Annotated in this window: 45 protein-coding genes and 1 pseudogene; 16 read left to right on the forward strand and 30 right to left on the reverse strand. The window is 56.2% G+C overall.

Annotated elements, in window-relative coordinates; all coding sequences use genetic code 11:
* Positions 1 to 667 (reverse strand): LysR family transcriptional regulator (locus HA48_RS13125; RefSeq protein WP_139807985.1); only part of this gene is annotated, 667 nt, incomplete at its 3' end.
* Positions 668 to 784: 117 nt separating this feature from the next.
* Here HA48_RS13125 and HA48_RS13130 point away from each other — a divergent pair.
* Entirely contained in the window at positions 785 to 1,636 is an 852-nt protein-coding gene (locus HA48_RS13130) for a Vmh family MBL fold metallo-hydrolase (protein WP_128601713.1), read from the forward strand.
* A gap of 79 nt (positions 1,637 to 1,715) precedes the next feature.
* Here the strand turns inward: HA48_RS13130 and HA48_RS13135 are convergent, their stop codons facing one another.
* From HA48_RS13135 to HA48_RS13160, 6 genes are read right to left on the reverse strand one after another with little or no spacing between them, the layout of a single operon-like run.
* Positions 1,716 to 2,909, reverse strand: a complete 1,194-nt coding sequence (locus tag HA48_RS13135; protein ID WP_128601714.1) for a type III PLP-dependent enzyme — start codon at positions 2,907 to 2,909, stop codon at positions 1,716 to 1,718.
* Positions 2,906 to 4,663: an IucA/IucC family protein gene (locus HA48_RS13140; RefSeq protein ID WP_128601715.1), complete on the reverse strand. Its 1,758-nt coding sequence runs from the start codon at positions 4,661 to 4,663 to the stop codon at positions 2,906 to 2,908. Before HA48_RS13140 ends, HA48_RS13135 begins: the two co-directional genes overlap by 4 nt.
* Positions 4,638 to 5,795 (reverse strand): MFS transporter, encoded by a 1,158-nt coding sequence (locus tag HA48_RS13145; RefSeq protein WP_128601716.1) that lies wholly within the window; start codon positions 5,793 to 5,795, stop codon positions 4,638 to 4,640. Before HA48_RS13145 ends, HA48_RS13140 begins: the two co-directional genes overlap by 26 nt.
* Entirely contained in the window at positions 5,795 to 7,507 is a 1,713-nt protein-coding gene (locus HA48_RS13150; RefSeq protein WP_128601717.1) for an IucA/IucC family protein, read from the reverse strand. Before HA48_RS13150 ends, HA48_RS13145 begins: the two co-directional genes overlap by 1 nt.
* Positions 7,504 to 8,673 (reverse strand): ATP-grasp domain-containing protein, encoded by a 1,170-nt coding sequence (locus tag HA48_RS13155; protein WP_128601718.1) that lies wholly within the window; start codon positions 8,671 to 8,673, stop codon positions 7,504 to 7,506. The genes HA48_RS13150 and HA48_RS13155 overlap by 4 nt, the downstream gene beginning before the upstream one ends.
* Positions 8,674 to 8,705: 32 nt before the next feature.
* Positions 8,706 to 9,473, reverse strand: a complete 768-nt coding sequence (locus tag HA48_RS13160; RefSeq protein ID WP_128601719.1) for an HpcH/HpaI aldolase family protein — start codon at positions 9,471 to 9,473, stop codon at positions 8,706 to 8,708.
* A gap of 282 nt (positions 9,474 to 9,755) precedes the next feature.
* Here HA48_RS13160 and HA48_RS13165 point away from each other — a divergent pair, with 282 nt between their 5' ends.
* The gene (locus tag HA48_RS13165; RefSeq protein WP_128601720.1) at positions 9,756 to 10,871 is read left to right on the forward strand and encodes an ABC transporter substrate-binding protein; all 1,116 of its coding nucleotides are present in this window, start codon (positions 9,756 to 9,758) and stop codon (positions 10,869 to 10,871) included.
* A 39-nt stretch (positions 10,872 to 10,910) separates the two neighbouring features.
* Here HA48_RS13165 and HA48_RS13170 read toward each other — a convergent pair whose 3' ends face one another.
* From HA48_RS13170 to HA48_RS13200, 9 genes are all read right to left on the reverse strand, one after another.
* Positions 10,911 to 12,977: a TonB-dependent receptor family protein gene (locus HA48_RS13170; RefSeq protein ID WP_128601721.1), complete on the reverse strand. Its 2,067-nt coding sequence runs from the start codon at positions 12,975 to 12,977 to the stop codon at positions 10,911 to 10,913.
* Between the two features lie 319 nt (positions 12,978 to 13,296).
* The gene (locus HA48_RS13175) at positions 13,297 to 14,691 is read right to left on the reverse strand and encodes a purine-cytosine permease family protein (RefSeq protein ID WP_128601722.1); all 1,395 of its coding nucleotides are present in this window, start codon (positions 14,689 to 14,691) and stop codon (positions 13,297 to 13,299) included.
* A 238-nt stretch (positions 14,692 to 14,929) separates the two neighbouring features.
* On the reverse strand, positions 14,930 to 16,396 hold the full coding sequence (locus HA48_RS13180) for an aldehyde dehydrogenase (RefSeq protein ID WP_128601723.1): 1,467 nt from the start codon (positions 16,394 to 16,396) through the stop codon (positions 14,930 to 14,932).
* Positions 16,383 to 17,444 carry an LLM class flavin-dependent oxidoreductase gene (locus HA48_RS13185; RefSeq protein ID WP_128601724.1) on the reverse strand — a complete coding sequence of 354 codons (1,062 nt, stop codon included), beginning with the start codon at positions 17,442 to 17,444 and terminating at the stop codon, positions 16,383 to 16,385. Before HA48_RS13185 ends, HA48_RS13180 begins: the two co-directional genes overlap by 14 nt.
* Positions 17,441 to 18,031, reverse strand: a complete 591-nt coding sequence (locus HA48_RS22530) for a flavin reductase family protein (RefSeq protein WP_244182843.1) — start codon at positions 18,029 to 18,031, stop codon at positions 17,441 to 17,443. Before HA48_RS22530 ends, HA48_RS13185 begins: the two co-directional genes overlap by 4 nt.
* Complete coding sequence (locus HA48_RS22535; protein WP_244182844.1) at positions 17,986 to 18,381, reverse strand: flavin reductase family protein; 396 nt, start codon at positions 18,379 to 18,381, stop codon at positions 17,986 to 17,988. The genes HA48_RS22530 and HA48_RS22535 overlap by 46 nt, the downstream gene beginning before the upstream one ends.
* 3 nt (positions 18,382 to 18,384) lie before the next feature.
* The gene (locus tag HA48_RS22540) at positions 18,385 to 18,609 is read right to left on the reverse strand and encodes an alpha/beta fold hydrolase (protein ID WP_244182845.1); all 225 of its coding nucleotides are present in this window, start codon (positions 18,607 to 18,609) and stop codon (positions 18,385 to 18,387) included.
* Positions 18,588 to 19,211, reverse strand: a complete 624-nt coding sequence (locus HA48_RS13195) for an alpha/beta hydrolase (RefSeq protein WP_244182846.1) — start codon at positions 19,209 to 19,211, stop codon at positions 18,588 to 18,590. The genes HA48_RS22540 and HA48_RS13195 overlap by 22 nt, the downstream gene beginning before the upstream one ends.
* A complete protein-coding gene (locus tag HA48_RS13200; RefSeq protein WP_128601725.1) occupies positions 19,183 to 19,785 on the reverse strand; it encodes an amino acid synthesis family protein in 603 nt (200 codons plus the stop codon). Before HA48_RS13200 ends, HA48_RS13195 begins: the two co-directional genes overlap by 29 nt.
* 596 nt (positions 19,786 to 20,381) lie before the next feature.
* Here HA48_RS13200 and HA48_RS13205 point away from each other — a divergent pair.
* Both HA48_RS13205 and HA48_RS13210 read left to right on the forward strand, forming a co-directional pair.
* Positions 20,382 to 21,023 (forward strand): GntR family transcriptional regulator, encoded by a 642-nt coding sequence (locus HA48_RS13205; protein WP_244182847.1) that lies wholly within the window; start codon positions 20,382 to 20,384, stop codon positions 21,021 to 21,023.
* Positions 21,023 to 21,310: a DUF1330 domain-containing protein gene (locus HA48_RS13210; protein ID WP_128601727.1), complete on the forward strand. Its 288-nt coding sequence runs from the start codon at positions 21,023 to 21,025 to the stop codon at positions 21,308 to 21,310. The genes HA48_RS13205 and HA48_RS13210 overlap by 1 nt, the downstream gene beginning before the upstream one ends.
* 36 nt (positions 21,311 to 21,346) lie before the next feature.
* On the opposite strand, the gene HA48_RS13215 is transcribed toward HA48_RS13210, so the two are convergent.
* The 4 genes from HA48_RS13215 to HA48_RS13230 all read right to left on the reverse strand — a co-directional run bounded on the left by HA48_RS13215 (position 21,347) and on the right by HA48_RS13230 (position 26,429).
* Positions 21,347 to 22,666: an NAD(P)/FAD-dependent oxidoreductase gene (locus HA48_RS13215; RefSeq protein WP_128601728.1), complete on the reverse strand. Its 1,320-nt coding sequence runs from the start codon at positions 22,664 to 22,666 to the stop codon at positions 21,347 to 21,349.
* 358 nt (positions 22,667 to 23,024) lie between these two features.
* Positions 23,025 to 23,726: a GntR family transcriptional regulator gene (locus tag HA48_RS13220; protein WP_128601729.1), complete on the reverse strand. Its 702-nt coding sequence runs from the start codon at positions 23,724 to 23,726 to the stop codon at positions 23,025 to 23,027.
* A 294-nt stretch (positions 23,727 to 24,020) separates the two neighbouring features.
* Positions 24,021 to 25,517 carry an aldehyde dehydrogenase gene (locus HA48_RS13225; RefSeq protein WP_128601730.1) on the reverse strand — a complete coding sequence of 499 codons (1,497 nt, stop codon included), beginning with the start codon at positions 25,515 to 25,517 and terminating at the stop codon, positions 24,021 to 24,023.
* Between the two features lie 9 nt (positions 25,518 to 25,526).
* Positions 25,527 to 26,429, reverse strand: a complete 903-nt coding sequence (locus tag HA48_RS13230; RefSeq protein ID WP_208613134.1) for a dihydrodipicolinate synthase family protein — start codon at positions 26,427 to 26,429, stop codon at positions 25,527 to 25,529.
* A gap of 384 nt (positions 26,430 to 26,813) precedes the next feature.
* On the opposite strand from HA48_RS13230, the gene yddG reads away from it, so the two are divergent.
* Entirely contained in the window at positions 26,814 to 27,728 is a 915-nt protein-coding gene (yddG, locus tag HA48_RS13235; RefSeq protein WP_128601731.1) for an aromatic amino acid DMT transporter YddG, read from the forward strand.
* Between the two features lie 307 nt (positions 27,729 to 28,035).
* The gene (locus tag HA48_RS13240) at positions 28,036 to 29,418 is read left to right on the forward strand and encodes an MFS transporter (RefSeq protein ID WP_128601732.1); all 1,383 of its coding nucleotides are present in this window, start codon (positions 28,036 to 28,038) and stop codon (positions 29,416 to 29,418) included.
* An 85-nt stretch (positions 29,419 to 29,503) separates the two neighbouring features.
* Here the strand turns inward: HA48_RS13240 and HA48_RS13245 are convergent, their stop codons facing one another.
* On the reverse strand, positions 29,504 to 30,532 hold the full coding sequence (locus HA48_RS13245; protein ID WP_128601733.1) for a GlxA family transcriptional regulator: 1,029 nt from the start codon (positions 30,530 to 30,532) through the stop codon (positions 29,504 to 29,506).
* Complete coding sequence (locus tag HA48_RS13250; RefSeq protein ID WP_128601734.1) at positions 30,510 to 30,998, reverse strand: MarR family winged helix-turn-helix transcriptional regulator; 489 nt, start codon at positions 30,996 to 30,998, stop codon at positions 30,510 to 30,512. The genes HA48_RS13245 and HA48_RS13250 overlap by 23 nt, the downstream gene beginning before the upstream one ends.
* 265 nt (positions 30,999 to 31,263) lie before the next feature.
* Here HA48_RS13250 and HA48_RS13255 point away from each other — a divergent pair, with 265 nt between their 5' ends.
* Positions 31,264 to 32,724 carry a UbiD family decarboxylase gene (locus HA48_RS13255; protein ID WP_128601735.1) on the forward strand — a complete coding sequence of 487 codons (1,461 nt, stop codon included), beginning with the start codon at positions 31,264 to 31,266 and terminating at the stop codon, positions 32,722 to 32,724.
* A 30-nt stretch (positions 32,725 to 32,754) separates the two neighbouring features.
* Here HA48_RS13255 and HA48_RS13260 read toward each other — a convergent pair whose 3' ends face one another.
* A complete protein-coding gene (locus HA48_RS13260; protein ID WP_244182848.1) occupies positions 32,755 to 33,768 on the reverse strand; it encodes a GlxA family transcriptional regulator in 1,014 nt (337 codons plus the stop codon).
* Between the two features lie 72 nt (positions 33,769 to 33,840).
* Here HA48_RS13260 and HA48_RS13265 point away from each other — a divergent pair, with 72 nt between their 5' ends.
* Positions 33,841 to 34,482, forward strand: a complete 642-nt coding sequence (locus HA48_RS13265) for an HD domain-containing protein (protein ID WP_128601736.1) — start codon at positions 33,841 to 33,843, stop codon at positions 34,480 to 34,482.
* A gap of 52 nt (positions 34,483 to 34,534) precedes the next feature.
* Here the strand turns inward: HA48_RS13265 and HA48_RS13270 are convergent, their stop codons facing one another.
* A complete protein-coding gene (locus HA48_RS13270; RefSeq protein WP_128601737.1) occupies positions 34,535 to 35,764 on the reverse strand; it encodes a cupin domain-containing protein in 1,230 nt (409 codons plus the stop codon).
* Between the two features lie 363 nt (positions 35,765 to 36,127).
* The gene (locus HA48_RS13275; RefSeq protein WP_128601738.1) at positions 36,128 to 37,327 is read right to left on the reverse strand and encodes an FAD-dependent oxidoreductase; all 1,200 of its coding nucleotides are present in this window, start codon (positions 37,325 to 37,327) and stop codon (positions 36,128 to 36,130) included.
* 297 nt (positions 37,328 to 37,624) lie between these two features.
* Here HA48_RS13275 and HA48_RS13280 point away from each other — a divergent pair, with 297 nt between their 5' ends.
* The gene (locus tag HA48_RS13280; RefSeq protein WP_128601739.1) at positions 37,625 to 39,952 is read left to right on the forward strand and encodes an FdhF/YdeP family oxidoreductase; all 2,328 of its coding nucleotides are present in this window, start codon (positions 37,625 to 37,627) and stop codon (positions 39,950 to 39,952) included.
* Positions 39,953 to 39,955: 3 nt separating this feature from the next.
* On the opposite strand, the gene HA48_RS13285 is transcribed toward HA48_RS13280, so the two are convergent.
* Positions 39,956 to 40,885, reverse strand: a complete 930-nt coding sequence (locus HA48_RS13285; protein ID WP_128601740.1) for an AraC family transcriptional regulator — start codon at positions 40,883 to 40,885, stop codon at positions 39,956 to 39,958.
* A 113-nt stretch (positions 40,886 to 40,998) separates the two neighbouring features.
* On the opposite strand from HA48_RS13285, the gene HA48_RS13290 reads away from it, so the two are divergent.
* Positions 40,999 to 41,832, forward strand: a complete 834-nt coding sequence (locus HA48_RS13290; protein WP_128601741.1) for an oxidoreductase — start codon at positions 40,999 to 41,001, stop codon at positions 41,830 to 41,832.
* 56 nt (positions 41,833 to 41,888) lie between these two features.
* On the opposite strand, the gene HA48_RS13295 is transcribed toward HA48_RS13290, so the two are convergent.
* Entirely contained in the window at positions 41,889 to 42,827 is a 939-nt protein-coding gene (locus tag HA48_RS13295; protein ID WP_128601742.1) for an omptin family outer membrane protease, read from the reverse strand.
* Between the two features lie 646 nt (positions 42,828 to 43,473).
* Between HA48_RS13295 and ycgZ the strand changes: the two genes are divergently transcribed.
* Entirely contained in the window at positions 43,474 to 43,725 is a 252-nt protein-coding gene (ycgZ, locus tag HA48_RS13300; RefSeq protein WP_128601743.1) for a regulatory protein YcgZ, read from the forward strand.
* A gap of 26 nt (positions 43,726 to 43,751) precedes the next feature.
* Entirely contained in the window at positions 43,752 to 44,042 is a 291-nt protein-coding gene (locus tag HA48_RS13305) for a hypothetical protein (RefSeq protein WP_128601744.1), read from the forward strand.
* On the opposite strand, the gene HA48_RS13310 is transcribed toward HA48_RS13305, so the two are convergent.
* Positions 44,039 to 44,452, reverse strand: a complete 414-nt coding sequence (locus HA48_RS13310) for a winged helix-turn-helix transcriptional regulator (RefSeq protein ID WP_128601745.1) — start codon at positions 44,450 to 44,452, stop codon at positions 44,039 to 44,041. The genes HA48_RS13305 and HA48_RS13310 overlap by 4 nt on opposite strands.
* Positions 44,453 to 44,536: 84 nt before the next feature.
* Here HA48_RS13310 and HA48_RS13315 point away from each other — a divergent pair, with 84 nt between their 5' ends.
* Positions 44,537 to 45,445: an aromatic alcohol reductase gene (locus HA48_RS13315; RefSeq protein ID WP_128601746.1), complete on the forward strand. Its 909-nt coding sequence runs from the start codon at positions 44,537 to 44,539 to the stop codon at positions 45,443 to 45,445.
* On the opposite strand, the gene HA48_RS13320 is transcribed toward HA48_RS13315, so the two are convergent.
* Positions 45,432 to 46,292: a substrate-binding domain-containing protein gene (locus HA48_RS13320; RefSeq protein WP_128601747.1), complete on the reverse strand. Its 861-nt coding sequence runs from the start codon at positions 46,290 to 46,292 to the stop codon at positions 45,432 to 45,434. The two genes, HA48_RS13315 and HA48_RS13320, sit on opposite strands and share 14 nt — an antisense overlap.
* A 209-nt stretch (positions 46,293 to 46,501) precedes the next feature.
* Here HA48_RS13320 and HA48_RS13325 point away from each other — a divergent pair, with 209 nt between their 5' ends.
* Positions 46,502 to 47,194, forward strand: a complete 693-nt coding sequence (locus HA48_RS13325; RefSeq protein WP_128601748.1) for a RipA family octameric membrane protein — start codon at positions 46,502 to 46,504, stop codon at positions 47,192 to 47,194.
* A 48-nt stretch (positions 47,195 to 47,242) separates the two neighbouring features.
* On the opposite strand, the gene HA48_RS13330 is transcribed toward HA48_RS13325, so the two are convergent.
* Positions 47,243 to 48,013 (reverse strand): transporter substrate-binding domain-containing protein, encoded by a 771-nt coding sequence (locus HA48_RS13330; protein ID WP_128601749.1) that lies wholly within the window; start codon positions 48,011 to 48,013, stop codon positions 47,243 to 47,245.
* A gap of 250 nt (positions 48,014 to 48,263) precedes the next feature.
* On the opposite strand from HA48_RS13330, the gene HA48_RS13335 reads away from it, so the two are divergent.
* Both HA48_RS13335 and HA48_RS13340 read left to right on the forward strand, forming a co-directional pair.
* Positions 48,264 to 48,938: a heavy metal response regulator transcription factor gene (locus tag HA48_RS13335; protein WP_128601750.1), complete on the forward strand. Its 675-nt coding sequence runs from the start codon at positions 48,264 to 48,266 to the stop codon at positions 48,936 to 48,938.
* Positions 48,935 to 49,496: pseudogene (locus HA48_RS13340) on the forward strand (heavy metal sensor histidine kinase); the annotation flags it as partial. The gene HA48_RS13335 and the pseudogene HA48_RS13340, both read left to right, overlap by 4 nt.

Consider the following 49,496-nt stretch of genomic DNA (forward strand, 5'->3'; position numbering starts at 1 on the left):
CCGAGGAGATGCCGGCGCTGAAATTGCCACTGACCACGGCTGAAACTGCTTCGCCGTGCCGGTCACGGAATTGCCAGCGTTGACCGGCAAACCGGCTATAGTGCAGGCAGTTGTGCTGTGAAAGCGCCTCTGGCGTCTGCGGATGACCATGCTGCTGCACATACACGGGCGACGCGCACACCACCGACGGGCACGACCCCAGACGCCGCGCAATCGCCCCTGGTTCAGGATCGTCGGTAATGCGTATCGCCACATCAATACGCTCACCCACCAGGCTGACCGGTTGATTATTGATCTCGAGTTCAAGGCGTACCGCCGGATAGCGCGCCAGGAATGCCGGAATCATCGGCCCGAGAATATGCGTAGCGGTGGAGTGCGCGCAGGCAACGCGCAGCGTGCCGTGCGGTTCGCTACTGGCGCCCGGGCCGGCAATCTCTTCTGCCAGACGCGAGAGCGCGCGGGTTTTCTCAAGCACTTTTTCCCCGGCAGGCGTAATGGTTAACCGGCGTGACGATCGATGTAGTAACCGCGCGCCCGCCCACTTCTCCATCTCATCAAGATAACGGCTGACCATCGGCCGTGAAATATTCAGTGCGCGCGCCGCTGCGCTCAGGCTCCCCAGTTCACAGATGCGATTAAACACCAGCGCCGCTGTCACTCTGTCCATCATGGCTCCATCCGATCGTTTTACGAAACTGATCATATCTGATTGCGGGAATTCTGCCAGCCACGGAAATCCTTACAATAATGCGCCATGGCAAACCGCCACACTAAGGATAACGAAATGAAAATTAACACCCTGACGCTGATCATGGCGGGCTTCGCGGCACCCGCCTTCGCCGCGCCACTGCATCTGGATGTCTACAATCCACAGGAGAAAGGGATTTTTCCGGTCTCCTCGACGCTGGTTTCAGGTCCCCATGAGGCGATGCTGTTTGATGCCCAGTTCAGCCCGCAAGATGGCGAAAAGCTGGTAGAGATGATCAAAGCCAGCGGGAAAACGCTGAAGCAGATCGTTATTACCTCCGGCGATCCTGATTTCTATTTTGGTCTGGAGCCGCTCGTTAGCGCTTTCCCGGAGACAAAAATTGTTGCCTCACCGCGGGTGGTCGCGCATATCCGCGCCACCAAAGAGGCCAAGCTGAAATACTGGGGGCCACAAATGAAAGAGGGAGCGCCGCATCAGCTGTTTGTACCGCAGGTGAAGCAGCAGACTCACTTCAGCATTGACGGTGAACGTATTGAGCTGCGTCATGCGGCAGAGCAGTCCGCTTATGTCTGGATTCCATCCAGCAAAGCTATCCTGGGCGGCACGGTGATCTCATCGGGTATTCACGTCTGGACCGCCGATACGCAAACTCCGGCCAGCCGGGCCGCATGGCGTAAAGTATTGCGTGAAATCCGGCATCTCAAGCCCGATGTGGTGATCCCTGGTCACTATCTTGGTGAGCGTCCGGCAGGCGATCGGGCAGTGGCGTTTACGCTGGATTATCTGCAAACGTTTGAAAAAGCGCTGCAGCAGCATAAAGGATCGGCTGCGGTGGTAAGCAGCATGAAAGCCGCCTGGCCGACGCTGGCGGACGAGAGTTCGCTGACGCTGAGCGCAAAAGTGAACAGCGGCGAGATGCAGTGGTGATGAGCACCGCCCTGCAGGTCAGCCGCGGTTCAACATTTTAAGCGCGCGAGCGAGAGCGACCCATCAGGGACGCCATCGGTTAACGCCCGGCTTCCCGCCCCAGCCAGAAGACCTCGGGCGGGCTGTGCATCAGGAAATTTTGGTGCGAAATATTCCACGCATAGGCGCCCGCCAGGCTGAATACCAGCCAGTCTCCCACCGCCAGTGCGGCGACTGGCTGCTGGCGTGCCAGCACATCTTTCGGCGTGCATAGCTGGCCCACCAGCGTCACCTGCTCATTGTAGATCCACGCCGGGTTCTGCTCACGCCGCATCACGCTAAATGGGTGGTTATGGCTCTGCGCCGCCGGCGTGCGGAAGTGGTGCGTTCCGCCACGTCCGATGGCAAACCACTCGCCCAGATTCTTCTTTATGTCCAGCACTTCCATTACGTAATAACCGCAGCCGGCAGCAATATAGCGGCCACACTCAAAGCGCAGCGTCCAGCCACGCGCCTGGCTCACAGAGACAATATCCGGCAGGCGCTGGCAAAAACGCGCCCAGTCAAAGTGCTGCGTCGGGTCAGCGTAATTAATACCGATACCGCCGCCAACGTTGATCAAGGCGATCGATAACTGCCAACGCTCGCACCACATCTGCACTTTTTCCAGATAGAGACGCATCAGCGCCAGATGGTTATCCACATCCAGCTGGTGTGACATCAGATGGAAATGGAAACCGTGCAGGCTAAGCCGCGGCGACGCGGCGATCTCACTGAGCGCAGCCGGTAACTCCTCCTCATCAAGCCCAAACGGCGTCGGTTTCCCGCCCATCATCAGGCGCGTACCGCCAATGCCCTCCAGCGCGACGTTCATACGCAACAGCACCTTAACGGTTTGGTTCTCGCGCTGCGCGATAGCGTGGAGACGACATAGCTCCGTCAGACTTTCAACGTGCAGCACGTCAACGCCATGCTGCACCGCCTGCTGCAGCTCGCTCTCCAGTTTCCCCGGCCCGCCAAAGATCAACGGCTTGCCTGGCACCTGCTCGCGTAACCAGCTGAGTTCGCCGCCGGAAGCTGCCTCAAACCCATCGACGTAATCGCTCAGCGCATGCAGCACGGGCGCTTCCGGATTAGCTTTTGCCGCATAAAACAGCTCGCAGCCGGTCGGTAAGGCGCGGCGCATGGCGCTGATGTGCTGGCGCAGCGCCGCAAGATCGTAGAGATAAGCACAGAACGGCTCTGTGCGCTGCTGCTGCAACTGTTGCAGCGTCTGTTGTACCTGCGGCGTCACCGGGCGCTCCTCATCGGATGGTTCATCAGGGTGTAATCAGCGTGTTTATCCGCTTTCTGTAACAGCCGGGTCTTCAGGTTGTTTTTAGAAGGGATCGCGCCACCCGCCAGTACGGCAGCGATCTCCGGCTGCTGCTGCCAGCGCGCCAGCCGTGTAGCCAGCCTGTCCCACAGCTGTTGCTCCAGCCGGCGATCGCCATCGGCCAGCCGGAAGAGCAGCTCAGAGAGATGATTGATTAACAGGCAGTAAGCCACGCGGCGCCAGCCCTGTTCACGGCTATACCAGACAGAGTGACGCGCACGGTCAGACATCGCTGCCAGATCGCTCGCCGTCCAGCGTTCTGTGGTCAGCTTGGTCCCCTCAAGATCGCGAATCCACACCGCCGTGGGCAGATGGTTCTCCATCGCCAGCAATACGTTCTGCAGATGCGGCTCAAACACCAGGCCTTCGGTGAAAAATGCCTCCAGCACGCCAGGCAGCAACAGATCCAGATAGCGATCCAGCCACAGCTGGCTGGCCTGCTGCCGGGAGAGGGACTGCGCCTGGCCCAGCTGCTGCAGCGTGGTTTGCAAAGGAGAGTTGCCGTCACGATCAAGCGCGAACAGCGTGGCAGCCAGCCAGGGCTGCTCATCACGCAGATTCTCGCGATACAGAATGCCAAAGCACTCCTGCAGATGACGCACATCTTCCGCTTCATGACTCTGCGCCACCGCAGAGAAATCCAGGCTGGTGGCCGCTGGCTCACGCATGATATGAAAACCTGGCGTCTGCGCCTCCAGTCGGGCAAACGGCTGGGCCAGCAGCTGGTTTAGCGCCACTGCACTCTCCAGCTCGTACCAGGCATTCTTGCGCACGCAGTTGGTCAGGCGCACATGGATTGAACATTTCAGGTAATAGGGTAAATCGGCACGGTAGAGCGTGCGCACGGACGAGGTTGCCGCAAACGCTGGCCCTTGCGCCCCAAGCGGCGCGATCAGACCGGCCTGCGCCGCGCGCTTATAGAGCGGCGAGGCGAAAATGTGCGGCACCTCCCACGGGTGGCAGGGATAGCAATCCTTTCCGTTAAGATCATCAAGCATGGCTGTTACCGGCGCAGTGCCGCGCACCTGCAACAGTGCGGGATCGATGCGGAACCAGAATAACGGGAAGCGCGCCGCCACTTCAGGTGAACAGGCCAGCAGCGCCTGTGGCGTCACGCCCTGACGGCTTTTCGGGCTGGGATGCATGGGATGGCCCCACAACAGCCCCTCTTCACTGCGGATATAACTGTGCGCCGCATCCTGGTGTGGCGCCTGCTGCAGGAAAGCCGTTGCAACCTGCACGCTATTTTCAATCTGCTCCATCAGCTCCAGATCGGGCAACTGCCCGGTCTGACGCACCATGTCGTTAACCAGTAATGCCACCGCTTCGCGGCAACTTATTGCGCGCCACGGGCGACCAAACTGTTTCACGAAAGGCGAGCCGGTGTAATCACCGCGCCCCAGCAGGCTCCAGCGCGTGGCGCGGATGGCAAAGAGCGAACCCTCCGTACCGCCCGGCGCCAGCATGACGACATCGCCCGATACCATGCGGCTGGCCAGTGACAACGGAATATTTCCCCCCTGCGCCAGCGTCACACGTCCCGCCGGGCGCGCAAACTCCCGGATATAGCAGTTCAGTAGCGCGGTCAGGCCAGCAAACTCTGCCTGCTCCCGCTCAGGCGATACTTTGGGGGTCTGTAACGGATGTTCACGAACCGCGAGTGATGCGGACATAACCTGATCCTCGTAATGATGAAGTAACAAAGATGAACGCGGCGCCAAGTGCCGCTAACGCTGATGCCAGCCAGGGCGCCTGCAGTGAAAAATGTGCTACCAGCCAGCCCGCGCTGAGTCCGGCGGCGACGCCGGCCCACTTGCCTGCCGCATCAATGTGTCCAAACTGTTTACCGGCGCTGTTGCGCGGGATTGTCTCGCTCAGCAGTTGATTAGCGCCGCTATAGGCCAGCAGCATGCCAAAACCAAACAGCGTGCGTGCCAGAAGCAGCGTTGCGGGATCATCCAGCACGCCGTGCCAGAGCGCCGCCAAAGCCATCAGTAGCATGCCAGGCACAAAGAAGGTGCTGCGCCCGCGCAACCGGTGCCAGAGCGGCAGCAGCAGCAGATAGATCAGGTGCGGCCAGCTGTAAAACAGACCTGTGACTACCTCCTGATGCAGCCAGTGGACGGCATATGGCAGGAAATAGGGAAAGGTGATGACCATGGCGAAGTTGAACAGAAACTGCAGGGTCCAGAGCGGCAACAGCGCAGGACGTTCGGTGGACGTGGGTGAAGTTACCCTTTCGCGTGACGTTGTAACATCTTCGGGCAGTTTAAGACTGAGTATCAAGCCCGCAAGCGGCAGAATGCTCAATCCCAGCCACAGATGCTGACCGATATGCGGCAGCAGCATCAGAACGGCCCCTATCAGCGGCGGCGCGCTCAGCAGCGCCAGCCGGGCTGAAAACTGCGTCCAGTTCAGCGCTTTTGCCAGCGCATCGCCCTGCATATGCTGCGATAAATAGCCATTAGCCGCGGCCAGCGTACCGCCTGCCAGCCCCTGCAGGGCCAGCGCGATAATCAGCCACGGTAGCGAAGGCGCAATCCCCGCCAGCAGAAACGCGCCGGTCAGGCCAGCCAGCGCCCGCTGCAGCGACAGCCGCCGACCATAGCGATCGGCAAAACGGCCCCACCATGCCGCAGAGAGTGCTGTCATCACCGCCGGTAAGCTGAACAACACGCCAGCCCACGGGCTCTGCTCGCCCAGGCCGAAGCCACTTAGCAGGCGTGGCAGGTAGAGCGGTACCCCCAGCACGGTGAAGGCCGCAAGGAAATGGCAGGTCAGCACCACCAGTAACGTATGGCGCATTAGTGCGCGCCCCGTTGCAGGAAGTTAGGTCCGCTCTGACCGTAGAACTTGTTGATATCCGCTGCACCAGACGCCTGCTTGCTGAGCAAGCTGCCGCTCAGCAGCAGATACTTCACCGGCTGCGTTTTGGCGCTGAAGAGCTGTTCGCGGGCAAAGGCAGTGGCGACGCCCTCCGCCTCCAGGCGTACCAGGCTGCTCTCCAGCGCGGCACGCAGCGTGTGGTAGGCGGCTTCGCGATCCAACAGATTTGCCGCTGCCAGACTCTCCAGCACGGCCGCCAGGCACAACTGCAGCGTGATGGTGATAAACATCTGCGCCAGCGCGCTCTCATCCTCAACGCAGATCCGTTCATCGCGCAGCTGCGCAAGGCGTTCCGCCAGCGGCGGGCAGGCGGCACGGAAGCGCTGCGGCAGAATACGGGCCGCATCGTTATCCTTCATCACCAGCGTCAGCGCTTCGCCCGGCGTCATACTGAGCACCGCGTTTTGCTGGTTCGACTCCAGCGCAATGCCGTAGCGCAGCCACAGCGTCAGGTGCACATCTGCCATGAGCTGACAGTAGTCGCGCCACCACTGCGTGGCATCCGGCATCCCCGCCTGCTCCAGCAGCGAGGCGAGATAGAGCCGGCCATCCGGCAATTTACTGCCGAGCGCCGCCACCGGCAGCAGCGTTTCGCCTGCACGGGGTGAAGCATAGCGGCGCAGCAGAAAGGCCAGCTGCTTCTCCTCAGCCACATGGCCGCAGAAACGCTCGTCGACGTGGCGATACTTGCCGCGCAGCAGGCTGTCCTGTGCGCCAATCTCTGTCAGCACCCCGGCGAACCACTGGCCGTCATAGAGCGTCGACGGTTTAATCAGGCGAATATTTTTCTGCCCTAAGGTGCGCATGCTGAGCGGTATTTTGAGATGGTCAGCCGGGAAATCAGCCAGCTGCACGGTGCGTACCGACAGTGTGGGATAGACATCCAGCCAGGCCTTCGGTGCCACCACTGCGCCAGCCGGCAGGGTGTTCAGGTGCGGCAGCGTCAGCGGATGGACCGGAATCAGCGCAGAGTCGCGGAACTGAGCATCCTCCAGCCCAACCTGATGGGGTTGTGGCCACCATGCCGGTCGGGCAGCCGGCTCCGTCAGGGTCAACTGTTCACGCGGCAGCGCCAGCCAGCGCAGCGTGAAGCGCTGGCAAAACTCCGGGGCATACTGGCGCAGATCCGCTTCGCTGAAGCCAAACTTGGCGCGCGCCGTGGGGTAGTAAGGGTGATCAAGAAAGCTCGCCAGCTGGTCGGCATGGCGCAGGCGTTCGCCCCAACTCATGGCGACGGGCGGGCGCAACAGCGTCTCGCTCTGCTGCAGAAACGCCGCAGCGCACAGCTCGCCTTGCGCTACTGCAGCGTCGGCCTCCTCTTTATAGGTAGCGAACAGCTGGCGCGTCTCATCTTCCCCATCGGGCATTATCGCAGCCAGCCAGGCCGCATAGCCCGCTTGTGGCTGCCAGCCCGTTGCGGTGCGCACCTCCCACTCCGGGCTGATTGCGCGCCAGTACTGCATATAATCGCTGGGACGCACCGCCAGCCGCAGCACGGTGCGTTCCGCAGGATAGAGTAGCCACTGCTGGCCCTGCTCAACCACCAGGCGTGAGCGGCTTATAAGCCCGCTCACATCTTCGCGCAGACAGGTATCGACAATGCGCAGGGTGATGTAGTCGTGCTGATTCATGGTGCGATCTCCCACGTCAGTGCCGTCAGGGTGCGTGCTGCAAGCTGTTCCAGCTGCGTACTGTCGCTGGCTTCCAGATAGAGAACGCCAAGATAGTCTTTGTTGGAGTGCGTCAGTTCGATGCGGTCGCCCTGCGCTTTGAGCGGTCGATAGTGCAGGCCCGGTGCGGTTGCCGGCTGCGGCGCACGCTGCAGCGTGCCGCTCTGCTGCGCCACCAGATAGTGAATCAACGCTTCTCCCACCGCAGGTTTTACCGGTGGCAGTGGTTCACCCAGATGCAGCCGCAGAATCGGGCTAAACCAGCCCTCCGGCAGCAGGCGATCGAGCAGGAACTCCCGTCCGTCGCCGATGCTGCGATAGTTGATCTCAACCAGCACCGGGCCGCTGTCAGTGACGATGAACTCGCTATGGCAGACACCCAACCCGACCCCGAACGCTTGCAGCTGCGCCAGCGCCTGCGCTCTCCAGCGCGTACTCTGTTCGCCGTCCCAGCGCGCCGCCGTTTCAACAAAGTGAGGCGGTGCGGAGAGCGTCACATCAAAGCCGCCGATAGCCACTAACTCGTTGCCATCCCCGAGCGTTTCCAGCGTGAACAGCGGACCTTGCATAAACGCTTCGGCCAGCAGCGTCTGACGGCAGGGCAGCGAAGCAAGATAGCGCTGGCAGCTGTCGGGATCCTCAAGCAGACGCACGTCCATTGACGCCACGCCCTGCCCCGGTTTAATCACCAGCGGCCAGGGCCATTCGGCGCGGGGCTGCTCATGCGGCAGCAGCTGAACTGACCATATCGACGGTAATCCCTGCGCGTTCAGACGCTGGCGCATACGCCACTTCTCTTTCGCCGCATAGCAAATCTGCCACGCTTTCGCCGGCAGGCCGAGGGCAGTAGCGGCTATCGCCGTCGCGGTTTGCAGATGATCGCTATTGGAGAAGAGCGCGGCAGGGGTAATGCCCGATTCGGTCAGCGCGTCCAGAATCGACAGCGGATTAAAAACTTCGCACTCAATAACGCGCACGCTGTCATCAAGCAGCTTATTGTGCGCCATAGCGTGGTCAGTGAGCATAATAACGGGATAGCCAAGACGTTGCGCTGCGGGGATAAAACCTTCAATCACCGCCGCGTTAACGACGTGACTAATGATCACATAAGGCTGATGGTTAAGCATGTGTCTACCTGTTGGGTTGCAGTAACTCAGGATTAAAGAGAGGAGAGTTCCGTGCGTCGCTGTTTTAAGGCGCGGAACAAAAAGCCGCGATCTTCACCGCATAACCAGCAGTCGATGCCCTGGCTGCGCCAGTAATCTTGCTGTTCCGGGGTGCGCGGATTGGCACAAAAGCGCTTGCCGGCGGCTGCACAGTGCCGGGCAAGCAGACGAATTTTTGCTTCAACGTCCGGATGCAGGGGTTGTGGTCCCAGCTGCAGATTCAGGGCCAGATCCAGTGCGCCCTCCATCACCATCGTCACTTCCGGCAGACGCACAATGGCGTCAATCGCATCGATGCCGTGCGCTGTTTCAATCATCGGAATCAGCCACAGCTTCTCATTGGCCTGGCGGATGTAATCCGCCAGCGGTAGTGTGCCGAAACCGGTCACGCTGCCGCCGGTAATGCCACGTGTGCCGAGCGGCGGAAAGAACATCGCATCACGCAGCGCCCTGACCTGTTGTGCACTTTCGGTACGCGAAAGCACAATGCCGTGGGCACCCATATCCAGTATCCGCCCTGCCCGCGGGATATCCTCTGCGGTAATGCGTACCAGCGGCGCGCAACCCTGCAGCTGTGCCAGCTGAATACAGTGGCTGAGTAAAGTCTCGTTGTGCGGCTGGTGTTCCAGATCCAGCAAAATAAAGTCATAGCCGGCGGTGGCGATCATCTCCACGATGGTCGGGTGGGGCACGGAGTTGAGCATGCCATACAGCGCGGGTTGCCCTTGCAGACGCTCATCCGGTGATGTTAAGACGATCATATGAAACCCTGTTTAGTAATACTTATCATTTACATTATCATTACGATTCTCGTGAAGTTTATCAAATCCTTTGACAAGGATCGTTAAATATATTCACTGAGTGATTGTTACTGATATGGCGTAATCTGACCGCTTTGCTTAGCGGTTGCTCATGATATATCTTTGATAAGTAATCACAAAAAGTAAGGGAATGTTTCTGCTCCGGTTTCTCAGGGCGTGATGCCGCTTTTTGCGATGCTTAATGAAATGTTCACGATGTAGCATTTGACGAAGGAAAAATTAATGAGTGGCAAGTGGCTTTTAGTGATCCCGGCGCTGTTATGGTCCCTCTCCGGGCTGGCGCAGGCGCTTACGGTGACCGACCTCGCGGGGCGCACCGTTACGCTGCATGCGCCCGCTCAGCGCATTATTCTGGCCGACAGCCGTATGCTCCTGCCGATGCTGCTGCTACATCCGGGCGAAACACCGAAAAACATCGTGGCGTGGGACGACTCCCTGCAAACCCGCGCTCCGGATATGGGCCGCTATTTTACAAAACTGTTTCCACAATTAGGGGCGATTCGGGTTTTTACTAATCCCTATCGCAGCCCCTTTAGCATGGAGCAGGCTGCTCCCCTGCGCCCCGATTTAGTGGTGTTTGATACCGGTATTCTGGCAAAGCTGCGCAGTGAAGGTACGCTGGCACTGCTGGAGAAAAGCGGCATTCCGGTGATCTTTATCGACTTCCGCCACCAGCCGCTGCGCAACGCGCCTGCCAGCCTGCGGCTGCTGGGTGCGGTCACGGGTCAAACGCAGCAGGCTGAGCGGTTCCTCCAGCGCTGGAATCAGCTGCTGCAGCGCACGCGCGAACGCGTTGCGGCGATCCCGCAGGATCAGTGGCCTGGCGTGGTGTTTGAGAATCATGCGGGCATGACCGGCATGCAGTGCTGCGCCGTATTTGGACGTGAGAGCTTTGGTGAGTTTATTCCGGCGGCCGGCGGGCGCAACCTGATGGCAGATAAGGTGCCGGCGCGCGGCGCGGATATTAGCCCGGAGCTGCTGATTGTTGCGCGTCCTGATGTCTGGCTGCTGAGCGGGGCAGACTGGAGCCAGCGCGGAGGGACCTCACAGGCGGTTCCGCTTGGCTACGAAGCTTCACGTGCGACCACGCTGCCACGCTTACAGGCGCTGATGCAACGCCCGACGGTAAGTGTATTGCCTGTGGCAAACAGCCCGCGTGTTATGGCGATCTATCACCAGTTTTACGATAGCCCGTTCAACGTAATTGCGCTGGAAGCCATGGCAAAACTGTTCCATCCGCAGGCGTTCGCTGATATCGATCCCCAGGCCGATCTCGAAGCGCTCTACCGCGACTACGCGGGCGTGCCCTATCACGGCCTGTTTTTTGTGCAGCCCTGATGTAAGCAGCCCGTTTCGCGGCCACGGGCTGCTTTATCTTCAGAACTTCACGCTTACGCCAGCGGTAACCGACCGCCCCGGCGCAGGCTGACGGCCCCATGGGCTGGTATCTACGCCACGGAACCAGTAGTCACGATTAAACAGGTTATTCACGCCAACGTAACCATTAAGTACCGTACTACCGGATTTATACAGGTCGCGGCTCACCTGCGCATTCCATACCCAGTACGATGGCATCTGGCCCACTGAACCGGTGCTGTTTTCGCTCACCGAGTTTGCCGCATCTGCAAATGATTTACTGAAGTAGTAGCCGGCCAGTGAGAAGGTGGTTTCGCGCCACTCGTAGCTGCCATCCAGCGTCAGCTGGGTGCGCGAAGCGTAAGGCACCTCTTTCCCGCGGTTCACGCCATTGCGTTGCTCCGCCTGCAGATAAGCGTAGCCGGCGTGCAGTTTCAGCCCCTCAAGCGCGGCCGGGCTCCAGAACCCCTCCAGCTCCACGCCCTGATGGCGGGTGCGTCCGATATTCAGATAGCTGTCTGAGACACTGTCGTAGGAGATCTGGTCTTTATAGTCGATGCGATACAGGCCCGCCTGCAGGCTGAGATTTTCGTTCGGCGTATAGCGCACGCCGCTTTCGTAGTTCCAGGCCAGCTCCGAACTGACATCGCCACCTTTAACGATCTGCGTAACCTGCGCCGGTCGCAGGCTCTTCTGCATATCCGCGTAGAAGAACCACGCTGGCGTCAGTTGATAACCGACGGTCAGCCCGGGCAGCCACTGCGTATCGGGTGAAGAGAAGCGCTGGCCGCTGGTTTTATCCACGTACTTTTCACTGACATTCTCATAGCGCATACCTGGCGTGATGGTCAGCGTATCGCCAAACAGTTTTACCGCATTGCTGATGTAACCGGCCCAGGCTTTGTCATCAAATTGCCAGTCACGCGTGACGGCGGTGGTGCCGGTCGCCAGCGTCTCCTGCCGCACCTGATAATCCACTTTCTCGCTGACGAAGCGGCCACCGATGATCCACTGCTGGTTTACGCTGTCGCCATTGATATCCAGGCTAATGCGTGGCTCTGTGCCCCAGACTTTAAAGTTGCGCGGCGAATTTTGCAGAATATCGGCCGGCAGCGCCGGGTTAAAGTTCTGTCCCGGCACTTTGCTCAGCCCCACATGGAAATCACGGTCAGAGTGATGACCAAAGAACATCCAGTTGAACTCTGCCGAATCGATGAAACCGAGCGATCCCAGCTGCTGGTTATAGACCGCGCTGTAGCGCTTGGTGTGACCATCATAATCATCCAGAGGACGCGTGCTCTGACGCCGATCGCTCAGATAATCGGCCGTTGACAGCGCACCGGCCAGATCGGCATGCGCATCATAGTATTGGTACGAGAGGTTTAACGTGGTGTCTTCATTGATGTTCCACAGGCCGCGGACGCGGAAATTCTGTACTTTGCTGTCGCTGTGTTCCCGGAAGGCACTCCCTTTAACCTGATTAGCTTCAACCTGTAGACCAAAGTCGTCATTCAGCATACCGCCGGTGCGCAGATAGGTATCCCACAGGTTACGCCCTTTACCGTAAAAGGTGGCGCGCTCGGCAATCTCGTTCTCCCACTTCAGGGGGATCGGTTTACTGATTAAGTTAATGACGCCGCCAACGTTATTGGGACCGTACTGCACCGCCGCCCCGCCCCGTACTACATCAATACGGTCAACGGTGGCGAACGTAACAGGAAACAGCGACATCCCTTCCTGACCGTACGGTGCCAGCACCAGCGGGATACCATCCTCCAGAATTTGCGCGCGGCCGCTGCGGCTGTCATACAAACCGCGTACCGCGATTTGCGGCAGCACGCCGGTGCCGGTTTCATCCTGAATTTTTACCCCCGGCACGCGCTGCAGCGCGTCGTCCAGCGTACGGTTGGCCCCTTTCTCCAACTGATCGTGGCTAATCACTGTGCGACTGCCGGCCCAGGTTTTGACCTCTTCGGCACGCGAATCGCCCAGCACATTACCGGAAACGACAAGCGTCTGGTCCGCCGCCCAGGCACACTTTCCCGCCAGGATTACGGCCAGCGCCGTAGCTATCTTGGTATATTTCATCTTCTGCCCTGAATGATAGTGTAAGTAATTCGTAATGATTTTGAGAAACATTACCATTATCAAACAGAACTTAGAATTGCTGCTGAGCGGGTAACACGATGTCAAGCGCGTTTATCTGTCGAATCAAGCAACAGCGCAATGAGAGAGAAATGAGAAGAAAAGCAGCACCGGTGCGCTTTGTCACGGTGCGGCAGGTGATAATCAAGTTGCGCAAACAGTGCTTGTCAAATTATATGAACATCTTGTTAAATTTTTTTGTTGAAGCTGCGCCTTGCTGTCGCGCAGAGGGTTGACCGCCCGCAGGGGCGGTCACTCTCTCTCAGGCTTTGCTGCTGGCACGGGCGAAAGCCGGTTTATGTTTGCGGTAAAATAGCGGGTAAGCGATGCTGGTGACCACCAGGCTAATAATCCATGAGATGTCTACGCCCGGAATCAATTTGGCATAGGGTCCGGCAAAAAATGCATTCTCCACGAAGGGGATCTGCACGATGATGCCCGCAAAATAGACCAGCAGCGCCTGAGTATTTAACAGACCGTAACGCCCGCCGTCAGCGCGAAATATGGCATCGACATCGTAGCGCTGCTGATTAACGTAATAGAAGTCCAGCAGGTTAATTACTATCCACGGAATCAGTACGGCGATTAGCGCCAGAATCAGGTTAATAAAGAACGAGACGAAGTTTTGTGACGCAGCCAGGGCCACCAGCACGCTGCCCACTAATACCAGCGCTGAAACCACCAACCGCACCGCGGCACCTGGCGTCCAGTGCGGCCGGAATGTCTGCACCGCCGTAATCAGCGAGAGCACCGCGCCGTAAAGATTCATCGAGTTATGGCAGATGATATTGATCAGGAACAGTACCATCAGTATCGGACCCAGCCAGCCTGTCGCGTGACGTACCGACATCATGGCATCGCTGGTCGGGGCGATATTCACGGCCATCATGCCAAACACAAATGCCAGGATGGTGCCGCCGCAAGCGCCCAGATAAGTGGCCCAGAAAGGGCGGGCGATGCCCACATCAGCCGGCAAATAGCGCGAATAGTCCGAGGTGTAGGGCGAGAAGCTGATTTGCCACACCGCACCAATACAGAACGTACCAAACCAGCCTGCAGCGCTTATGCTGCCGCGCTGCCAGAAGTCCGCCGGCAGTGGCTGAGAGAGCATCAGCACCAGGCCGGTCAGCAATGCCGCGCCCATTACCCATGCGCCAACTTTATTGATCTTATGAATAAAGTGATATCCGACTATCCCGATCGCCGTCGCCATCATCGCCCCGATAACCGTGGCGCTGCTGACGGGCATCGACGGGAACACGTTATTGATAACTTTACCGGAGAGCGAAATATTGGAAATAAAGAAGCCGAGGTAAATCACGGTAGTGAACGTGATCACCAGCAGTGAGCCGTAACGACCAAACTGGGCACGACTCTGCACCATTTGTGGAATGCCCACTTTTGGCCCTTGTGCGGAGGTTAACGCCAGAAACAGGCCACCAAACAGATGGCCGGCAATAATAGCGGTTAGTGCAGAAATAACATTCAGATGAAAGGTTTCTGTGGCAATCGCGCCGCTGACAATCGCTAAAGGCGCAATATTGGTACAGAACCACAGGGTAAACAGACTGTGTGATTTACCGTGGCGCTCTGATTCCGGTACATAATCTACCGATTTATTTTCAATTAATGGACTCTGACGTTGTTGTGTACTCACCCTGACCCCCGGTGCCTGATTAAAGGATTATTATTTATTGCAGGTAACTACTCTTTCGCTTAAAAAAGCCACAGCCATCCCGACGAAATAAATATCGTCTCTTTAATCATTTAAAGATCTGGCGGTAAGACTCCTGGTGCAACACAGACTGAAACAGCGGGTGATGAGCAGATGTTTAGCCCTGGCGGCGCAGATATTTTCCGTACTGGCTGCGCCGCATCACCGGATATAAACGCGCTCAGCGCATAATGAACGGATCATCGATGGGCTCGTCACTGGTACGCAGCCACACGGTTTTAGTGGTGGTGTACTCCAGCGCCGCATCAATGCCGCCTTCGCGCCCGAAACCTGATTTACCGTAACCGCCAAACGGCGCCAGCGGTGACACCACGCGATAGGTGTTCAGCCACACTACGCCGCTCCGCAGCTGGCGCGTCACGCGGTGGGCGCGCGTCAGGTTCTGCGTAAACACGCCAGCAGCCAGGCCATACTCGGTGCCATTCGCCAGGCGGATCGCCTCAGCTTCATCTTTAAACGTCAGCACCGACAGCACCGGGCCAAACAGCTCCTGTACCACGCTCTCCGCATCCGGCACCGCGCTGCAGTCCAGGATAGTCGGCGGATAGTAAAACCCGGGGCGATCAATCGGCTGGTTGCCAATCACCAGGCGTGCGCCCTGTTCAATACTGCGGCTAACTACCTGCTCAATATTGTGTTTTTGCCGGGCGGTGCACAGCGGCCCGAACTGCGTCTCCGGCTGCTGCGGGCAGCCAATTACAATGCCGCGCACTTTGCCGATCAGCTTTTCGATAAAGCGATCTTTAACCTGTTCATCCACCAGCAGGCGTGAACCGGCTACGCAGCTCTGCCCGGAAGCGGAGAAGATCGCCGCCACCTGCGCGTTTGCGGCACTCTCCAGATCGGCATCAGCGAAGACCATAAAGGGAGATTTTCCCCCCAGCTCCAGTGAGGTGCTGGCCAGGTTCTCTGCGCTGTTACGGATAATATGCCGCGCGGTCTCCGCGCCGCCGGTAAAGGCGATGTGATCAACCTGCGGATGTTGCGTCAGGACCGTGCCGCAGCCTTCGGCAAAACCGGTGATAATGTTGATCACGCCCGGCGGGAACCCGGCTTCATGCACCAGCTCCGCAAAGCCCAACAGTGGCGTTGGCGCAACCTCGGCTGCCTTTACCACCAGGGTACAGCCCGCAGCAATCGCCGGACCAATCTTCACCGCGGAGAGGAATAGCTGACTGTTCCACGGAATAATGGCGGCTACCACGCCAATCGGTTCACGCTTGATCCAGGTCTCCATGTCGGCTTTATCGATGCTCAGCGTGGCACCATCCATTTTGTCGGCCAGTCCGGCGTAAAAACGGTAGTACTCTGCCACATACGCTATCTGCGCCTGCGTTTCGCGAATGATCTTGCCAGTATCAAGCGTCTCCAGCCGCGCCAGCTTCTGTGCATCGCGCTCAATCAGATCCGCCAGCTTCAGCAGCAGCTTGCCGCGAGCGCCGGCGGTCAGACCGCGCCAGGCATCATCATGAAAAGCGCGTGCCGCCGCATCTACTGCGCGCCCGGTCTCTTCTGCTCGCGCTTCCGCAATGGTGGCCCAGGGCGTGGCCGTAGCGGGATTCAGTGAATCAAAGCTGGCCGCGCCCGCGTCAAACTGACCATTGATATAGAGTTTAAAGGATTCCATGGCATCTCCGCTTAGTGAAAGGCTGGGCAACGTGCCGGATAAAGCGCTCCAGCGAGGCTTTTTTACGGGCAAAGCTCATGCCGCTGTCCAGCCACAGGGCGTACTCATCGTAGCCCAGCGCTTCATAACGCTTCAGGCGGGCAATCACCTCATCGGCATTGCCAATCGCCAGATTTTTGCGCATCCCTTCCGCGCTGTAGTAGCTGTTGGCTGCGATCTCCTCTTCGCTCAGCGGCTTGATCAGCCCCTGCTCAACCGGCCGTTCATTTTTGAACCAGGCGCCGAAGTAGTTATAGAAGCGGTTGAGCTCCACAGCGGCCTGCTGCGCATCGGCTTCATCTTCTGCCACGTACCCGTGCTGCAGTAGCATGATCTTCAGCGGTTTCTCCGGCGAGTATTCACGGCATGCCGCCTGGAAGGTGGTGATTAGCCGGGTAATCTCCTCTTCGCCCTGATGCAGCGGCGTACACTGCACGTTGCAGCCATTTTTTACCGCAAACTCGTGGCTATTAGGATCGCGGGCCGCCACCCAGATGGGCGGATGCGGCTGCTGTTTCGGCAGCGGCGAAGAGGTGGTCGCCGGGAACTGCCAGAACTCGCCCTGATGGGCATAATCCCCTTTCCACAACGCTTTCACGGCCGGGATCAATTCACGCATACGCTGCCCTGCGCCCCAGGCATCCATGCCCGGCATCAGGCGCTCATACTCATAGGAGTAAGCGCCACGAGCGATCCCCAGATCAAGACGACCGTTAGTGATGATATCCGTCATTGCCGCTTCACCTGCCAGACGAATCGGGTGGGTAAAGGGCGCAATAATAGTGCCGGTGCCCAGGCGCACATTTTTTGTGCGGTGCGCAATGTCCACCAGATTGATGAATGGATTGGGCGCAATGGTGAAATTCATGCCGTGGTGCTCGCCGGTCCAGATGGCGTGCAGACCGCCGCGATCGGCGATTTCACACAGCTCCATCATCTCGTTATAGAGCTGATCTTGTGCGTCATCGGCGGAGACGCGCTCCATATGCAGGAACAGGGAGAGTTTCATACCACCTCCTGGCGGGCGGGCGTGAAGAACTGACGCACGGAACCCTGAGCTTCGTCGCCATAGTAGAGCCCGTAGTTGCCGACTGCGTACTCGCGGATAAAGCGGTCAAGCAGTGATTTCAGTGCGCTATCCGCGACCGGCAGCTGCGTCATGCTCTGCAGATCCACCCATTCGCCCTGCGCTACTGCCGGCAGCGTGGCGCCGGTCGGCTGCGCGCACAGGAACACAATGTGCTGCTGTTTCTTCTGGCGATCTTCCCAGATGGAGTAGACAAAACCCGGGCTGGCTTCGATGCGCAGCGTGCTAAAGAGCTGGGTCAGCGTCTCACTGACGCTGCGGTTGCTTACCGTCTGCGCCGGCAGGCTATAGCCTTGCTCACCTTTTACCACCAGCGCTTTACCGGCAGATTCAATAAGTGCGCTCACCACAACATTTGGCCCGGCGATCAGCGACTCTGCATTCTGATACGGCGTGAAGTAGGCGCCGCGATAGTAGCCAAGACCCGCCGTGCCGCAGGAGGCAAATGCCTCAACGTGACCGATCAGAATCGCATGGTCACCGGCATCAACACCTGGTGCATGGAGCACTCAAACCAGGCCGAGCTGTCGTCGAGCAGCGGCGTACCGTACTCACCAGTGCGCCACGGCACCAGTGAGAAGCGATCGGCGATCTTCTGCGCAAAGATGTTCGACGTCTCTTTCTGCTGCTCCGACAGAATATTGATGGCAAAGTGCCCGCACTGGGTAAAGTTGTCGAAATTGGCAGAGCGCTTATCGATGCTGACCAGCAGCAGCGCTGGATCAAGCGAGACCGAAGAGAATGAGTTGGCGGTAAACCCAATCGGCTGCCCTTGCGCGTCGTGCGTCGTCACCACGGTGACGCCGGTCATAAAGGCGCCGAAAGCGTCGCGTAGCTGTCTGCGTTTATCTGCGTCCATAAGTTACTCCTTAACAGGCTCTTTTGGCGTGACGGCGCTGGCAATCGGCTGAAGAAATGACATGATCTCCTCATTTACCCGGTCGGCATCCGTCAGGTTCAACATGTGTCTGGCGTTATAGACCACCACGGCCTGACCGCGAGGCGCGGCCTGGGCCATCTGGCGCGTCATCTCCGGGCTGGAGTTGGCATCCAGCTCCCCGGTCATCACCAGCACCGGACACTGCATTTCATTCCAGCGATCGGAGTAAAACCGATCGCCCTCGGCAAACGCCTGGTAAGCCCGGGCGTAGCATCAAGGTTCACCTGCTGCAACCACGCGCCGACTTTGTTGCGCAGCGGCTGCTCGTGGCGACCGGTGCTGAACCAGCGGTCCAGCGGCGCATCCAGGCAGACATCCCCGCTCGCCAGCTCCAGTGCGCGTTTCACCACCGCTTCACGGGCTTCTGGCGAACGCTTGTAGACGCCGCTGATAACAATGGCGTGATTGACCAGCTGCGGATAATCGATCGCCAGTCCGGCAGTAATCAGCGCCCCCATCGAGTGTCCGGCCACGGCAAAACTGCGCTCCGGCTGGGTGCGCAGAAACGCAGCCAGCCACTGAACGTAATCCTTCAGGGTGGCGGCATGGCGGAACCCACTGCTCTCACCGTGGCCGGGCATATCCAGCGCGATAACGCGGAACCTGCGGCTCAGCACCTCAATTTGTGGAAACCAGGCTTCGGCATTCATGCCAACGCCGTGGAGCAACACCAGCGGCGCGCCCTGGCCGGCCTCCAGATAGCTAACCCGGAGGCTGGGATCAGACAGCTGCTGGATTTTTCTGGTCATGGCCTAACTCTTTCAGGTCGAGGTAACGGTTACCGATGCGATGATGCGGACGGCCGCCCAGGGCTGCGCCGAGCGCAATGACGATCTCGTCGTTAAATGGCGCATCGTTGATGTTGAACTGCGTGGTGAGGTAGTGCTCACGCGTGCCTTCGTCGTCGGTGCCCATCATCGGTACCAGGATCGGCGTATTCGCCGGACCGCGCGTATTGTTAAACGCCAGATAGGTCTTGCCCTTTACCGCCGAGCGATAGTGGTTGCCGAAATGCAGGGTATGAATTAGCGCGGAGGCGTGCTCCAGTTCGCCCTCCAGACCCACCACCGCGCTTTTGCCGTAAGCGACAACGCGATCGCCGCCGCCCGCTTCTTTAACGATCAGTCCGGTCAACAGCTCGCCCAGCACGGGTGCCATCTCGCGAATTTTCGGCGCCAGATCTTCCACAAAGCCTGCACCGGCCCACGGATTTTTGACCACTGCAGCCGCAGCAATCATCACCAGCGGCGTGGTGGCCGCTTTACCGCCGTCTGCGTAGAGGGTTTCGGTGGTGACGATGGTTTTACGTATATCGGGATGCATAGTGGGACCTCATTCAAGTTAACGAGTTGTTACGTCAATGTGTGGTGAATGGGTATAACATCGCGATTTAAGGTATGTCAAAAGTTGGTATACCATCATACAAACTGACAGAGTGATGGGATTTAGCTATGCTTCTCGCGATGTAACTGCTGGTTGTGACTGAAGAAAATGACCCGGACGCTACACCGCCACCGGAATGATGAGACGGGTTACGCCGTATGTGACTAAGCTCAAAAATTCAGATGCGCGGGAGGGAGCTCTGCCAACTTATATTGCTGATAGTAAAAGTGATTTTTTTTGGGCGTTCCGGCAGTGCTTATTTTTGTGCAACGCATATCGAAAGTGTGAGCAAGCGCCATGTTCAGCATTGCAGCCACCCCCGGAAGTTTGGTTTTTGCAGAGACGTACTGAACGCAATCCCGACGGCACCCGGATGCGGACACGGATATTAGCGCGGTGCTGGCGTTGCTTTCGTCCGGAAAAGAGTGCTAATAGTAAAAAGCAGTTGAATTTTATTAGCGCGAAGGCTGAATTCTTATTTCAACATAGAGAAGATTATGGTTGCGAGTCACTCCTTAAAAATTGAAAACACGCCAGTGACATTACGCGAGCTTGCGCTGGCAAAAATTCGTCAGGCAATTATTTCGGGCTATTTCAAAGCGGGAGATCGTTTAGTTGAACGCAATCTGTGCGAGGAGTTAGGCGTTAGCCGCACCGTGGTGCGTGAAGTGATTCGCTACCTTGAGGCCGAAGGATTAATTGAAAATCTGCCGAAAAAAGGACCTATCGTGGCGGTATTGACCTGGGAGGTCGCCGAGCAGATTTACGATATTCGCCTGCTGCTGGAGTCAGAAGCGGCAAAAGATTGTGCGACCGTTGCTACGCGCGATGATAAAAAAAATCTGCACCAGAAATTACTGCGCATTGCGAAAGCCTCGCGCGATCAGGACGATATTGAGCGCGTGGAAGCCTCACAGGATTTTTATGAAGCGCTGTTTTCGATTGCAAAACATCACATTGCCTGGGAGATCGTACAGCGACTTAACAGCCGTATCAGTCGCCTGCGTGCGCTAACGCTGCGCAGCCCGGCGCGTCAGGTCGCTGGTTTTGAACGCATGTCACGTATTTACGAAGCCATTGAAGAGAATAATGCGCAGCAGGCCAAAGAGGCCGTGATTCAGCATTTGACCGAAGCCGCCAGTTTGGCAAAGTCAATTTTGACCACCGAGGAGAAATAATGCCCGCTTACTGGATTGCCCACGTGACTATTGATGATGAGGCGCAATATCAACACTATATTGATTTAGCGCCGCTGGCTTTTCGCAAATATCAGGCTAAATTTCTTGCGCGCGGTGAAAATGCCACCTCACTTGAGGGCGAGACATTCGTTAAACACGTTGTCATTGAATTTCCCGATTATCAAACCGCGCTGGCGTGTTATCACTCCGAAGAGTATCAGCTGGCGCGTCAGCAACGTATTGATGTGGCAAAGGCCATGATCACCATTGTTGACGGCCTGGCCTGATCGCTGTTTCTGGCCGCCTGCGCGGCGGCTGGCGCATTAAATTTCCATGCCGGCGCGGAACTGGCCCCACTTCAGCACCGAATTGACCCCGATCGACAGGAACGGCTCCGGCGGCGTCTGATTAGGTCCCGGCGACCGGGTAAGGAAGTCGATCAGCTCATGCCGCTTGCCAGCGATGAGATCCGCAATCAGTTTTCCGGTTGCGGTGCCGCGCGTGATGCCAAGACCGTTACAGCAGAGTGCGCCGTATACATTCGGTGCCAGTTTGCCAAAGAAGCCTTCATGATTTTCAGACAGGCAGATCGCCCCGCTCCAGGTATACTCAAAATCGACTTTTGGCAGCATCGGGAAACGGCGCTCAAACGATTTGCGATGGTTCTCCAGATATTGACTCAGATACTTTTCGCGCGGGCGACCATCCGGATGGAAGCTAAAGCTGTTACGCACCAGGATACGGTTGTCCACGGTACGGCGTATCGTACTGCCAAATGGGTGCGCCGGAATGACACCCCACACGGGTTTCCCCCCGAGCCGGGCCTGCTCCTCTGCGGTTAACTGACGCGACAAGCTACCGTAGAGGAAAGTCGGCAGCAGACGGCGCTGCAGGAAGCCAAAGTGCGAAGCAAAGCCGTTGTTCGCGAGGATCAGCGTATCGGCAGTGATGCTGCCGCGATCGTGAATCAGAGTCACTTTATCGCCGTAATCAATGGAGGTGATCGGCGTATACTCATAGAGCGTGACGTTGGACGGCAGACTATCCGCCAACCCTTTTACCAGCGCTGAGGGTTGTAACAGGATGGTGCCGGGAATAAACAGCGCCTGCTTATAGTAAGCAGTGCCGATATGTTCAGGCAGATCGCTACCGGCAATCATCTGTGAATCGCGGCCGATTTTTGCCAGCCCGCTACGATACGCCTCCAGGATAGCAATGCCCTGCTCGCTGACCGCCGCCTGATATTTGCCAGATTCCGACATCTGGCACTCAATGCTGTACTTCTGCACAATTTCACGCAGATAGTTTTGCCCCAGCGTATTGAGCTTAAGCACCAGATTCGCCGTGGTCACATCACCGATATAATCTTTCGCACCAATATCATGCGGGACATCGATGGCGAAGCCGGCGTTACGTCCGGCAGAGCCGTACCCAACCTCCTGCGCTTCAATCAGTACCACTTCGTCATCCGGGAAATGGGTCGCCAGCTGACGCGCAGCGGCCAGGCCGGTGAGGCCCGCACCGACAATCGCGAAACGCGCTCTCTTTTGACCAATATGCGCAGGACGCGGCGTGCGGGCGCGGCTGGTATGAAACCAGCCCGGCATCGAATCATCGGCGGGCAGAGACGTTATCTTTTGCAATTCAGTTACTCCCGTACACTTTCGTTATTTCGCAGCCGGCGGTAGAACCGGTACGAAGCAGGGTTTATTTTTTGGTGTAAAACACAATGGGTGAATGCACTCTCAATGTATATTTCTCGTATACTTGATGTATAAAAATTTACTGATTTTGGCGAAATGTTGTCAATGCGTTCAGCATATGATTGCGTGATGGATCGCAAAATTTTCGAAGTTATTAATGCTGCTGAGATATCGGACAGGCAGGTTGTACGCTGGCAGGGATGAAAAGGGAGTATAAGGTTGTCATGAGTGACGATACGGCAGGCAGGATACCGATTCCCGGCGCAATGATGCGCACCGGGCCGGGTATCCCATCAGATTATTGCTTGTCGCTCTCCGGCGTCTGGATCAGATCATCGGCTTTCAACCCTTGCGGGGCGATGAAAATTTCCATGTTTTCGCGCGATAGCTCCCAGTGCTCAAACACCAAATCCACGACTGCCTGCTCATCGCGCGCTTCAATGGCGGCGATAAAGGCGTCATGGTGCTCTGCGGCCAGCGTTAGCCGGCGCTCCATATCTGCATTTTGCGGGCGGAAAAATGTGTGCCCGATACGGCAGTGATCAATCAGGAGACGCCCCAGGCTCGGTTGCAGATAGGGGTTGGCCGCCATCTCGCCCATGATCTCATGGAAACGATTATTCTCCAGCGCCAGCGCTTCGCCGTCACGGGTTTGTACGGCTTTACGGAAACGCTTTTGGGTCTCTTTTAGCGCTTTTAGCTGCGAAGGTTTGACGTTCTGCACGGCCAGACGACCAATGGCGGCATACACCATCGGCGCGACCAGAAAGAAGTTACGCAGTGTGGCATGGCTCATCGGGATAACGCGCACGCCGCGTTTCTCTACAATCTCCAGATACCCTTCGCCCGCCAGGCGCTGAAATACTTCCCGTACCGGTGTACGTGAAAGACCATACTGCGCTGTCAGGCTGGCTTCATCCAGCAGCGCATCGGGGTCCAGTTCCATGGTTAAAATATGGCGTTTTAAATCTTCGTATAACGCTGCTTTACCCGATCTCAATCCGGCCTCCTGAAATCACTGACGGTGAAATGCACAATCCATAGCAGGTTAACCTACAGAAAAAGTGTGTATACAGCAAAAATAATTGTGGGATATTTCTCGCGCTTTGCGTGAGATCACAGAGGGGAATTTAATGCGATAACAACAGGTTAATAGCAAGGGGCGCCGGGAGGAATTATACTATCCCCGCCCGGTGAAGGCCATGACGGCTATCGGGCACGGCGCAGTGTACAGGGCTTAACACCACGCCGCGCCGATTGGTCAGATAGTTATATCCGGACTCAGTAATAGAGTTTACTCAGCCGGGAGATCAATCCAGATGGTTTTCAGCTCGGTATATTGATCAAGCGCGAACACCGATTTGTCACGCCCACCGAAACCGGACTGCTTATAGCCGCCGAACGGGGTTGTCGCATCCCCTTCACCGAAGCAGTTTACCGTCACGGTTCCGGCACGTACGGCGCGCGAGACACGAATAGCGCGATTCAGCTTGCCGGTATACACCGATGCTGCCAGACCGTAATCGGTATCATTCGCCAGAGCGATAGCTTCCGCTTCGGTTTTGAAGGTGGTCACACACAGCACCGGACCGAAAATCTCCTCGCGGAACAGCGCGCTTTTTGGCGTGACGCCATCAATGATCGTGGGTTGCACGTAAATACCGCGGTCAGTAAACCCGCCCTGCACCACTTTCAGCCCCTCTTTGCGCGCCGTGGTCAGATAACCACTCACCTTGCAGAAGTGATCGGCGGTGATCATGGTGCCAAGACGGTTCTCCGGATCAAGCGGATTGCCCATCCGCCATTCGCCAATCTGTTCAGCCATATGCTTGAGCAGTGCATCTTTCACCTGCTCATGCACCAGCAGGCGGGACGTTGCGGAGCAGTTTTCACCCATGTTCCAGAACGCGCCATTCAGCACATTTGCCGCTACGCTGGCCAGATCGTCGGCATCATCAAACACAATTGCCGGATTTTTCCCGCCGCACTCCAGCACCACCTTTTTCAGGTTAGATTCGGCGGCATAATGCAGGAAGCGGCGGCCGGTGGCGGTAGAACCGGTGAAGCTCACCATATCGATATCCGCATGTAAGCCTATTGGCTCACCAACCTCTTTACCGGTGCCGGTTACGATGTTCAGCACGCCCGCCGGAATGCCCGCTTCGTGGGCCAGTTCGGCCACACGCAGCGCTGTCAACGAGGTTTGTTCAGCCGGTTTCACGATAACCGAACAGCCTGCAGCCAGCGCCGGCCCAATCTTCCACGCCAGCATCAGCAGCGGGAAGTTCCACGGCAGCACGCAACCCACCACACCGATGGGTTCACGCACCACCATCGCCATTGCGCCATTCCCTACTGGTGCCGTGTGATCGTAAAGTTTATCAATGGCTTCCGCATGCCATTTGATTACGTGAATGGTTTCCGGCACATCCACTGCCAGGCACTCGCTAACCGGCTTGCCGCTGTCGAGGCTCTCCAGCACCGCGAGCTGTGTCACTTCCTGTTCCATGAGCGCGGCCAGTTTCAGCAGCACCGCTTTGCGCTCGCCGGGATGCCGTTGGCTCCAGCTGCCTGCCTCAAAGGCGGCACGCGCTGCTTTTACCGCAGCGTCGACATCCTCTGCGTTACAGGCCGCAAGATCTGCCAGGTGCTCGCCGGTCGCCGGGTTGGTGGTTTCCAGCGTGTTACCAGATAGCGCCGCCGTGAAGCGTCCATTGATAAAAGCTTTATCTGCGAAACGCAGCGCACGCGCCACGCTTACTACATCACTCAGCGTTTCAATCTGTTTCATGCCAGCTCCTTACAGCACAGTGACTGCAGCAACATCACGTTTAACGCCTTCAATCACCGCTTTCAGTTGGGCTTTCTCCTCTTCTGCCAGCGCCTGCAGTGGCGCACGCACCGCACCGGTTTTCAGGCCAATCAGCTCTGCACCGTACTTGATCGACTGCACGAACTTACCGCCGTCGAGGAAGTTCATCAGCGGCATCATCGCGGCCATGATTTTGCGGCCTTTATCAAAATCTTTTTCGATAACGCAGGCGTTATAGAGCGCGACATGCTCACGTGGAATGAAGTTGGAGCCCGCGCAAACCCAGCTGCGTGCGCCCCAGGCGAAGAACTCTAAAGCCTGATCGTCCCAGCCGCATGAGAGCGCGATGTTCGGGAATTTACAGGCCAGCAGATGCAGGTTGTTAAAGTCACCGGAACTCTCTTTAATCGCGACCACATTTTTTGAGCGGCTGACTTCACGGAAGTAGGTTTCACCCATGGTGATGCCCATACGACCCGGATAGTTGTAGAGCATGATTGGCAGCTGTGCAGCTTTATCCACGGTCAGCGCGTGATGCGCGTTTTCCAGTTCGGTCGGCAGCGCATACGGCGGTGAGGTCACCAGGATCGCATCGGCTTTATGATCGCGAGCGTGTGTTGCAAACGCCACCGCATCTTCGGTACGAATCGCCCCGGTTCCTACCACCAGCGGCAGTCGGTTACCGATCACTTTACGGGCATGCTCAACCAGCGACAGACGCTCTTCAGTACTTTGTGCATAATACTCGCCGGTTGATCCGCCGATGATGATGCCGTGTACACGCGCTTCAATCAGCGACTCCAGCACATCCGCAAAAGCGGCAAAATCAATACGACCATCTTCTGCGTAAGGGGTAATAGCCGGGGTGTAGATACCATCAAATGTCAACACGATAACCTCCAGGGTGAAATTTAGTCGTAAAGGCAACGCCATCAGGTTGCGTTTGTTAACAATTTGCATACAGTGCGGAAGCAGGTCAATCGGCATAAGTTTTTTGTATACAATGAAAATACAAAGCAAATACTTATTTATGGAATATTTCTACATGCAATTAAAATAAAAATACTTAAAAACAATAAGATAAATAATTATTATTGTTGAATAATTTTTCTATATGAATTCCGATAACGATCACATTCCACGATTCTCGTCCAGCCAGACGTCTTTACACTGCTCATCGGGAAGCATAGTTTTGAGGCTGGCTTTAACCTGGTTTTAACAGGCAATTCTTCACCGTCATTACGGGTGAACACACAGTCATAGAGGTAGCGGGTGATGCCCCAGAAGAAAGCGACGCTCATAGGTTTGATTGCCATCCTGCTGTGGAGCGCGATTGTTGGATTGATAAAAAGCGTCAGTGAAGGTTTCGGGCCGATTGCCGGTGCCGCGCTAATTTATAGCTGCAGCGCGGCGCTGCTGCTGTTCACGGTGGGTTTCCCCAATTTGCGGAGGTTTCCGCGCAGCTATCTGGTCATCGGAAGTGTTCTGTTCGTCTGTTACGAACTCTGCCTCTCGCTGTCACTTGGCTTTACGCATAATGGTCGCCAGGCCATTGAAGTGGGCATGGTGAATTACCTCTGGCCGAGCATGACCATCGTGCTGGCGGTCGTGATTAACCGGCAAAGAACCAGCCCGTTAATTATTCCTGGTGTCATATTAGCCATTGCCGGTATTTGTCGTGTACTGGGCGGCGATCGGGGCTTCTCTTTCAGCGAAATGGCGCACAATGTTATGGACAATCCGCTGAGCTATGGTCTGGCTTTTAGCGGTGCGATCATCTGGTCAGTTTATTGCGTTGTCACAAAGAAAATAGCCAACGGTCACAACGGGATAACGCTGTTCTTTATTTTAACTGCGCTGACGTTATGGGTTAAATTTCTGGTTTCACCCCAGCCCGCATTTATTTTGTCGTTTCAGGTATGGGTTTGCCTGGCGCTTGCAGCGATGGCGATGGGCTTCGGTTATGCCGCGTGGAACGTCGGCATTCTGCATGGCAACGTTACCGTTTTAGCCGCAGCTTCGTACTTCATCCCTATCATTTCGTCTATTTTAGCTGCAGTAATCCTCGATTCCACACTGACAATCTCTTTCTGGCAGGGCACGGCTATGGTCAGCCTCGGCTCGCTGGTGTGTTGGTGGTCAACGCGCACGGTTGCCAGCCATAAGCTCAGCAGTAAAACCGTGGAGTAGTGACGGGAGGAATCTCCTCCCATATAAAAAAACTATTACAACTCAGACAAACGCAAACGCATTATTCATCCGACCCTTTTCACACCGGAGGATTTTTAAATGACCGTTCCAGATTAATTATTTACTCACCTGATATCAGCTATGGATATCATTTTCGAATCATGACAGGTTTATATTCTCTTCGGCGTCCTTATGAACAATAAGGCGATAGCGTCATGTATCTGCGGTAAGCATTCATCGCTCAATATGCTTATTTCAGCCGCGCTATTACCTGATTATTTACGCGCCGGAGAAACAGGAGTTAACAATGGCTAATAATATTTCTGTTGAAGATGTACCGATCAGTCGTTTTCATCGCCTGCTAACGGTGCGTTCCGGCGGCGGTTCATTTGTAGATGGTTATGTGCTGAGCATTATCGGCATCGCGATGACCCAAGTCTCACCGGCATTAGGGCTAAGCGCATTTTGGGAAGGCTTAATTGCCGCTTCTGCGCTGATTGGCATCTTCTTTGGCGGCTTTATGGGCGGCGCATTGACTGACCGTTTTGGTCGCCGTCGCATCTACTTCGTCGGGCCAACGCTGTTTGTCCTCTGCTCGGTTGCGCAATTTTGGGTGCAGAGCGGTGAAATGCTCTTTGTGCTGCGCTTTCTGACCGGTATCGCCGTTGGCATCGAATATCCGGTTGCTACCGCGTTTTTGGTGGAGTTTATGCCGAAGCGCTCGCGTGGGCCTTGCCTGGCAACGCTGACCATTCTGTGGTTTGCCGGTGCGGCTATGGCCTATCTGGCGGGTGGCGCTATCCTTAATCTGGGCGGTACCGACGCCTGGCGCTGGGCGCTGGCCAGCACAGCAGTGATTGGTGCGCTCCTGTTTCTGGTGCGTCTGGGAACGCCAGAATCGCCACGCTGGTTGCTCAGTAAAGGGCGTGCAGCGGAGGCCGAAGCCATTATCCGCCGCGTCTATGGCGCCAGCTTCGGCCTGAAAAACCTGTCGCAGCAAGCCGAGAGCAAAAAGCTCTCATTCCTTCATCTGCTGCACTCCGGTTATGGCAAACGCATGGCGTTTGTGACTATTTTCTGGACCTGTTCGGTGATTCCGGTGTTTGCAGTCTACGCCTTTGCACCCAAAGTGCTGGAAGCGCTGCATTTAAGCGGTGACTGGGCGGCGTATGGTTCCATCGCCATTACGCTTCTTTTTGTGGTGGGCTGCGTGCTTGCTACGCGCATGGTGAATACCCTTGGCCGTCGTAAGTTGCTGCTCCATAGCTTTTTGTGGTCTGGTCTGGCTCTGTTGCTGCTGGGGGCGCTCCGTGATGGACCGTCCATGGTTATCCTGATTCTGTTTGGTGCGTATGCGCTATTCATCGGCGGTGCACAGGTGCTGCAGCTGGTCTATCCGAATGAGATCTTCCCGACGGTGATTCGCGCCGGTGCGGTGGGCATCGGTACTTCGATGTCGCGTATTGGCGCGGCGGTAGGTACTTATCTGATCCCCATCTCCCTGCAATCTATCGGTATTGGCCCTACCATGTATATCGCTGCCGCGATCACGCTTCTCGGTCTGCTGGTATCGTGGTTCCTCGCGCCGGAAACCGCCGCACGCAGCCTGGAAGACGCCGCCTCGCTGGATGATGAAAGCACGCCTCAGACGCAGCATGTCAGCGGTAGCTGGTCTAAACATACCGGCTAAGCGGGCACTTACTCAGTAAGACGTTGCAGGGCGGCCCGGTTTTCAGGGCCGCCTGCATGATCGGTCTGCCGTGCAGCGCATCCCTCTACTCTTTCACCAGCCGTTCGACTACGCGCCGCCGTTTTCTGAATGAACTTGGTGTTTCGCCATACTGTTTACGGAACCAGGCGATCAGGTGAGACGCGTCGGCAAAGCCGGTTGCTGCGGCAATGGCATTGATACTGTTGCTGGAATCAGCCATCAGCTTGCGTGCATGCTCCAGCCGCATCCGGCGCCAGTAAACGGCGGCCGAGTAGCCGGTACATTTGCTGAAAATCAAATTTAGCTGGCGAAACGTCACGCCGGCAAATCCGGCCACATCAGCCAGCGGCACCGGTGAATCCAGGTGGTGTTTCATAAACTCGATCACCTTATTCACCAGGTCATTCTCGTAGACATCCGGTTCGTTAAGCATGTTTTGGGGCGGGACTTTTTTCACCGGCGCGGCCGGCTCTTCCACCAGCAGATACTTCAGCACCTTCTGAGAGCGTACTAACCCGCAGTGCTGACGAATCAGGTCGGCGGCCAGATCAATTGCCGTGCCGCCAGGGCATGAGATGATGCCGCCATCTTTGATATAGGTTTTATCAATCACCGGAATGGCTTTGGGAAAACGCAGGCGGAACTCATCACGCGTGGTGAAATGAATCGCGCAGTGACGGCCATCCAGTAACCCGGCATTACCCGCGACAAAGGCGCCGCTGCACAACGTAATGATCGGGATATTACGCGCGTGCAGCGCGCGCAGCGCCTCCAGTAACCACTGCGGTGGCTGACGCGTCTCCTCCAGTAATCCGCCTGCTACCACGAAATAGTCCCAGCGCGTGCTGAAATCTAACGTTGCAGTCGGTGAGACCGGCAATCCGCAGCTGGCGGTCACCGGCTGATTGTCACAGGTCATCCACTCCCAGCGGCAGAAGATCTGCCGGCTGCTGAAGGATTCATCCGCGGCAAAACGCAGGGACTCCACCAGCCCGGCAACTGACGCGAGCGTAAAACTTTTCATCAGCAAAAAACCGATAGTGAGATCGGGTTTTGGCTCAGCGAGGTATTCAGCGTCCGTTGTGTGCGGCATCTTTTTCAGGTTCCTGCAATCCACCCAGCTTACTGAGCAAGCGCTTCAGGTCGGCAATATCCTGCGCATTGAGGTCGGCGGCGATCATCTGCTCCGCGCGTTTGGCCTGCGCCACCATCTGCTGCAGCATCGCTTCGCCGGCTGCAGTCATAGAGACCCGCTTACGGCGGCGATTGCTGGCGTCTGTTTCCACCTGCAGCAAGCCACTTTTGCTCATACGATCGATCAGATAAGTGCCGGTGGCTTTATCAAATCCGGCGCGGTTGCCCAGCGTTTGCTGATCGCAGGATGTCTCCTCCGCTAGCACCACCAGAATGGCATATTGCACCGCCGAAAGACCGGTATCAACGCACTGTGACCAGCAGTAAGTCGAGTGCTGGCCTGCACGCCGTACCAGATGCATTAACGAACAATCGCCGTGCGGCCACAAGGGGGCAGCGAGAATTAAGTCAGAATTTTGTGACATCGGTGTGCTTGACTCCTTAAAACGGCAATCTTATAGTTCGAACACAAACAGTTTGAGATTTAACTATACAGTATATCGGTCTCCGGATGAAGCGGATTACCGGCGTGCCCGGCGGGGAGGCGCACTGATGCTACCGCCCATGTGCCCTCTCTACAACCTGTCGGCATCGCTTCAGGTCCATCCCGCCTGTGCGCATGTCGGCTACGCCCGGTAATACACTGAACCGGTCTGCGCCTCTGTTCCCCTACGGCTTAAGGAGAGCCTGATGAAATATTATGGTGATTTACGCAGCTTCATCGCTGCCCTCGATGAGATGGGCGACATCATGCACGTGCACCGCGAGGTGGACGGTGATTTTGAGCCCAGCGCGATCACGCGCCGCAGCTATGAAATAGCATCACCGGCTCCGCTGTTCCATAACGTAGCGGGCGTGGCTCGCGGTTTTCGTCTGTTCGGCGCGCCAGCTTCGCTATCTTCACGTCGGGATATGCCGTATGCGCGCGTTGCCATGTCGCTGGGCCTGGCCCCGGACTCCAGCGGACCGGAGATTATTGAAGCCCTGTCAGCGGCACGTTTTAAACCGGGGATTCCGCCCGTACGCGTTTCATCAGCTGACGCTGAGTGCCAGCAAAATATCCTGCGCGGTGACGATGCCACCCTGGATCGCTTCCCGATCCCTTTTGCGCATGACAAAGATGGCGGCCGCTATGCAAACACCTGGGGCACGTTGATTGTCAAAACGCCGGACGGGAAATGGGTGAACTGGTCAATTGCGCGCGTAATGAAAGTGGACGGTAAACGCATGGTCGGTTTGATCGTCCCCAGCCAGCATATCGGTCAGATCTGGACCCAATGGGTTGAACGCGGCGAGCCCATGCCCTATGCGCTGGTGCAGGGGCCGGCGCCGGCCATCTCGTGCGTTTCCGGCATTCCGATTCCGGCCAATGCCGATGAAGCCGACTACATTGGCACACTTGCGGGCGAACCGGTGCCGGTGGTGAAAGCGATCAGTATCGATCTTGATGTGCCCGCCACGGCTGAGATAGTGATTGAAGGGCATGTATCGATCGCGCGCGACTGCCAGGAGGGCCCGTACGGCGAGTATGGCGGTTACCTGGGAGAAGGCTCCTCGGCGCAACCGACCTTCCATGTCGAAACCATTACCCATCGCCATAATCCAATCTGGCCGATGTCAATTACCGGCCGTCCGGTTGATGAGTCGCATACGCTATGGGCAATGGGGCTGGCCGCCGATGCGCTGACTTACCTGCGTGAAGCGGGTCTGCCGGTTAAAACTACCTGGATTCCGGAAGATTCTACCGTGCACTGGCTGCTGGTGGTGATGCCACAGGCCTGGCGCGATAGCGTGCCAGGCGTGACCAGTGAGGCGCTGGCGCAGCGTATCGGCGACATCCTGTTTAAAACCAGCGCCATGGTGTTTATCCCAAAAGTGTATGTGGTCGATGATGACTTTGATCCCACCAATCTGCGCGAAGTGGTGTGGGCGCTATCAACCCGCGTACACCCTACAGGTCGTCGCGTGGTGTTTGAAGACCAGCGCGTGATCCGTTTGCCACAGTGTTACGACGAAGCGGAATACGTTGCCGGTAAAGGGCCAAAAGTGGTGTTTGATACGCTGCAAACCCAGCGCCATTTACATGCCTCATTTGCTCAGGGATATCCTGAAGAGGTACGTCAGCGCGTACTGGACAACTGGCCTGAGTAAGACCTGCTGGCGACGCTTTCGGGTCGCCGCTCAGGCTCCCTCGGCCGGGATAGACATTTTGCGATAATGCGAGGGTGTCATGCCGGTGATTTTAATAAAGGCGCGCCGCATGACATCCGCGCTGCGATAACCACAGGCAGCCGGAATCGTCTTGAGCGGCAGCGCCGGATTCTCCAGCAGCGTACGTGCCTGTGCGATGCGCGCGCGCTCCAGCCATGCGCCGGGCTGAATATGCAACGCCTGATTAAATAGCCGCGTAAGATGACGCGTACTCAGATTCATGTGCGCCGCCAAATCCTCCACCCCCTTGATCTCCGCCAGATTCGCCAGCGCCCAGCGCTGCATTGCCTGCAAAGCGCTACGCCCGGCCAGCGAGGTCTGCTGCTTACGCACAAAGTGGCTTTGATTGACCGGTCGCTGGAAAAACATCACCAGATTGGCCGCGATCTCCTGCGTCAGTTCACGCCCCAAATCCTCTTCCACCAGTCGCAGCGCCAGATCCAGACCCGAGGTGACGCCTGCTGCGGTGCGTAGCGGGCCATCCGCCACATACAGGGCATCAGCTTCAACCTGTGCATCCGGAAGCTGCATTGCCAGCGCATCAGCGCAGGCCCAGTGTGTCGTCACTTTTTTACCGTTCAGCAGTCCGGTCTGCGCCAGCAGGAGCGCACCGCTGCACACCGAGCCATAGCGTTGGCTGCGCTGGCACAGCGCCACGATCTGCGCACGCTGCTGCGCAGAGAGCTGCCGCTGGCTGGCATCCGGCGCACCGGCAACCAAAAAAGTGTGTGGATTATGGTCAGCAGCCTGACTCAACAGCTGGTCTGCCCGTAACCGCACGCCAGAGGAGCAGGTAACGTCAGCCTCCTCCAGCGCCATGACGCTAAGCCGATAAACGGGCCGCCTGAGTAGCCGGTTAGCCTCGGCAAATACATCCAGTGGACCCGACACATCCAGCAGTTGCACACCGGGCACCGCCAACAGGATTATTTGCTGATTGCGCATCGTTTCGCTGTCCCCTTTCATCGCAATGTCTTTAAACATCGCTAAACATAGATTTAAGACATTGTGCCGTCGCTTTATGCTGAGTGCAACTTAACTGCGAGGAGCACTATCATGAGTTTTACCCTTAACGGCATTGGCATTCCCGACAGCAAAATGGCCCGTGACGCCACAGCACTGGTGCGCGACACCGAATCGGACCTGCTGTTTCACCACTCCAGCCGGGTTTACTACTGGGGCGCGCTGGCAGGTCAGCGGCTGGGCTTAAAGGTCGATGCGGAGTTGCTGTATGTTGGCTGCATGTTCCACGATGTTGGGTTGACCAAAGAGCACTGCAGCTGTGACAAGCGCTTCGAAGTTGACGGCGCCAATGCGGCACGCGATTTTCTGAAGAGTTATGGCGTAGATCGGGCCGACATCGACAAAGTCTGGACCGCCATCGCGCTGCATACTACGCCCGGTATCCCTGAATTTATGGCACCTGAGATTGCGCTGGTCACCGCCGGCGTAGAGATGGATGTGCTGGGCATCAATTATGAACAGTTCAGCGATGAGCAGCGTGCTGCTGTGGTTCAGCAGCATCCGCGCCCGGCGCAATTTAAAGAGGAGATCATTCAGGCATTTTACGAGGGCATTAAACATAAACCGGATACGACGTTCGGTAACGTGAAAGCCGATGTCATTGCAGATAAACAACCTGCGTTCCGGCCGCTGAACTTCTGCAGCGTTATTCGTCAGTCGCGCTGGGCAGGTTAAGCGCGTCCGGGTAACCCGAAGAGCGCGCAGCCTCTGCTGCGCGCTATGCTCGCTACTTCACCACCGGATGTTTTTCCTGCTGCAGCGCGTGCATAAACGTATCGTCAAGGTGCAGATGCTGACGCACCAGTTCAGGCGGCGTGCTGGCCAGCCACTGGTTGAGCGAAATATCCGCGTAGTAATCACTTTTAAACAGCTCAAGAAAACGCAGCGGTGTGTCGCCGGTGTTTTCAATGTAGTGCCCCATGGCAAACGGGACATAGCCAACGTCCCCCGCACGGAAGTCAAACGTGCGCGCCTGGCCGGAGGAGGCAAAAACGCCCATGCGCCCCTGACCTTCCAGGTAGTATTGCCACTCGTCATTGTTGGGATGCCAGTGTAGCTCGCGCATTGCACCGGGTTCCAACTCTACCAGCGCCGCAGCGATAGTTTTCGACACCGGGAAATTACCGGAATCAGTGATGCGTACCTTTCCCCCCGGCAGCGTGAGTGGCGTCTGCGCCAGCATTTTATGTGAGAAGGTCAGCGTTGATTTTTTACCCCCCTTCACTGCCGCGCCAGCCGGACCCTGTGGCGCCTGCCCGGCAAAAATATACTCCTCCGCCGGCGACGGCAGATGATTAAACAGATCTGCGGACACGCCGAAATTTTTCGCCAGCACCTCGGGCGGAATATGTTTAAACCAGTCGCTCAGCAGAAACGTGCTGTCCTCATCAAAATTACCGTTGTCGAACGCCAGCAGAAATTCACAGCCGTCCGGTCCCAGCCCCTGAATAGAGTGCGGTACACCGGGGGGAAAGTACCAGAGATCGCCCACGCCGAGATCGTCAACAAACCAGCCGCCCTGCGCGTCCAGGGCAGTGATACGGGCATTACCATACAGCATGTAAGCCCACTCCCCCTCTTTATGCCAGTGCAGTTCGCGGATGCCGCCGTTATCCAGCCGCATGTCCACACCGGCGATGGTGGTTGAGATCCCCAGTTCACGCTGTGTGACCTGGCGCGTCCAGCCGCCACTGCCTTTACGCACGTGCGCATCGCTAAATGAGAAGCGCAGGTTCGGCAACGTGCCGCTGTCGGTAGCGGGCGGATCAACAAGGTCTGGATTGAGCGCCTCACGTACAGGATCGTGCGGGCCGGGATCGCGCGGATGATGCGGATTATTGGCCGGATACGTAGCAACGTTACTGTCATGCGCATGTACGCTACCGGCGGCGAGCGCCACGGTGCCACCTGCAGCAAAGGCCATAAAACGTCTGCGGGATAAGTTGTCGATTTTCATAGCAGCTGTTTTCCTTCGTTTCTTATGGTTTTAACAAAGCGCCTTAACCATAGCGAAACTGCAGATGCGCGAAACAATGCGTAGCGGCTGAAATTAATTGAAGATTTTTATCATGCAGCCAGCCGCCACCTCGCTGATAATCAGCCACTTGTGCTTCGTTGAGCACGGGTTGAAGTTCGTCCGTTTTTCGCCTGCTGTTATGGCACTAACGGCCTAAAACGCACCGGCCATCAATCAGATTTATTAATGATAACCAGCACCGAAAGTTAATGGAATGTTACAAATGGTAGCGAGCCGCTGGCAAACAACGCAGGTTGTAACAGCTGGCACTGCCTCGCCCTGATTCTGGTAATTAGCCGCCGGTTACCGCACCTCATGCAGATAGCGAGGGCGCTCAGTGCGAAACCCTAACCCAATCAGGCGTCCAATCAGGTGACGCAAAAAAGGGTACCGACTGATAATCTGCGGTACTTTGCTCGGTTTGGTACGCGGACGCTTACTGCTGCTCATTTTCATCTGTAGAAATTGCGTGGCTACGGTTGGGAACTGCCGGCGCTGTTGTACCTTTTGCAAATCACGTAGCGTCAGCGTGCCGTCTCTCAACGGCTGCGTCAGAAGGTTAGCTGCGGCAACCGCATCCTGAATGGCCAGGTTAACGCCCACGCCACCGATGGGTGACATGGCATGCGCGGCATCGCCGATACAGAGTACGCCAGGCTTCATCCACTGCTTAAGGCGATCAATGCGGATGGATAACAGTTTGAGCTGATCCCAGCTCTCCAGCTGCGCCATGCGCGCAACGCTGAACGGTGCAGACTGTGCCATGGTGCTTTTCAGCGCATCCAGGCCGGCCATCTTTAACGCATCCAGTTGCCCTTTCTGTATGGTGTAGCCGCACTGCCAGTAGTCGCCACGATCGATAACAATGAAGTTTTGCTTCGGTCCTTTATGGCCCATACCCAGCGCCGGATCGTCCGGTTGCTTATCCAGCCGGAACCATAACACATCGCGCGGTGAGCCAAATGCCTGGCTCTCTAATCCGGCTTTGGTCCGCACCTGAGAGTTGCGCCCGTCAGCGCCGATCACCAGCGGCGCATGAATGGTATGACCCTGCACCGTTTTTATGCCAGCGATCGCGCCCTCGTTATAGATAAAATCCTCAAAGCCGGTCGACTGCAGCAGCGTGAATCCCGGATACTTCGCGGCTTCGGCGGCGATAAAGTTGAGAAAATCCCACTGCGGCATAAAGGCAATAAAACGGCAGCGCACCGGCAAACGCGAGAAGTCCGCCATGGTGATCTCCTGCCCGGCCACCTCCGCCTGTAATTTTTCGGCACGCTGATGGGGCAGACTCAGCAGCGACTCGAGTTGCCCAAGCTGTGCCATGATCTCCAGCGTTGACGGATGAATAGTGTCGCCACGAAAGTCACGCAGAAAGTCGTCATGTTTTTCAACGACCACCGCACGTAAACCGGCACGTGCCAGCAGATAGCCGAGCATGAGTCCGGCAGGTCCACCGCCAACGATACAACACTCCGCAGTTAACGCCTGTGATGCCTCCATACTAACCTCAATACAGTGCAATGGATGATAATTGTTATCATTTATATAGCATGCCGGTGCCGGCGAGGTAGTGAGAAATGCTGTGCACGCGTCAGGGGTGTTGCGCGTCGCGTGCCATACAAGCGATCGCTTTCTGCTGCGATCTCCTGATATCCGCCTGATAATTTTTACCTTTTAGCCGCAGCGCAGCAACATCCTGCAAACATTAATCGCACGAGTTTGCCCTTACCCGCTTGCGCTAAGCGCAGGCTGACCCAGGCTAAATAGGGTCAATTACTGCATTAACGGTAGGGTTAAATGAAACAGCAAAATCGTAACATTGGCATTGCGCCTTATGGTGGTTCGGCGGGTGGCTGGGGCGCGCTCAAGGCAGTAGCCGATGCTTTACGTCGCCAGATGTCTTTCAAACAGGATGTTATTGCGCTTTTTAAAGTGAATCAGCCGCAGGGATTTGATTGCCCCGGCTGTGCCTGGCCGGACCCGCGTCACACCTCCTCATTTGAATTCTGCGAAAACGGTGCCAAGGCGGTGTCATGGGAAGCGACCAGCAAACGCACCACGCCTGAATTTTTTGCCGCGCATACCGTTAGCGAACTCTGGCAGCGCAATGCGTTTGAACTGGAAGGCGAAGGCCGTTTAACCCATCCGATGAAATACGATGCCGCCAGCGATACCTATCAGCCAATTGCATGGGAAACCGCGTTTGCCGAGATCGGCGCGCTTCTGCGCGGTTACGATGATCCTGACAGCGTCGAGTTCTATACCTCCGGGCGCGCCTCCAACGAAGCCGCATTTCTGTGGCAGCTGTTTGCCCGTGAATACGGCACCAACAACTTCCCGGATTGTTCCAATATGTGCCATGAGCCCACCAGCGTGGGCCTGCCGGAGTCGATTGGCGTGGGCAAAGGCACCATTGAGCTGGAGGATTTTGACCATTGTGATTTGGTGTTATGCATCGGGCATAACCCCGGCACCAACCATCCCCGCATGCTGGCCACGTTGCGAGAAGTCGCTAAACGCGGCGCCACGATTGTCGCCATCAATCCGTTACGCGAGCGCGGACTGGAGCGGTTTACCTCGCCGCAAAGCCCGATTGAGATGCTATCAATGAGTTCAACGCAACTGGCCTCCACCTACTATAAAGTGCGGGTTGGCGGTGATGCCGCGATGCTAAAAGGGGTGATGAAGATACTGCTGACTATGCATGAGGAGGCGCTGCGGAGCGGCGCGGCGCCGGTGTTGGATGAAGCCTTTATCGATGAACACACTGAAGGCTTCGCGGCACTGAAGCAGGATCTGGAGAATACCGACTGGGCGCACATCCTGAAGGTGTCCGGTATGGATCGCGCTGAGATTCAAAATATTGCGCGCCTCTACGCCAACGCAAAAAATACCATTATCTGTTACGGCATGGGGATTACGCAGCATCAGTACGGCACGCAGAATGTGCAGCAAATTGCCAACCTGCTTTTGCTGCGCGGCAATATCGGCAGAAAAGGAGCCGGTATTTGTCCGCTGCGTGGTCACTCCAATGTGCAGGGTGACCGTACCGTGGGCATTACTGAAATTCCGCCTCAGTCGCTGCTCGACAGCATCGAAAACGTGTTTGGCTTCACGCCGCCGCAAAAGCATGGTCACGGTGCGGTCGCGGCCATCCAGGCGATTCAGCAAGGGAGATCGCAGGCGCTGCTGTGCCTGGGCGGCAATCTCGCTGAGGCGATCTCCGATCCCAACGTCACGTTTGCTGCCCTGCGCAAACTGGATTTAGTGGTACATATGGCCACCAAACTGAATCGCTCCCACCTTCTGATGGCGAAGCACAGCTACCTTCTGCCCGTGCTGGGACGCACTGAGATCGATCAGCAAGCCACGGGGGAGCAAAGCGTTACGGTAGAGGATTCAATGTCGATGGTGCATGCCTCACGCGGGACGCTGCCGCCGGCCTCGCCGCATCTGAAATCTGAACCGGCGCTGGTCGCGGGACTGGCGAAAGCGACCTTGCCTGACAGCCGCGTGAACTGGGATAAGATGATCGGTGATTACAATAATATTCGCGATGCTATTGAGGCGGTATTCCCGGCGTTTGAAAACTTTAATCAGCGCGTTATGCAGCCCGGCGGTTTTCGTTTGCGTAACGCGGCATCGGAGCGCGAGTGGCTTACCGCATCAGGCCGGGCGCAATTTAAAGTGATGGAAGGGATCAATGAAGATCCGCGGTCGTTACACTGTCACGATCTGGTACTGACGACGCTGCGCAGTCACGATCAATACAACACGACATTATATGGTCTCAACGATCGTTATCGTGGCGTGAGCGGTCGCCGTGATGTGCTGTTTATCTCTGCCGATGAGGCAGAGAAACGCCAGCTGCGTGTCGGCGATACCGTTAATATGATTGCGCTAGATCCTCAGGGAGAACGGACGGAACGGAGGCTGGATAATCTGACTATTGTGGTGTATGACATGGCTCCGGGTTCGGTTGCGGCCTACTACCCTGAAGCGAACGTGCTGGTGCCGCTGGATAGCCACGATACCCGGAGCGGCATTCCCGCCTATAAAAGCATCCCGGTGCTGCTTGAGCCTTCAGTGGCGACGCACGCAGAGAGCAGTGGTGCGCTGCGCTGAGCATCAGTGTGAAGAGACAAACGCCATGTCCTGCTGCGCGGGAGGTATCGCGAAGTGGCGCTGCATGCGTTTGATCTCTTCGGCCGGCGGCAAGCCAAACAGCCGCTTGAATTCACGGTTGAACTGCGAGGCGCTCTCATAGCCCACCGCATGGCTGGCCGCCGCCGCAGTTACAGTCTGACGCAGCATCAGCATGCGTGCCTGATGCAGACGCACGGATTTCACATACTGCATTGGTGGCTGCCGCGTGATGTTTTTAAAGTGGGTGTGAAATGTGGGAACGCTCATGCCCGCTTCGGCGGCCAATGCGCTGAGGCTAAGCGGCTGCGCGTAGCGGGCATGAATATGCCGTAGCGCTTTGCCAATTTTACCAAACTGCCCGTGCAGCGTCAGCGCGGCACGCATCGCCTGCCCCTGCGCGCCCGTCAGCACACGATAGTAGAGTTCGCGTACCCGCTCCGGACCTAAAATCGCCGCATCCAGCGGATCATTCAGCGTTTCAACCAAACGCAGCACCACATCGCGCAGCGTGGCATCCATTGGGCTCGACATCATACTTTGCGCTGCTTTCACTTCGACCGGTACCGCCTGCTGCTCAAGCTGCAACAGCAGATCCGTTGCCACGGTAAAATCGAGATGCATATAGATCGCCAGGAGCGGATGTTCTGCGGTGGCTTCTGTCTCCATGGTAAAAGGTACCGGCACGGCTACCGCCAGGTAGTGCTGCTCGTCATAGAGATAGATCTGGTCACCAAAAAAGCCGCGCTTCGTTCCCTGGCAAACAATCACGATACCCGGATCGTACAGCACCGGCGTACGCGCCAGTGGGCGATCGGATCGCAGGATGCGGACATCCGGCAGCGCCGTCAGATTGTATCCCTCCTGCGGCGCCAGCGTTTTCATCAGTGCAAGCGTACGCTGCCGGTCATTCATGTTTACACTCCACCACACTCATAAGATTAGGCAATAAAAGCAGAAGATAAGGCCTCTTCAGCGCGTTTTATACAGAATATTATGCATCTTCCATCTAAGCAGGGAGAAGTGCAATGTCTGAGGTTAAAACCCTTTTAATCACCGGTGTCAGTAGCGGCTTTGGTCGCGCCCTGGCACAGCTCGCGTTAAGCCGCGGCTACCGCGTTATCGGCACCGTGCGGAGCGCCGCTGCGAAGCACGATTTTGTGCAACTTCATGCGGATAACGCCTGTGCGCTTGAACTGGACGTCACCGACTTTACCGCTCTCGATGCCGCCATCGCCGGCATTGAAGCGTCACAGGGGCCGATTGATGTGCTGGTAAATAACGCCGGTTATGGCCACGAAGGGATTATGGAGGAGTCCTCACTGGAGGAGATGCGCCGCCAGTTTGACGTCAATGTGTTTGGTGCCGTGGCGATGACCAAAGCGCTGCTGCCTTTTATGCGCGAGAGACGTCGCGGCCATATCCTGAACATCACCTCCATGGGCGGCTTTATTACCCTGCCGGGTATCAGCTATTACTGCGGCAGCAAATTTGCCTTACAGGGCATTTCAGAGACCCTCAGCCAGGAGCTGGCGCCATTTAATATCCACGTGACCGCTGTGATGCCGGGGTCATTCCGTACCGACTGGGCGGGTCGCTCCATGGTCCGCAGCACGCGCAGCATCAGTGATTATGATGCGCTATTTGATCCGATTCGCCAGGCACGAGAAGCGAAAAGCGGCAGACAGTTGGGCGATCCGGCTAAAGCGGCATGTGCCATGCTGGATATCATTGAGAGCGCGTCGCCGCCGACACAGCTGTTACTGGGTAGCGATGCGCTGGGGCTGGTTCGCAATAAACTGGCAGCGATGCAGGCAGAAATTGATCGCTGGGAAACGCTGACGCGATCGACAGATGGTTAACGCAGGAAAACCAGGCATAGCACGCTATGCCTGGTGTATTACGGGTGCGCTCACTATCAGAAGCGATATTGCAGACCCAGGGTAACGGTATAGTTTTTGTTGGAAATGCCTGCAGCATCCCCACCAAACGACGCAGATTCACCGCTCACGGTATCAATAACCTGCGTACCGCCCTTGCCCTCTTCATATTTGCTGTAGCTAAACTCAGCAAATACTTTTGCATTGCCGGTAATATAATAACCGGCGTCCACAGAGGCACCGTAGTAACGTGAATTTGAGGTTTTCTCACGGAACGTCAGGTCTCGCATATAGTGCTCATCATTATCGTGAGCGCGTACCCAATCACTGAATTTAAACAGCGCGTTAAATTCAAAATCATTAATACGGTACTGTCCAACCAGACCTATATAGGGCATTGAAAAACGCTGGCTGTAGCCAATACCTGGCTGACCATCAGGGAAATTCCCGACAAAAGCACCGTTATCATAATTATAGGTGCCGCCGGTTGCGGTCCAGCTGAAGCGCGTTTCCTGATAACCGGCTACTGCACCCGCTTTATAGTTGTCACCCTGCAGGAACCAGCCTTTGACGTTAAGATCGTATTCGTTGGCATAGTTGACATCAGTGCTCGGGTGCGATGAGTGATCGGTCCAGTTCGATTGATTACTGTTCTGCCAGTCGTAATCATCCATATGGCCTGACCCGGAGGCCAGCGAGGTCCAGCCCCGTGCGTTAAGCGTAAGGAATGAGTACGCATCCCAGGAGAAATCCATCTTAAGAATAGCGACGTTTTTAATTTTCCAGTCCAGCTGACTGACTTTGCGCGCGCTGCTGGCGTCATACACCATCTCTTTCGATTTACCACCCAGCATGCCCACTGAGGTTGCCACACTAATACTGTCTGCGGAGAGATTTGGCATATATTGCGCAGATTCGGCGTACGCCGTTCCTGAGAGCGCGGCCATCATCATCACCGCAATACTACTTTTCTTCATTTTGAATCCCATGTTTAATTTAATTAATCCCTGAACAGCGGGCGCAGAATAAAATGTCCGATACCATCAGGCAAGCGTAAATTGAGTGAGCATAAAATAAGCGATGAGAATTAAATAAAATTAACTAAAGAACTATTACCGGCTGACGATAACAGCAGATTACCTTGTCATCCGGCTAACGCTGGTTTCAGCGCTAATCGAACTTTAGCAAACCAAAAAAATGATTATCTGTTATTCACGTTTGTAAGGCGCCAGCAGCCTTATATGACGCACTCTGCAAATTATTTTTGCCACGAATTAATGCGCCTGACTCTACGCAAGAAAGCTTAAACTCTTTTTCACGGTGATTTGGGTTAAGTATTGAGAGGGCATAGTAATTAGCAAAAGTGCGGGTATCACCCCCCAACCTGAAAAATTTTCAAATTCTGCCGCCATACGCTATCGGGGCTGCCCTTTTAGCTCAAAAGCTCTTTTTTGCACGCTCAGCCACCCTGACGTGATGCTGACCTAACATAATGTAAATGAAGGCTTAGCACTTTTTGCTAAAAAATCCGCGATGCGCCAGCGTTACATTCCTGTACATAAATATTTTCTTTGTATAACTTTATTTAAGCTGTGTTTATCATTTATTGTGGAGAACGGAGATATGTCTCAGGACCGTAATCTTGCCACAACCGCTGATGCGATTCGCTGCCACTTCAAACAGGCAGCGCTGCCTTCACAGCAGGAGACGCTGGGCCAGCTGGTGGTTGAAATTCTGCTGGAAGGCCGGTTACTGAATCGTAAATCGTTATGTACGAAACTGATTTTTCGCCTTGAACAGGCGCAAAGTCCTCAAGAGAAATTGCACTATCAGCAATTAGTTGGACTATTGTTTACCTGCGATAAGGAATCTTAAGCGTACCGCCGCAATCGAGAGTTTATATGTACCGAAGTGAAGAAGAACGGCTGACCGACATCGTTATGGGAGACGCCGTACTGCAATTATTAAAACAGGCTGGTCCGGTAACGACTGCCGCCCTGCTCGATAAACTGCACGCGCTGGCCGGGCAGGAGACGAACCCTGCACGACAACGTGCATTTCATCGCGCCATTGCCGAAGTGCAAAATAATCAGGACGCGTCAGCCGGAAACAGTGTGGCTCTTAAAGATACGAACAATGTCACTCATATTTTCCGCAACCGGGATGGCTCGGGTAAAACCACTAAACATTAGCCTCCACTCTCCGCATCAAAACGCTGCCGGGCATGGCGAATCTCATGCATGTTGCTTAAAATCCACTCCCACATAGGCAACATATTATGTAGCACGCCTGCGCCCAAGGGCATCAGGCGATATTCGACGTGGGGATGTGGATATTTCTGGTTAAAGTCATGCCGGCTAATTAATCCATCCCGTTCCAGCTGGCGCAGCGTACGTGTCAGCATCCGCTGTGTGATGCCCGCTAAAGCGCGTTTTAACGCTGCGTGACGCAACGCTCCCTGTGTTCCTAACGTATAGATGACGGCCAGCGACCAGCGGTTGCCGGTATGGGCCAGGACTTCTCTTTTGAGTCCATCATCTTCGTCACTTAATGCGTGACAGATCTGCGCAAATTTTATCTTTTCAGCTTCGCTAATCGTCATGTTATGTCCCGGTATCATCAGTGTGCCTGATTGTTATGTAGCGTGCGGGCTGACAGCATAGCCCTCAGTTAATAGGGAGGCGCTATGAATACCGCAATACATTCTCAATCACAAAATATTCTTATTCTGGGGGCGGGCGAGCTGGGACTCGCTGTGCTGCAGGGCTTTCTCGCCCTGCGTGACAACGTCACACCGCTCACGCTCAGCGTATTGCTACGGGAAAAGCGTGCTGACGATCAGCGGCTGGCACAATTCCATGCCTGGCAGGTGGAGGTCATCACCGCTGATTTTAGCCAGCACACCACGGATCAACTGGCGGCAAAGTTTGCCCGTTACGATGCGATCATAAACTGCAGTGGGTTTGTGGGCGGTAAAGGCACGCAGCTGAAAATCACTGAAGCCGTGATTAAAGCCGGCGTAAGACGCTATATTCCCTGGCAATTTGGTGTTGATTACGATCGGATTGGGATGGGTAGCGGTCAGCCAGTATGGGACGAGCAACTGGCGGTGCGACAGCGATTACGCCAGCAGCAGCACACGCAGTGGATAATTATCTCAACCGGCCTGTTTATGAGTTATCTCTTTGATGCCGCTTTTGGTGTGGTCGACGCGGAAAAACGCTGCGTTAAAGCCCCGGGCAGTGCGGATTATGCTGTCACCGTGACGACGCCGGAGGACATTGGTCGCCTGACGGCATTAATTTTCACCCACCGGCCCGCGATTAATGATCAGATCGTTAAGGTAGCGGGCGATACCCTGACGTACCGCCAGCTCGCGCAGTTGCTGGACTATCAGCTGGAGGTGATTACACAGGCGCAACTTCAGCATAACGCTGCTGAAAATCCTCACGATGCCGCCGCCGCTTATCGCCTCTCTTTTGCCCGCCCTGACGGCGTGGCCTGGAGTAAAGCCCAGACCTTTAACGTCCGGCAAAACATTGCGGTTACCGATGTCCGTAAATGGTTAACCGCCCGTGACATCAGTGACGGATAGCACAACCACACTGCGACATCTCACCCGGCACATGTTTACCCAGGTGGGAATGGCGTACCTGCAGTTCCCCCTGCTGCCAGGCGTTGCTGGTATCACTGCGCTGTTCAAGCAGGCGATTCAGCGCCTCGGTCACCAGCAGGTCACGGCGTTGTGCCCAGCTGGTGAGATGCCAGGTTGATGCACGCGCCTCGTCAATATCATCAACCCCGACCACAGCAACATGAGCGCCCTGGCCGAAGTCACGCACCGCCTGCAGCGCGCCCAGCGCCAGCACATCGCTGGCGCAGAACAACGCATTAATACGCTCCGCCGCCCGGGTTTTTCGTAGATAACCCATCACCGCCTGGTAAGCACGTTCACGATCGAATTCGCCCGCTGTCAGCTGTACCGTCAGCGCACTGTGCTGCTGCAGGCCGGCCTGATAACCGGCCAGATAGCGATCCGGTATGGCTGTTTCACGCGCCTGTAAAAAGCCGAAACGCTGATGTCCCTGAGCTAACAGCAGCGCGGCCATCTGCTGACCAACATCAAAGCCATCGGCAATCACTACGTCCGCGGCACGGCTGTCGCTGGGTGCGAGATGTACGCTGTGCACCTGCGGCAGAATGCCGGCAGCGATCTCCAGTTCATCATCGAACAAGGAGGTCAAAAACAGCAGTCCGGCCGGCGATAACGGCGCCACGCTGCGCAAGGCAGCCTGATAACTTTCGCGGGAGTTAACATTAAGCAATACGGCAGCCAGGCCGCGCGCATTAAGCTGGCGCGTCACCTCATTGAGCATGTTGACCGTATTGGGGTTGGTGAACTCATCGCTGATAATGGCGACCGGGTGAGAATGAACTGCCATGTCTGACTCTCCTGCAACGTAACGTGCGGTAATTATAGGTAGGGTACGCAGTAAGAATTCTACGTTACCCGAATAATCCTCCATCGCCAATCGGCGACAGGCGCCGACTGTCTGAAACCACGCTCCTGCAGAGTTGAGCACCCGGATTTGCGCCTCACCGCGCAATTTACGTTACACTGTCGCCACGTTTGTCCGGTACGGAAAATTTTATGCGCATCACGCTTGATCACCCCGATCACCCTTTTATTCACCGCTTGCTTGGCGAGGAGATTGAGATAATCGAATCGCCCTCCGCGCAAGAGACCCGCCTGCAGCAGGCGCTGCAGACCGCGCGGCAGCAGAAAAACCATGAAACGGAACTTGAGGGTAAGCGCAATGCGCTCTATCTGATCCTGTTTGTGTTCCTGTACGCCGCGCTGGGCGCTTCGCTGACGCTGGATCTCAGCGCTATTGCTCAGGCTTCCAGCCACAAAAGCATCGCGTATGCCCTGGAGGCGGTACCCGTGCTGATCGCTTTCTCCGGTCTGTTCCTGTCGCTGCTGTTTCTGTTCGCTACGCGTAGCAGCGCGCGCCGTCTGCGCAGCTGGGATCAAAGCATTTTGCTACTGGAAAAGTACACCGGCGGCAATCTGAGCAGGCAGATTAATGAGATGGGCGCGCGTACCACGCACTATTCGCAATCAGCGATCTCGGTAGCCCTGGCGCTGTTCATCTGCGTGACATGGGTTGTGATGTATAACTTTTTTACCTTCACCACCAGCGGCGTCATCGGCAGCGTGATTTCACTGTTTATCACCACCATGACCTACGTCATTCTCGATATTCAGCTGCTGAAATCCGATCAATCCATTGCGGTTGATGAGCCGCTGATCCCGGCGGATGAGGAGAAAAAGCTGCCTTAAAGCTGGCGTCCTCTGCCCTTCTCCTTTACGGAAAAGGGCAGAGAGATTTTATGGGTAGACTTTGAAAGTGAAGTATTTCTTCGCCAGTTTGTCGTAAGTGCCGTTTTTGTGTAGTTCAGCCAGCGCACTGTTTATCAGGGTTAAATTTGCCTCATCGCCTTTACGCAAACCAATGCCGACACCGTTGCCGAGCAGCTCTTTATCATCGAGCGTCGCTTTATTCACGTAGCCTTTACCCTCCGGCGTGCCGAGAAAACCCTGCTCAGCCGATACGGCATTCGCCAGGCTGGCATCCAGGCGACCCGCGACGAGATCCGGGTAGATCTCCATCTGATTAGGATAGGAGACGATGTTCACGCCCTGCGGTGCCCATTTCGATTTAGCATAGGTCTCCTGGATAGTGCCCTGCGCAACGCCAATATTTTTACCGCGCAGCGTACTGATATCTTCCGTTAAGGTACTGTTGGCAGGCGTTAATAGCGCACTCGGTGTCACATAGAGCATATTGGAGAAAGCAACCTGCTGGCGGCGCTTTTCGGTCATCGACATGGCTGAAAGGATCGCATCAAATTTTTTTGCCTGCAGCGCCGGAATACTGCCGTCAAACCCAATCTGTACCCACTGGCATTTCACTTTGGCCTGTGCGCAGATGGCGTTGCCAAGCTCAATATCAAAGCCCTGCAGCGAACCGTCGCTGGCTTTGGATTCAAACGGCGGAAACGTCGGATCAACACCGAATCGTAGCGTTTGCTGTGCGGCAGTGAGCTGGCTAAAAGCACCCAGCGAAAGCAGCAGCGCAAGGGACAACGTTCTCTTCATTATTCTCTCCGGAGGGTCGCTCAATCACAGGTAAGTGAGTGTAATACCATGCCATACCCGCGGCGGCTACCTAAAATGCGCGCCGCCACAGAGTGATTTCTTATGTTAGTGAGTAAGTTAGTCCGGTTTCATCTCCCGCAGCAGAGACTTTGCCGGTGCGTCATCACTTTGTCATAACTTTCTCACAGCGCTGTCAGCCGCTTTTCGTTATGCTGGCTATCCTCGGCCGTCATGCCCAATGGAGTAGCATATGAAGATTCTGGTGATAGAAGATGAAGCCAAAGCGCGTGATTACATGCGTAAAGGATTAACGGAAGCCGGATTTATCGTGGATGTGGCAGAGAACGGTCAGGATGGCCTGTTTTACGCGCAGGAGCACCATTACGATCTGATTCTGCTGGATGTGATGATGCCCGGCATTAACGGCTGGGAGGTGATGGCGCAGCTGGATCGGCAGATCAATACCCCGGTGATCTTCCTTACCGCGAAAGGGACGCTGGAAGATCGCATCAAAGGCCTTGAGCTGGGCGCGGATGATTACCTGGTAAAGCCCTTCTCGTTTGCCGAGCTGCTGGCGCGCGTACGCACCCAGCTGCGACGCGGCACGCAGCAAAAGCTGCCGGAGCTGCTGACGCTGGCCGATCTGCATCTCGACATCCCGAAACGTCGCGTTGAACGTGCCGGACAGCGCATCGATCTCACGAATAAGGAGTTCAACCTGCTGCATCTGTTTATGCTGCATCCGGGTGAGGTATTAACGCGCACCGTGATTGCCTCACGCGTGTGGGACATGAACTTCGATAGCGACACCAACGTGGTGGATGTTGCCGTGAAGCGTTTGCGGCAGAAGATTGATGGCCCTTTCATGGCGCCGCTGATCCATACCGTGCACGGTGTCGGCTACCGCTGCGAAGCTGAAACATGAAATCGCGCACGCTGGCTACGCGATTATCGCTGGCGCTCAGCGCCACGGTCGTGCTCATTTTCTCCCTGAGCGGCATGGCGCTCTACCACTCGCTGGCGAAACAGATCGGCGTGCGTGACGATGCTGCCCTGCTGACGCGCATTGACCAGATCCGCACGCTGCTGCGCGATGAAGATGCCGTGACACTGATCCAGCAGAAACCCCGTCTGTTCGCCAATATGCTTGGCAATACCGAATCCCTGCTGGTACTGCGCTTTCCTGGCCAGCCGCCGCTGATTGTGGTCAATCCTGGCGCCCGGCCGGTGCCGGCTATCGAGCCGGTGGCCGCCGATCAACCGCTCAGCCTGAATTCGGTGCATCATCAACTGGCCGCCGACGGCACGCCGTTTATCTCTGCGGCCGCGCTGACGCCCACCCGTGACGGCCATGGCGTAATTGAGATCATCACCGGCCGCCTGATGAGCGATCGCACCCAAACGCTCCGCAGTTACCGCGCGCAAATCATTATTGCTACCGCCCTGGCTGCGCTGCTGGTGGCGGCGATCAGCGTCTGGCTGG

The sequence above is a fragment of the Pantoea wallisii genome (genome assembly GCF_002095485.1).
In the GTDB taxonomy this organism is placed as follows: Bacteria; Pseudomonadota; Gammaproteobacteria; order Enterobacterales; family Enterobacteriaceae; genus Pantoea; species Pantoea wallisii.

What these genes read in the sequence shown, in the direction of transcription:
- HA48_RS13130 (WP_128601713.1), top strand. Translation starts at nt 785, where the DNA reads ATGAAAATTAACACCCTGACGCTGATCATGGCGGGCTTCGCGGCACCC.
- HA48_RS13180 (WP_128601723.1), bottom strand. Translation starts at nt 16,396, where the DNA reads ATGGAATCCTTTAAACTCTATATCAATGGTCAGTTTGACGCGGGCGCG.
- HA48_RS13290 (WP_128601741.1), top strand. Translation starts at nt 40,999, where the DNA reads ATGTCTGAGGTTAAAACCCTTTTAATCACCGGTGTCAGTAGCGGCTTT.
- HA48_RS13285 (WP_128601740.1), bottom strand. Translation starts at nt 40,885, where the DNA reads ATGAATGACCGGCAGCGTACGCTTGCACTGATGAAAACGCTGGCGCCG.
- HA48_RS13170 (WP_128601721.1), bottom strand. Translation starts at nt 12,977, where the DNA reads ATGAAATATACCAAGATAGCTACGGCGCTGGCCGTAATCCTGGCGGGA.
- HA48_RS13250 (WP_128601734.1), bottom strand. Translation starts at nt 30,998, where the DNA reads ATGTCACAAAATTCTGACTTAATTCTCGCTGCCCCCTTGTGGCCGCAC.
- HA48_RS13245 (WP_128601733.1), bottom strand. Translation starts at nt 30,532, where the DNA reads ATGCCGCACACAACGGACGCTGAATACCTCGCTGAGCCAAAACCCGAT.
- HA48_RS13325 (WP_128601748.1), top strand. Translation starts at nt 46,502, where the DNA reads ATGCGCATCACGCTTGATCACCCCGATCACCCTTTTATTCACCGCTTG.
- HA48_RS13260 (WP_244182848.1), bottom strand. Translation starts at nt 33,768, where the DNA reads ATGTTTAAAGACATTGCGATGAAAGGGGACAGCGAAACGATGCGCAAT.
- HA48_RS13305 (WP_128601744.1), top strand. Translation starts at nt 43,752, where the DNA reads ATGTACCGAAGTGAAGAAGAACGGCTGACCGACATCGTTATGGGAGAC.
- HA48_RS22540 (WP_244182845.1), bottom strand. Translation starts at nt 18,609, where the DNA reads ATGCAGTGTCCGGTGCTGGTGATGACCGGGGAGCTGGATGCCAACTCC.
- HA48_RS13240 (WP_128601732.1), top strand. Translation starts at nt 28,036, where the DNA reads ATGGCTAATAATATTTCTGTTGAAGATGTACCGATCAGTCGTTTTCAT.
- HA48_RS13155 (WP_128601718.1), bottom strand. Translation starts at nt 8,673, where the DNA reads ATGCTTAACCATCAGCCTTATGTGATCATTAGTCACGTCGTTAACGCG.
- HA48_RS13210 (WP_128601727.1), top strand. Translation starts at nt 21,023, where the DNA reads ATGCCCGCTTACTGGATTGCCCACGTGACTATTGATGATGAGGCGCAA.
- HA48_RS13150 (WP_128601717.1), bottom strand. Translation starts at nt 7,507, where the DNA reads ATGAATCAGCACGACTACATCACCCTGCGCATTGTCGATACCTGTCTG.
- HA48_RS13270 (WP_128601737.1), bottom strand. Translation starts at nt 35,764, where the DNA reads ATGAAAATCGACAACTTATCCCGCAGACGTTTTATGGCCTTTGCTGCA.
- HA48_RS22535 (WP_244182844.1), bottom strand. Translation starts at nt 18,381, where the DNA reads ATGGACGCAGATAAACGCAGACAGCTACGCGACGCTTTCGGCGCCTTT.
- HA48_RS13280 (WP_128601739.1), top strand. Translation starts at nt 37,625, where the DNA reads ATGAAACAGCAAAATCGTAACATTGGCATTGCGCCTTATGGTGGTTCG.
- HA48_RS13310 (WP_128601745.1), bottom strand. Translation starts at nt 44,452, where the DNA reads ATGACGATTAGCGAAGCTGAAAAGATAAAATTTGCGCAGATCTGTCAC.
- HA48_RS13255 (WP_128601735.1), top strand. Translation starts at nt 31,264, where the DNA reads ATGAAATATTATGGTGATTTACGCAGCTTCATCGCTGCCCTCGATGAG.
- HA48_RS13295 (WP_128601742.1), bottom strand. Translation starts at nt 42,827, where the DNA reads ATGAAGAAAAGTAGTATTGCGGTGATGATGATGGCCGCGCTCTCAGGA.
- HA48_RS13335 (WP_128601750.1), top strand. Translation starts at nt 48,264, where the DNA reads ATGAAGATTCTGGTGATAGAAGATGAAGCCAAAGCGCGTGATTACATG.
- HA48_RS13315 (WP_128601746.1), top strand. Translation starts at nt 44,537, where the DNA reads ATGAATACCGCAATACATTCTCAATCACAAAATATTCTTATTCTGGGG.
- HA48_RS13275 (WP_128601738.1), bottom strand. Translation starts at nt 37,327, where the DNA reads ATGGAGGCATCACAGGCGTTAACTGCGGAGTGTTGTATCGTTGGCGGT.
- HA48_RS13225 (WP_128601730.1), bottom strand. Translation starts at nt 25,517, where the DNA reads ATGAAACAGATTGAAACGCTGAGTGATGTAGTAAGCGTGGCGCGTGCG.
- HA48_RS13330 (WP_128601749.1), bottom strand. Translation starts at nt 48,013, where the DNA reads ATGAAGAGAACGTTGTCCCTTGCGCTGCTGCTTTCGCTGGGTGCTTTT.
- HA48_RS13165 (WP_128601720.1), top strand. Translation starts at nt 9,756, where the DNA reads ATGAGTGGCAAGTGGCTTTTAGTGATCCCGGCGCTGTTATGGTCCCTC.
- HA48_RS13145 (WP_128601716.1), bottom strand. Translation starts at nt 5,795, where the DNA reads ATGCGCCATACGTTACTGGTGGTGCTGACCTGCCATTTCCTTGCGGCC.
- HA48_RS13140 (WP_128601715.1), bottom strand. Translation starts at nt 4,663, where the DNA reads ATGTCCGCATCACTCGCGGTTCGTGAACATCCGTTACAGACCCCCAAA.
- HA48_RS13320 (WP_128601747.1), bottom strand. Translation starts at nt 46,292, where the DNA reads ATGGCAGTTCATTCTCACCCGGTCGCCATTATCAGCGATGAGTTCACC.
- HA48_RS13185 (WP_128601724.1), bottom strand. Translation starts at nt 17,444, where the DNA reads ATGAAACTCTCCCTGTTCCTGCATATGGAGCGCGTCTCCGCCGATGAC.
- HA48_RS13195 (WP_244182846.1), bottom strand. Translation starts at nt 19,211, where the DNA reads ATGACCAGAAAAATCCAGCAGCTGTCTGATCCCAGCCTCCGGGTTAGC.
- yddG (WP_128601731.1), top strand. Translation starts at nt 26,814, where the DNA reads ATGCCCCAGAAGAAAGCGACGCTCATAGGTTTGATTGCCATCCTGCTG.
- ycgZ (WP_128601743.1), top strand. Translation starts at nt 43,474, where the DNA reads ATGTCTCAGGACCGTAATCTTGCCACAACCGCTGATGCGATTCGCTGC.
- HA48_RS13200 (WP_128601725.1), bottom strand. Translation starts at nt 19,785, where the DNA reads ATGCATCCCGATATACGTAAAACCATCGTCACCACCGAAACCCTCTAC.
- HA48_RS13265 (WP_128601736.1), top strand. Translation starts at nt 33,841, where the DNA reads ATGAGTTTTACCCTTAACGGCATTGGCATTCCCGACAGCAAAATGGCC.
- HA48_RS13160 (WP_128601719.1), bottom strand. Translation starts at nt 9,473, where the DNA reads ATGATCGTCTTAACATCACCGGATGAGCGTCTGCAAGGGCAACCCGCG.